Source organism: Rhodococcus opacus, from assembly GCF_012396235.1.
Taxonomy (GTDB): Bacteria; Actinomycetota; Actinomycetes; order Mycobacteriales; family Mycobacteriaceae; genus Rhodococcus_F; species Rhodococcus_F opacus.
Genome location: NZ_JAAXPA010000021.1, coordinates 1 through 56521 on the forward strand (window position 1 = coordinate 1; position 56521 = coordinate 56521).

Consider the following 56521-nt stretch of genomic DNA (forward strand, 5'->3'; position numbering starts at 1 on the left):
CCGGTGCGGTGCGGTTGTGTGCTGCGGCGGTGGTGAGCAGTTGTGGCAGTGTCGTTGCGGGGTGTTCGGGGCCGCCGGTGCGGTCGAGCAGGTTCCGTCGTTCGTCGGCGTCGAGGAGGTCGAGGTCACCGACCCGACTCCCCGCATCGGCAGAAAGGAAGCGGTCGAGAAAGGACAACAAGCGGTCGTGATGACATTTGAGAACGTCGTCGTCGTACAGGCTCGGGTTGGCTTGGAAGTCGATGTGCGTCGTGGTGCCGCCCACGCTCGGGTAGATGTTGACGAAAAGATCGTCGACGAGCCCGGAGGTCAACACGTGCAGTCGGCCGAGGTGCGGGCCCAGCCGGATCTCTCGGTCGGCCGGCATGATGTTGAGAGTCGGACCGAACGAGCGATTGCGGCTGATGTCCGTGCCGAGATCACGGCAGATGTCCTCACGGCGGTACCGCTGCCGCCGCAGCGCCCCGGTCAACTCGAGCTGGGCGGAGTGGATCAGTGTCCCGATCGTCACGTCCGCGCCCACGTCGAGCTGCAGCGGCACGACATTGGCCACCATCCCACCTGAGCGTCGCAGCGGTGCGGTCGTTCGGGCCGAAACCGGCAGACTGAGTACGATGTCCGATCTGCCTGTCATCCGGCACAGGAAGCCGGCAAGAGCAGCGACCAAGACCGTTGCTGCACTCGAGTTGTGCTTCGTTGCGACCGAATCGAGCAATGAGGCTACGTCGTGTGACAAGGCCGCGCTGGCCACTCGCGGATGCGCCTCGACGGGCGCCGACCGCCCGGCCAGGCTCGCAGGTTCCGGCAGTCCCGAGGTCCGTTCCGCCCAGTACCGCCGATCCGCCTCGAAGCGATCCGAGTTCCGGTAGGCAGCATCGATTTCAACGATCTGTGCGAGGTCCAGCACGCGGAGCGGCGGGGCCTCGACACCGGCAACTGCGGCCGTATACAACTCGGCAATACGCTGCATCAGCGTCATGGCGCCGTAGCCGTCGAGGGCGATGTGGTGAACGCGTGAGTACCAGTAGCAGTGCCGGTCGCCGACTCGGAGGATCGCCGAGACTGCGAGCGCATCGTGGAGGAGGTCTATCGGGGCGCTGAACTCGCTGCGCATCCACTGCTGCGCGACGACGCTCGGGTCGTCCTCCGCGCGAAAGTCGATTCGCCGGACCCCGCTGTCGGAAGAGTCGTCGACCAGTTGATACAGCTCACCGTCGTGATCGACCAGGCGTAAGAACCCGGAACCGAACTCCCTGGCCGCGACGCGACTGGTCGCCTCGAGCAAATCGATATCCAACTCGCCGAAGACCTCGACGTACTGCGCGATCGTGATCGGGAGCTCGCCGGCCAGTTGCTGGGCGAACCAGATTCCCTTTTGCGCGGCCGATAAACGGCATGCCTCGGACGGAAGGGCTCCCGAGCACATTTCAATTCCTGGAATCGGTGGCGGGACGGCGTCCACGACTCTTCTCCGATCTGCTCTTCGCACCAGGAGGCGTGCAAGGGTTGGGCTCGGGCCCGACCTCGGCGTGCTGGAGTTGCATGGATGTCCGCGCGCACGTGGTGTAGGCCGCTTCTCCCGCCTGATCGAAATGTGTTGCCACGTTGGCGAATAACTTGTTCTCGTCGAGTAGTGCGAGCACTGTCGTGTAGCGGTCGGGACGGTGCTCGACGACGAGGCTGCCGCCCGCGTGCAGGAGCCGTGCCGCCGCAACAATCGTTTGCCGGGCGAGCTTCAGCCCATCTGTGCCGCTGACCAAGGCCCGTCGGCGGTACTCGCCGCACTGTGAGGGAAGGTCTTCGTCGTCGGGAATGCACGGTGGACGGGCGAGGACCAGATCGGCCGTTCCGGCAAGGCCGGACAGTAGATTGGGCGTGGTGACGGCGCTTTCGTGAAGCACGATCGGGCTCTCGCCGAGGCGGATCTGACGTTCGATGTTGCGTCGCGCCACGTTCAGGGCTGTCGGATCCGCATCCACGGCATGTACACCGGCGTCGGCTCGGGCATGCGCGATTGCCAGGGCGATTGCTCCCGAACCGGTGCACAGATCCACGACCACTGGAGTCGTGACATGTGAAATATCGGCGAGGGCCTCGGCAAGTACAAGTTCGGTGTTGGCCCTGGGTGCCGGCACACCGGGGCAGACCCACACTTCTACACCGCCCAGTTCGGCCCGCGAGAGTCGTCGCATAGCTCGATCGATGGCGTCACTCGAGGTCTGCGGACCAACGCTGTGTGCGAGGGCGGGGGATCTGCCGGCGCTGATCGTGAGGGCCCTGCGCATGGCGGCCGCCTTGACCAGGGTCTCGGTGAACTCTTCGTCGGGGTCGGATAATGCGACGATGGCGCCCCCGATCCCGAAGCTCACTGTCCCGTGCCGGGACACCATGGTTCGGATGACGATGCTGAGGTCGGCGGTGCCGTTGATGGACAGCCAGCCGAGGGCGCCCGAGTACATGCCTCGCGGCCCCTCCTCCAGCCGATCGATGATTTCCATGGTGCGTATCTTCGGTGCTCCGGTCATCGAGCCACCCGGGAAGCAGGCGCGCACACACCCGACTGCAGTCGCGTCGCTGCGCAGCGTCCCCCGCACCGTCGACACGAGTTGGTGGACCGGTGCGTAGGTTTCGACGTCGAACAATCGCGGTACGTGCACAGAACCGGGAGTGCAGACCCGTGAGAGATCGTTACGCACGAGGTCGACGATCATGAGGTTCTCGGCCCGGTCCTTCTCGCTCGTCAGCAGGTCCTGGCGGAGCGCGTCGTCCGTCGCAGCGGTTGCTCCCCGCGGCCGGGTGCCCTTGATCGGCTTGGACTCCACTACCCGGTCGGCGTCCACGCGCAGAAACCTCTCGGGGGAGGCGCTGAGTATGTCCGCTGCCTCGAACCTCAGGAGTGCTGCGTAGGGCACTGGAGTGATCGATCGGAGGTAGGCGAAGGTTTCGACGGGGTCTATCTCGACATCGATCTGGGCGTGGTTCGTCAAGCACACTTCGTACGTTTCGCCGACGCGAATGTTCTCCAAACAGGTACGGATCTTGTCGAGGTAGGTTTCACGGTTGTGGCGCAGCGTCATGCGCGGGTCTGCCGCCGACCTGATGAGCGGCCGCGCGGGAAGCGCATCGTCGGTCGTGACGGGCAACCGGTTGATTACCTGGGCCGTACGGCGCATCCAGTCGCGGGTTTCGGGTTCGTTGGCCTGCTCGCTGAGCGCCAGGAGGTAGCAGCTGCCGTCGACGTGGTCGATCACGACTGCGCGGTCGGCGAAGACCATGGCAGCGTCCGGTGTGTCCGCGGAGTGTTGCGCATTGCCGTCGGCTTCGGCCTTCAACTCGTAGCCCAGGTAGCCCACGTAACCCAGATTGAACGAGAACGGCAGGTCCGGCGATGGCGGCACAGCGCGGGCCCGCAACTGTTCGTCGAGATAGTCGAAGAATCGCACGGGTCGTTTGCCGGCCGGAACGCCGGAACGGTGCACCAGGACGGTGCCGTCCGCAACGTCGTACGTGATGTACTCGGCGCGTGGGCCAGATGCGTCGCCCATGATGGTGAAGCGGGCGTCCGACTCCACTGTGGAGCTGCCGTCGAGCCAAAAACTGTTGGGGCCGTCTGCGAACAGGCGCTCATACACCGTCTGCGGGTCGACTCGCCGATCTATCCGCCGTGTTTCCACCACGTATGGCGATAAGGTCCGCGGCCGACGTCGAGGCTTCGGGGCGGATCCCTTCCGGCGGGTCGGGGTGAGGTCACGGAAGTTGGCGAGGAGTTCATGTCCATGATCGGTACAGATCGATTCCGGATGAAATTGCACCCCCCACAGCGGGCGCCGGCGGTGCCTTACTCCCATGAGGATCCCGTCGGATGTCCACGCGGTTGGCTCCAGCTCATCAGGGAGATTTTCGACGGAGAGAGAGTGGTACCGGACGACCGACAGGGGCGAGGGGAGGCCCGCGAACAATTCTCTTCCGTCGTGGAATACCTCTGAGTTGCGACCGTGCCTCGGCTCTGGTGCCAAGACGACATGCGCACCGAACAGTTGGCATAAACCCTGATGGCCGAGGCACACTCCTAGCGTTGGAAGCCCACCCCGCAGAATGGCCCGCGAGCTGATGCCGAAGTCGCGTTCGCTTGCTGGACGACCGGGCCCCGGAGAGATCACGATATTGTCGAACTCGGTCAGTTCGATCGCACGCCAGTCGACGTCGTTGCGCACCACCGTCGGCGGGCACCCGTTGACCTCGCTGAGAAAGCTGTAGAGGTTGTATGTGAAGGAGTCGTAGTTGTCGATCAACAACGTCTTGGTAAACATCGTTCGCCCGGTTCTCGGCGTGTGAGGGATGCGACACTGCGGTGTCACTCGCCGGTGCACCGACGTGAAGAGGTCCCTCGACTTATTGCAGGAGCTTTCGTCTGAGCGCGCACCACCCGTGGCGCCCTCCTCCAGCACGGGGAAAGCTCGTGTGATTCATTGACTGGGGGCGTTGCCACCAAGACCTCTCGACGTGTCGGCCCCGTTAGGAGGCTCCGCCGACCTGAGGAAAACTGACCGGCTGCGCCTGAGTGCCGGCGATGCCCGCTCGTGTGCATTTTTGGGGACGAACCGGCCGGGGGACAACTGGGTCCTTGTACCGTCGATACGGTGGGCCTGATGGACATGATCAATCCTTAGGAGGGCTATTTAGCCTGTCTATCAACGCAACCCGCCCAGACCCCGACACGCCGCGCGAGGCGCGCACTCCACCTTAAGTCACGAAAGTCTGTGGATACAAGGGCACCCATCCGGGTAATCCACAGAGCAAATGGTCGGTTCCATTCGCGGAGGGTGACGGTGTGACTAGGGCCTCCGGCGCACGAAAGTGATTGCGTCTCTTGACCTCAGGGGTGATGTGTCTGCTGTAATGATCACGAGGATGGAACGGCCGACCGCGACGATGGCGGGCGCGTTTCCCCGTTTCGCCAGTTGGGGACGGCGCAGCCGGGGATTGCATCGGCATGAAGCTTTCTGTACCTCGTGCGCGGTGGTATCGCCTGGCGGCAATGCCGATCGAGTTCCCCCGGCCGGGACGGTGCACGCGGTCTTCGCCCGCTCCAGTCGAGCGGCGAGGACCTGGTGGGGGAGTGGGCGAGGTTGCGGGCACCAGGCGGAGGTCGGGCGAGATCCGCAACAGCCACGTCGTCGAGGCGGAAGTGAGCGAAGAGACCGCGCAACCCTCGGGACCGTTGAGAGGCGAGATGTCGAGTCTCCCACAATTTGCCGATAACAATTGGTACGTCAACTACCTATCTGAACGCGAACTGTCCCAACAGCTTCCGTTCTCGGTGTTGCGCGAGCAGGCGGGAATGTCAGGGGTGTGGGCGCATGGTTTCGAGCATGTAGTCGAGTTCGGCGATGGTGCGGTGGGGTGGGAGGGTGAGGATGGGCATCTCGGCGCCTGCCGTGTACCAGTGCTGGAGCTGGTCTCGAGCGGTGTCGGGTGTGCCCCAGACGGTGAGCTCGTCGAGCAGAACATGGGCTGCGGCTGGCACGTCAGCGTCGTCGTGGGTAGCGGCGGCAGTGAAGTGGGCGGCAGTCCGGGAATCTGCAGATCCGTGGGCAGGGTTCCCGGCAACTGCTCGACGCCCGGCGCGGTCGTGGAACCGGGTGTCCCCGGCACCGTGGCCGGCAATTCGGTGGTCTGTGTCGGCGCGTCGGTGGTGGTGGTACCGGGCGTCGTCGCCGCGGGCGGCGTGGTGGGAGCGATCTTCTCGACCTCCGCGGCGAGCTTCGCACGCCACACGTCGAGTTCGTTGCGCAGGTCGGCGTCACGTACCCCGCCGGAACGGTCTGCGGCGCCCTCGAGCAGGTTCTTCGCCGCCTCCGCGTCGCCCGCGGCGATCAGCCGCTCGGCCTCCTGCAGCTGCGACGTGGTGTCGATCTGCGCGACGGTCGAATCGGCCTGCTGGCTGAACACGACCGACTTGACGCTCCACAGCGGATCGCCGGGTGCGGCGTTGTACGAGAAGATGGTGACGCCACCTATGACGACCGCGATCGCGGCGGCAGCGCCGGCGATGGGTCGCAACAAGCGGAGCTTGCCGCGGGCAGCGCTGCGTGCGGAACGGGCGTCCGAGGCGTCGATCGCCGCGATCACGTCGTCGAGCAGCGGCCCGGTCGGCATCGGCGTCGCCACGATGTCGGCGCGCCAATTGGTCAGCAGAAGCGCGAGCTCGTACTGCTCCGGCGAATCCGTCGCGACAGGACCGCCACCGGCGATCGCGTCGATCAAAGCGTCGTCGCGGCGCACTCGGGCGGTCCTGAGGCCCTGGGCCGGGGTCGACGTTCTTGCGAGGGCATTGCTTCTTCGGGGTGGAAGATCCTCCTAGGTGGATTATCCCACCAGCGCCAGGTACTCGGCGAGGCTCAGCAGTTGCCACACCTCATGCGCTTCCGCAAGCGCGGTCGCGTCGTCCAGCGTGGCCAGTTCGTCGACACCGGCCTTGCGAGCTACCGCGATGCAATCGATCAGTGCGTCGAGCGGTGGTGCCTCACGACTGCGCACGACATCGTCGTTCTTCGCGGGTTGCGCCGACGTACCGGAAGCTCGATGCCGACGTGCGCGCGCTGGAGCGGGTGGTCTGGCGCAGCCGTTCGATCCCGATGAGCGCCATGCAGTCACGCGAGTGGTGCCCACATTCGTCTGCGCACGCAAGAAGCCGCCGGCACCTCACGGTGTCAGCGGCTTCGCTTCCTTCCCAGGCACGCTACGCAATGTAGGTCTGACCCGGGCGGGTGGTGACGGTGCCCGCCAGTGCGCCTCTCGGCAAGTGGTCGCTCGAAGCGACAATTTTCAATGTGGTACCCGGGGCATTGGGTCGAACACCGTCGAGTGTGTAAACGGTTCGCGGGGCAGCGGTATTCCTTCCCCGATGGGCAGCTTTCAGTGGTGCGCTTCGGCCCGTCGGCGCGCAAACTGGAACCAGGAGGTCAGGAGGTCGTCATGCGATTACTACGGGGCCTGCTCGACGTGGTGCTGGGCATCCTCACGGCCATTCTCGGCACGGTGCTGGGCATCGTCGCGGCGGTGGTATGGCTTGTCGGCGGGGTGCTCTGCGTAACAGTCATCCTGCTTCCTCTGGGCCTCCCCGTGGTGAGGCTGGCACGCCGCCTCTTCACCCTCGCCAGGAAGCTGATGCATCTTCCCTGACGCGCAGTGTGAAGAAGATGAACGGTGCCTCACGGCTGAGCCGCTCGAAGTGTTCTGGGGAGCGATCGTGCACCGCCGCACCGGGCCGCGGCTCCGAAATACGTTCGACGGTGAATCCCGCTGCGGTGAATGCGTCGAACATGGCGTGCAACGGCCTGTGCCAGAACTTCATGTGGAACGTCTCGCCGGACTTCACCCATTCCTCGGTGAACTCGTACGTTCCGAGATAATCGCCCTGCCCGGCAAGCCTGAAGTCCACGAACGGGTGATGGGTCGAGATGACTACGTACCCGCCTGGCGCGAGTACCCGGCGGAACTCGGTCAACGGTCTCGACCAATCGTGGACGTAGTGCATCACCAACGACGCGACGACGACATCGAAGATCGATGACCGGATGGGTAACTGCTGGTTGAGATCCGCCCGGATCAACGACACGTCGGGACCCAGGCGCGTTCGGGCGATCGCGAGCAGACCGTTGCTGAGATCGACGCCGGTGACGGCGGCACCGGCGGCGAGGAGTGCACGCGACAGCGCACCGCTGCCGCAGCCCGCATCCAGCACTTTCCGGCCTGCGACGTCGCCGACCAGCGCCAAGGTCGCAGGTCGCTCGTACAACGCGTTGTACACGTTGTTCTCGGTGTCGGCGTCATACGCCGACGCGTACGTGTCGTAGTCGTTGAACGTTGCCACGGTGTGATCATTGCGGATCGGCGCTACCGTCGTGCCCCGACCGCCGCGGCAGCCCTGGTGCCGCCCGGGTCATCCTGCAATTCGACCGGACTCACCACCCGGTGCCGATTGGCAGAGCGCCCCGGTGGGGGAGTCAATGCGCCCCGACGTATTCCTCCCTGCGGTGCAGCATGGCCGCTGCCATTGCGGGGCATCAGCACATGGCCGGCGAGCATCAGGCCGTCGCCGGAGAGCAGGCCGAGCCAGAGCGGCAGGAACAGCACGACGAACGCGAGCGGCGATCGCCGGCCACGAATGCCGCCGCCGTGCCATCCATGCCGTCATCGGGGTGGCCATCGGCAACGAATGCACTTCGACGCGCGCATCGTGGCATGCACGGATGGCCGCTTCGGAGGAGCGAAGCGTGCGGACGGGCCCGCCCGGAAATCGCTTGAACAGTGTTGTATTGAAAACTTGTGCGTTCTAAAATTGGGGTATGGCGACGGTCGAGTACGACACTGCGGAGCCGGGCGGATCTGGGACCCGCCGGTACCGCTCGCCGCTGCGTCGGATGCAGGCAGCCCAGACGCGGGCGGTCGTACTGGAGGCCGCTACCCGGTTGTTCGCCGAGCACGGCTGGGTCGCCACCGGTATGAGGGATGTCGCGCGGGCCGCGGCGGTTTCCGTCGAAACCGTCTACACGACGTTCGGATCCAAGGCGGACCTGTTGAAGTTGGCGCTGGAGGTCGCCATAGTCGGCGATGACGCACAGGTGCCGTTGGCCGACAGGCCCGTCTACACGGCGATCGGTACGGGGCGCACGACCAGCGACCGCATCGAGATGGGTGCGCGCATGATCGCCATGATCAACGAGCGCATCTACCGCCTGGCCATGGCAATCCGCCAGGGTGCGACGGCGGATGCCACGCTCGCAGCGGTGGCCGCCGACCTGGAGGGGCAGCGCAGGCGCTCGGTCGCCGACGTCGCAAATTTGATAATGGGCCACCACGCCGATCCTGGTCAGGTCGACGAACTGTGGGTCCAAACCCACGATCAGGTCTATGCCCTGCTCGTGGACGAATGCGGTTGGAGTCGCCTCCGCTACGAGTCATGGCTGATCGACCGCATCGCAGAAATCTTCGACCGCCCGGTGTGACATACGGGCACCATTGTCTGGAGTAGGTCATGACAACCGAAACTCGGCCTCCCGCCGACACTCGCATCATGCGCATCGTCCACAGCGCGCTGCGCCGCGATATTGCGCGCGCCGCGCAGGTGCTGCGCACAACACCTCCGCCCGCGCAGACTCAGCGGGTCGCCCTCGCCGATCATCTCGCGTGGATGATGCATTTCCTGCACCTGCACCACAGCGGCGAGGACCGTGGACTGTGGCCGCTGGTCCGCGAGTTGAACCCGGCCGCCGGAGCGCTGCTCGACGCGATGGACGCCGACCACACGCGAATCGGCCCCGAGATGGAGCGGGTCACCGCTGCGGCAACCGAATACCGTGCGCATCCGGCGGCCCGAGAAGAACTGTCGCGCTCCCTCGCCGCTCTCGAACAGGTTCTGCTGCCGCACCTGCAGCGCGAAGAGGACGAGATGATGCCGGTCGTCGCCCGCACCCTGACCTGTCGTCAGTGGGACGACGTAGAGCAGCAGGTGTTCATCGCCTCGAAGACCAAGCGGGAGCTGGGGATCGAAGCTCACTGGATCGTCGACGGTGTCGATCGGGAAGACTACGACGTCACCGTTCGCAAAGTCGATCCCGCCACCCGGTTCATGCTGCTCCATACGTTCAAACGACCATATCGGCGGGCATGCGCCGCCCGGTGGGGCGCCGACCTCGACGTGAGCCCCCGGCTCCACCAGCCACTCCGCACCGAGGGCTCGGCAGAACTGTGGATCGACATCCCGGCCCGGCAGCTGTACGACGCGGTCGCCGACGTCACCCGCATCAGCGAACGGAGCCCCGAGTGCCGCAGCTGCGCGTGGCTACCGGGACGGTCGCCGGGGACCGTGGGCGCCCGATTCCGGGGGCACAACCGCGCACATCACATGCGCTGGTCCCGGGTCTGCGAGGTGACCGCCGCCGATCCGGGGAGGAAGTTCGAGTTCCACACGGTGTCGGATCGGCGCAACCCGCTGTACCACGACTCGACCACCTGGTCATACACATTCAGAGCGGACGGCGACGGGACCCGGGTGACGCACGCGTATCGGATCGACGTACTGCCGTACGGCCCGCTGCTCTCGCTCTACTCACGCCTGCAGCCGCAGCACCGGGACATGCGGCCGCAGATGCAGCAGAATCTCAAGGCGCTGCGGCGGCAGGCGCGCGCCTGCACGCCTAGAGGGTCGTCCCTGCCCCGAACGGCCTAGTGCCCATTACTCGCTGTTATCTGCAGGTGGGGCGTCAGTGTTGCGGTGAGTCATGCTGTGGTCGGCCAGGGTCGGGCGCTTGTCGGCGGGTGCGGATTCTCTGGCTTCGCTACTGTCGCAGCCTCGCGCTTCGGCGGAAACCTGGTGCTCCCAGTACGCATCCGATCGTGCCCGTGGTGCCCACGGAACTCCCATGCGAAGTCCTCTCTGTGCGTGTGGCTGGAGGAGATCGCTCTTCCTGTCACGTAGATCGCGCGGGTGGCGGCTTGTCGCGCCACTGCCGAGCCTCCCGGGTGTCTTTCCTTTGTACGCCTCGGCAGTGAGTTCTGTCGTGCCCAGCGGACCGGGTCGGTGACCTTGCAGCTCGGCGATTGGGCGAATTGGACGCAGCGGCCGGCGCGCTCGAGCTCGGGTTCGTTGCCTTATCCGGATATGCGGGGTAGACCTGAGGTACGGATCCACGACAGACCAAGGTCGAACCGGAAGAGAAGATTCCACCTCTCGGTCGTGGCACCCAGCACGAGTTGTAGGCACCCACGCAGAAAGCACAGCCCACTAACTGGGCTCAGCGCGGCGGGCTTGCGTCAGACGGGGGGATGTCTGACGCCGAGGCCACATTTCACCCCGCGCAACCATGCAGCTTGGTAACCAGACGTTCGTGCTCGCGGGCGGCGTCCCCTTGATCAGGGGCGCCGTCCGACGTGTGTCTGTGGAACGCCGCGAAGTCTTCGATGCCCAGAGAAGGAGAGCACATGCTGGTGGCATTCAGCGTCAGCCCGATGGGCGGGGATTCCGACTGCGTCGGTGCCGCGGTCGCCGCGGCCGTGCGGGTGGTCCGCGAATCCGGGCTGTCCAACGAGACCACGTCGATGTTCACCACCGTCGAGGGTGAGTGGGACGAGGTGATGGCCGTCGTGAAGCGTGCAACGGACGTTCTGCTGGAACAGTTTCCGCGGGTCAGTCTGGTTCTCAAAGCGGATATCCGGCCGGGGCGGAGCGATCAGCTGCGAGCGAAGGTCGAGACGGTCGAGCGCTACCTGACCGACTGACGCTCGGTCATCCGCCCGCACCATGTTCGCCGGCATAGTGGTGGGCGAGTTCCGTGCCGATCCGGGCGAGCTCGGCCCGGACCGATCGAGGTTCGAGCACCTCGACCATCGACCCCCAGCCGGCGAGGTTCCGGGCGATGTCCAACGGGGTCGGTGCGGCGAGACGGATCCGGGCGCGACCGTCGTCGTCCGCACCGTCGGGGTGGCAGTGCCGCCCGAAGTGATCGCGCAGGATCGGCACGAACCTGGCGTCGATGAGCACGGTCGCCCACGTCGTCGAGCGCCGCTGTTCCACCTCGCCGACCACTTCGTCCCACGCCGCGGCGAGTGTGAAGTCGTCGGGGCGCTCGGCGGGCTGCTCCGTCGATTCGGCGTGGACGATCCGGTCGACCCGGAAGGTCCGCTGTCCCCGTTCGGTCCCGGCCAGGAGATACCAGCTGTCGTCCTTGTCGACGAGACCCCACGGGTCGACCAGTCGCTCGGACCGTTGCCGGGCGCTGTTCGTGTACGTCAGGCGCACTTTCCGGCGCCGAATCACGGCGGCCTGCAGCAGGTCGACCATCTCGGGCCTGCGGCGATCGCGTTCGCCCCACCGGGTGGGATCGATCATGGTGGCACTGGCGGCGGCCTCGGCGTCGGCCCGGAAGGTCTGCGGCAGCGCCCGCACCAGTTTGCGCAGCGCGGCCTTGGCCTCGCCCGAGACGGCGGCCGCCGGGCCGACCAGAAGGAACAGCGCCTGCGCCTCCGTCGCGGACAACCCGCTGAGGTCGGTGCGGGCGCCGCCCACCAGCGACCACCCGCCGCCGCGCCCGGACTGTGGGTATACCGGGATCCCCGCAGCGGACAACGCTTCCAGGTCGCGGCGAGCGGTCGCGACGGACACCTCGAGTTCGTCCGCCACCTCGGCGGCGGTCACTCGACCCCGGGACTGCATCAGCAGAAGGGTGGCGACGAGTCGGTCAGCGCGCATGTCCTCAGTTTCCCTCGAAAAGTGCTCAATTGGTGAGCACTTTGAGTCGGAGGATGAATGTTGTCACCGACCGAGGAAGGGAACCACCCATGTTGCGAGGACTCACCACCGTCAACTTCTACGCCGACGACCTCACCGCCGCCCAGGCCTGGTACACCGAACTGCTCGGAATCGAGCCGTATTTCGTGCGCTCGGTGGCGGGGGCACCCGCCTACATCGAATTCCGGATCGGCTACTACCAGCACGAACTTGGCATCATCGACAGCCGATTCGCGACGCCCGACCGGTCACGCGAAGCCGAGAACACGATGACCTACTGGCACGTCGACGATCTGGAGGCGACCGTCGAGCGGCTGCTGTCCCTGGGCGCCACCCTGCACGGAGAGCCGATCGAACACGGGCCGGGATTCGTCACCGCATCCGTGGCCGACCCGTTCGGGAACATCCTCGGCGTCATGTTCAACCAGCACTACCTGGACATTCTGGCTGCGAAGGCAGGCGCGTGATGGACACCCACGACGTGAACACCGTCGTCGCTCGCACGACCGCGCAATGGCGTGCCTGGCTTTCGGAGAACTGCCGGACCGAGACAGAGGTCTGGCTGATCATCCACCACAAGAACAGCGGAACGCCGAGCGTGCGCTACCACGAGGCGATCGAGCAGGCCCTGTGCTTCGGGTGGATCGACGGCCTGCACCGCAGACGGGACGCCGACAGTTCTCAACTGCGCTTCACGCCGCGCACCCCGCGCAGCACCTGGAGCCGGGTGAACCGGCGGCGCGTGGCGGACATGATCGAGCAGGGACTGATGACCGAGCACGGTTACGCCGCCATCGATCTGGCCAAGGCCAAGGGGACCTGGGAGAACACGGCGAACGGGGACAGCTCGGTCGTCCCCGGCGATCTGCGGGCAGCGTTCGGGCGAAACGACGCTGCACGCGCGAACTTCGACAAGTTTCCGCCGTCTTCGACACGGCTGATCCTGGAATGGATAGCGTCAGCCAGGAAGCCGGACACGAGGCAGCGGCGGATCGAGCGGACGGTCGCGCTGGCGGCGATGAACCTCCGGGCACATCATCCGGGGGTCCGGGTCCCGGACGGTGTGCGGTAGCCGTCTCGAGATCGACGTCCGATCGGCGACAAGGAGAGGGGAGTCAGGACATGGACTGGCCGCACGAACTTGCCGATCAGCTCAGCTGGCACTGGCAGCATCAGTTGCGTCCCCGGCTGGAGGGGTTGACCGACGAGGAGTATTTCTGGGAACCCGCGACCGATGGCTGGAGTGTGCGCCCGCGCGGCGAGTCGCAGGCGCCGGTCCAGGCCGGGAGTGGCGCGTTCACCATCGACTTCGCCTTCCCCGAACCGGACCCGCCACCGGTCACCACCATCGCGTGGCGGCTCGGGCATGTGATCGTCGGCGTCTTCGGTGTGCGCATCGCCAGTCACTTCGGCGGGCTGCCCGTCGACTATCAGACGTTCGAGTACGCCGGCACCGCGGCCGAGGCGCTCGCGCAACTCGACGAGAACTATGCGGCCTGGTCTGCGGGTGTCCGGAACCTCGGAGTCGAGGGGTTCGCCCGGCCGTGCGGCCCCAGCGAGGGACCGTTCGCGGATTATCCGATGGCGGCGCTGGTGTTGCACATCAACCGGGAGGTCATCCATCACGGCGCCGAGGTGGCGCTGCTCCGCGATCTCTATCTGCGCCGGCCGGTAATCTGACCGGAATCCTGGCCCGCTCCACGGTTTTCACATCCAGTGGCCGCCCGCATCTGCCAAGCTCGGGTATGACACCGAACCGGCGGGTTCTCCTGTTGACGTGCGTCCTCGCTCTCCTGGCCGCGTGCACGTCGAACACCTCGTCCTCCGATTCTTCCTCCTCGGACACGAGCAACGGTTCTGCCGTCTCGTCGGCCGACCCGGCGCAGGCCGATGCGGTGATGAAGATCGTGCGCGACACCATGGCGGAGAGCCACCTGAAGGCGGTGATCGTGCGTGTCACGGTCGACGGCAAGGAGATCGTCACCCAGGCGCTCGGGGAGTCGATGACCGGGGTGCCCGCCACCACCGACATGCACTTCCGCAACGGAGCCGTCGCCATCTCCTACGTCTCCACGTTGCTGCTCCAGCTCGTCGACGAGAAGAAGGTGAGCCTCGACGACACGGTGTCGAAGTGGCTGCCCGACATTCCGCACGCCGACCGCGTGACGCTCCGTCAGCTCGCCCAGATGACCTCGGGCTACGTCGACTACGTCATCGGCAACACCGAATTCGCCGAGGCCCTCTACGCGGCACCGTTCCGCAGCTGGACGCCTGAGGAACTCCTGGCGTTCGCGACGTCGAAGCCGCTTCTCTACGAACCCGGGACCAACTGGAACTACGCCCACACCAACTACGTCATCCTCGGGTTGGCCCTCGAGAAGATCACCGGTCAGCCGATGACGGAACTCATGCAGGACAAGGTGCTCGGTCCGCTCGGCCTCGACGACACCACGGACCCGGGGACGGCGGCGATCACCGAACCCGTCCTGCACGCGTTCTCGTCCGAGCGGCGCGAGGCCCTGCAGATCCCGCCCGGTGCGCCGTTCTACGAGGAATCCACGTACTGGAACCCGTCCTGGACCATCACCCACGGAGCCATCCAGACCACGAACATCTACGACCTCCACGACACGGCCGTCGCCATCGGCACGGGCGAACTTCTCTCGTCCGAGTCCTATGAGGCCATGGTGTCGACCGACCTGCGCGGCAAGACGACCACCCTGCCCGGCTGCACCACGTGCTTTCCGCAATCGGAGGACTACACCTACGGGCTCGGACTGCCGATCGTGGGCAACTGGCTGATGCAGAATCCGCTGTTCAGCGGATCCGCGGCGGTGGAGGCCTATCTGCCCTCGCAGAAGATCGCCGTCGCCGTCGCCGTCACCTACGAGCCGGCCGCCTTCGACGACACGGGGGCCTACAAGAACGAGGCCGACAGGCTGTTCCGGAAGATCGGCGCTCAACTCGCTCCGGACGACGCGCCGCCGATGGCCGTCGGCTAGCGTTCGCCCGCGACGCGGGCGAGTCGACGGACGAGAGTTCGCACCACCGGGCCGTAGGTGGCGGCGAGCACCGAGTCGAGGGGGCCGGGAGCGGACGTGGTCATCGTGATCCGCGAGCCGGCACCGTGGGCCTCGACGGCGTGATCGAGCGTCATCGGTCCCACCCGCCAGGCCCAGGAACGGCCCGGTGTCTTGGCCGAGATCGACGCGGGAACAGGCACGATCCAGAGCAGTCGCGCCGCTCCACGCCGGCCGGCCTGAACCTCGGGGGACCCGAGACCCCACGCGCCGCGCAGGTGCGGCGCCCACTCGGACCAGCGCGAGGGCCGAGCGACGAGGGCCCACGCGACGCCCACCGCGGCGTCGGAATCAGCTGAGAAGGAATGCGGCACTGCGAACGAATACCCGTTTTCGACCCCGGCAGACACCGCAGACGCGGCTCGGGGAGGGGTCGGACGTGAACACCGGGTGAATTGGCCCGTGTCGAGTTGCATGTAACTCGGGGTGCTGGCCACGCTTGTGGGGAACGGCGAGGGAGGGAGCCGATCATGCTCGTTCGTCTGCCCGGGGTGTATCGCCCCCAGCGTGACACCTGGCTGCTCGCCGAGGTGCTGGCGGCCCGAGATCTCGGACCGGGCACCCGTGTGCTCGATATCTGCTGTGGCACAGGGGTGTTGAGCGTCGAGGCGTGTGCTGCGGGGGCGGGGTGGGTGACTGCGGTCGACGTGTCGCGCCGGGCCGCGATCAGTACCTGGCTCAACGCCAAACTGAACCGCCGGACGATCCGCGTCGTGCGGGGCGACCTGGTGGACTCCGTCCGGACCCTTCGCTTCGACGTGGTCGTGGCCAATCCGCCCTACGCGCCGGCGACGGACGACGGCAGGCCGGGCCGGATACTCGCGCGGGCCTGGGATGCCGGCGTCGACGGGCGGGCCGTGCTCGATCGGATCTGCAGCGAAACCCCCGACCTTCTCGCTCCCGGCGGTACCCTGCTCCTCGTCCAGTCGACGCTCAACGGGGTGGACAAGACACGGGCGATGCTGGAGGAACGGGGACTTCGGGTGGACGTGGTCGCGTCGGAGGACGTGCCGTTCGGTCCCGCCCTCTCGTCCCGCGCGAGGATGCTGGAGGCGAGGGAGATGATCCGGCCGGGCCAGCGCACCGAGCGCATCGCGGTGCTGACGGCGACCGACCTCCGGTCCGGCGACGCCCCACGCCGACCCGGACTCTGACTGCGCCGTCGAACTGTTCTCGCCACGGCGCGCTGGTGAGTGGTTCGAGTGCCTCGCCGCAACCCGGGACACGATGCCCAGGATGTTGTTCGCGCTGTGGCCGTCCTCGGGAACAGCGACTGATCGGGTTCGCAACCACATCGTCGACGCTGGTGAACGACGGCTGGATGCCGCGTGTAAAGTTTGCCGTTCGACGACGCCCAGCTTTCGAGGACTGCTGAACCACTACATGGCCAAGATCGATCGCAGCCGCACTGCCGCACTGACCCAAGCGCCGACCCTCCACGAGCCGGATGGCGGCGTCCGGCGCACCGTGCTCCCCGGCGGACTCCGGGTGGTCACCGAATACGTTCCCGGTGTCCGATCCGCGTCCGTGGGCGTCTGGGTGGGTGTCGGATCACGCGACGAGCAGCCCACGGTAGCCGGGGCCGCGCACTTCCTCGAGCACCTCCTGTTCAAGGCCACGCCGTCGCGCAGCGCCCTCGACATCGCGCAGGTGATGGATGGCGTCGGCGGCGAGCTCAACGCGTTCACGTCCAAGGAACACACCTGTTTCTACGCGCACGTGCTCGACGACGACCTGCCCCTCGCCATCGATCTCGTCAGCGACGTCGTCCTGCGGGGTCGTTGCCGGTCCGCCGACGTCGACGTGGAACGCCAGGTGGTCCTCGAAGAGATCTCGATGCGCGACGACGACCCGGAAGACCTCCTCGGCGACGCGTTCCTGACCGCGCTGTACGGCGACCATCCCGTCGGCAGGCCCGTCATCGGCAGCGTCGAATCGATCGAATCGATGACCCGCACCCAACTCCACTCGTTCCACGTGCGGCGCTACACGCCGCCGCGCATGGTGGTGGCCGTCGCCGGCAACGTGGAGCACGAACCGACGGTCGAGCTGGTCCGGCGCGCGTTCGCCGGGCACCTCGAATCGGCGTCCGAACCTGCCCCCCGACGCGCAGGCACCCTGCGCCTGCGGACGGAGCCGACACTCAGCCTGACCAACAGGGACAGCGAACAGGTCCACCTCTCCCTCGGGGTGCGCGCGTTCGGGCGGCACGAGTCGCACCGCTGGGCGCTGTCGGTGCTCAACGCCGCGGTCGGTGGCGGACTCAGTTCCCGGCTCTTCCAGGAAGTGCGGGAGATCCGGGGCCTCGCGTATTCCGTGTACTCGGGCATCGACACGTTCTCCGACACGGGTGCGTTCTCGATCTACGCCGGGTGCCAGCCCGAGAACCTCGGTGAGGTCACCACGGTGATCCGGGAGGTGCTGTCGAACGTGGCCGCCGAAGGCATCACCGACGCCGAGTGCGCCCGCGCCAAGGGATCGCTGCGGGGCGGACTGGTTCTGGGACTGGAGGATTCGGGTTCCCGGATGCATCGCATCGGTCGCAGCGAGCTCAACTACGGCAATCACCGCAGCATCACCGAAACCTTGAGCAAGATCGACGCGGTCACTACCGACGAGGTGCGCGACGTCGCGCGAGTTCTGCTGCAGCGCCCGTTCGGTGCCGCCGTCGTCGGACCGTATCGTCGCAAGCGTGACCTGCCGGCCTCGGTGCGCGGCATCGTCCGGTAACGAGGATTCGCCGACAACAAGAGGAGAAGCCCGAGATGAAGATCCGTGGAGCGGTACTCGAGGAGATCGGGAGAACGCGCCCGTTCGCCGAGTCGGCACCGATCTCGATCTCCGAACTCGACCTCGACCCGCCCGGCGAGGGCGAGATCCTCGTCCGGATCGAAGCGGCGGGCCTGTGCCATTCCGACCTGTCCGTCGTCGACGGGAACCGGGTGCGCCCGGTCCCGATGCTGCTCGGGCACGAGGCCGCGGGGCGGATCACCCAGCTCGGAGCCGGGGTCGACGACGTCGCGGTCGGACAGCGTGTGGTCATGACGTTCCTTCCTCGCTGCGGTGAGTGTGAGGGCTGCGCCACCGACGGCCGCATGCCGTGCGTGCCGGGGACCAGTGCGAACAACGACGGCACCCTGCTCGACGGGGGAGCGCGACTGCACCGCGGCGGCGATGCCGTGCACCACCACCTCGGGGTGTCCGGATTCGCGACGCACGCGGTGGTCAACCGCCGCTCGGTCGTTCCCGTCGGCGACGACGTCCCCGCCGATGTGGCGGCCGTGCTCGGATGCGCGGTCCTCACCGGCGGCGGTGCCGTCCTCAACGCGGGCGATCCGCAACCCGGCCAGGCCGTGATGGTCGTCGGGCTCGGTGGAGTGGGGATGGCCGCGATCCTGACGGCGGTCTCCCGGGGTGCCGGCGAGGTGATCGGCGTCGACGCCGTACCCGAGAAACTGCAGACCGCACGCGAACTCGGCGCGACGGCCGTCTACACCCCGGCGGAGCTGGAGGAAGCCGGGGTCCGGGCGTCCATCGTCATCGAGGCCGCGGGGAACGCGCGCGCATTCGAATCGGCTGTTCGCGCAACCGCTCCCGGTGGCAAGACGATCACCGTCGGCTTGCCGTCGCCCGACGCGCGGTCGTCGATCTCCCCGCTCATCCTGGTGGCCGAGGCCCGCACGATCATCGGCAGCTACCTCGGGTCGGCGGTGCCGTCCCGGGACATCCCGATCTACGAGGACCTCTGGCGCGCCGGGAAGCTTCCCGTGGAGAATCTCATCTCCTCCCGCATCACCCTCGACGACATCAACCGCGGCATGGACGAACTCGCCGACGGCAGGGCGATCCGGCAGATCATCGTGTTCGACTGAACCGGCGGGCCGGTCGCGGGCAGAATTCTGCCCATGAGGTTCCGCACCACCATCGAGCTGGGCGGCAAGACCGCGACCGGTTTCCGGATCCCCGAGAACCGGGCAGGTGCGGGGGTCGCGGCAGGCGACGAGGTGGACGTCGACGTCGAGCTCGACACCGAACCCAGGTTCGTCACGGTTCCGCCCGACTTCGCCGAGGCGCTCGGCCGGCAGCCGGACGCGCGAAAGGCGTTCGACGCACTGTCGTACAGCAACCAGCGCCGGCACCTGCTGTCGGTCGAGGGGGCCAAGACGGACGAGACGCGGCAGCGCCGGATCGGTAAGGCCGTGGACGCGCTGCGGCACGGCTGAAGGGGAGCCGGCGCGAACTCCGTCAGGTGGAGTCGCCCGGGCGCCCGGTGACGTCTTCGACCGGCAGTGCCGACAGCGCGATCAGGGCGGACACGAAACCCTCGCGGTCGCGCTCCGGCAACCTGGCCAAGAGCCGCTCCTCGCCCTGCCGGATCGCCGCCTGCGCCGAGTCGCGCACGTCGTGCCCGTCCGGGGTCAGCGACAGCAGGCGGGCTCGGCGGTCCGCGGGATCGCGCTGACGGTCGATCAGGCCACGGTCCTGCAGGTCGTCGAGCACGCCGATGATCCGGGTCTTGTCGGCGCCGATTGCCTCCGCCAGCGCGGCCTGGGTGCGCAGCGGGTGCTCGTCGAGTGCCAGGAGCACGACGTATCCCCACATGGTCAGCCCGTGCTCCGCGAGCACGGGGAGTTCCGCCGCCACCAGCGAGCGGTTCAGGGCGGTCGTCATCGCCGCGAGATCGGGGCGGGTGCGTTCGTGCTGTCCGTGCGTCGGGTCGCGGCTGGGCATACCGCAGAAAATACACCTTGACCGATCATCTACCGAGGTAGATGATAAGCGAACGCGTATCAAATCGATTCGAGTGACGAGGTGTCGACGATGGATGTGGACGAGGTCCGGCGCTGGGATATCCGCGCCGTGCAATCGAGTGTGGAGTTCGTGTCGCAGGTGACGCGCGACGATCTGAAGCGCGCGACACCGCGTGCGCAGTGGACTCTCGGGGAACTGCTGGACCACATGACCGTGCAGCACCGGGGATTCGCCGCAGCGGCAGCGGGCGGAGGTCCCGACCCGTCGAACTGGCGGCCGCACGCGTCGGCGGATCCCGTCGCCGCGTACCGCTCGGCGGCCGACACCGTCATCGAGGCCTTCGCCCGGGACGGCGTCGGGGAGCGGCAGTTCTGGTTGCCGGAGATCAGCACCGAGTTCCCGTTCCCCGCAGCCATCGCCGTCGGGTTCCACTTCCTCGACTACGTGGTCCATTCGTGGGACGTCGCCCGGTCGCTCGGGCTCGACTTCGCGCCCGAATCCGGCATGGTGGCCGCGGTTCTCCCGATCGCACGACTCGTCCCGGACGGGGCGGACCGGTTGCGCGAGGGGGCCGCGTTCGCGCCCGGCCTGCCGACCGACCCCGACGCCGCCGATTTCGGTGCGGTGCTGTCGCTGCTCGGCCGATCACCGCACTGGCACCCCGAGTACGAGGCCGGCCGCGTCTGACGGCGAGACGTAGGTCTCCCGCCCCGCCCCTGCGCACCGGCCGGCACCCGTCGGTTGCGTAGGCTTTCGGGCGAATCGTTGTGACTGGACGGAGCGTGGAGAAGTGAGCGCAGCAGCACCCATCAAGGTCGGGGTTCTCGGAGCGAAGGGCAAGGTCGGCCGAGCGATCTGCGAGGCGGTGGAGCAGGCACCGGACCTCGAACTCGTCGCGGAGGTCGATCACGGCGACCGGCTGGAGACATTCGTCGAGGCCGGCACGCAGGTCGTCGTCGACTTCACTCACCCGGACGTGGTGATGGACAACCTGAAGTTCCTCGTGTCCAACGGTATTCACGCGGTCGTGGGCACGACGGGATTCGACGACGCCCGGCTCGACACGGTGCGGTCGTGGGTGTCGGAGCGGCCCGAGGTCGGTGTGCTCATCGCCCCGAACTTCGCGATCGGTGCCGTCCTCTCCATGCGCTTCGCCGAGGCGGCAGCACGATTCTTCGATTCCGTCGAGGTCATCGAGTTGCATCACCCCAACAAGGCGGACGCGCCGTCCGGCACCGCCTACCGGACCGCCGCCCTCATCTCGGAGGCACGCCGCAAGGCGGGCGTCGGACCGAGCCCCGACGCCACGACCACCGAACTGGACGGTGCGCGCGGCGCCGACGTGGACGGCGTGCGGGTGCATTCCGTGCGGCTGGCAGGGCTCGTCGCCCATCAGGAGGTCATCCTCGGCACACAGGGGGAGACGCTGACCATCCGGCACGATTCGATCGACCGCAATTCCTTCGCCCCCGGCGTCCTGCTCGGGGTGCGGGAGATCGGCTCCCGTCCCGGCCTGACCGTCGGTATCGACCCCCTTCTCGACCTGTGAAGGACGGCTCGACCAAGACCGTCGTCACGATCGGACTGCTGGTCGCGGCGCTGGTGTTCTACTTCGTCCTTCTCGGCCGACGCGGGATCGAGCTGATCCAGGCCGGCGGAGCGGCCGCGATCGGCCTGGGTGTCGGCGTCCTGATCCTGCCGTTCCTGGGCGCCTGGATCGTCTACGCCACGCTGCGTGCCGGATTCCAGCATCAGCATCTGTCCCGCCGCATCGCCGACGAGGGGCTCGAACTGGACGTCAGCGATCTGCCGAAGCGCCCCTCGGGCCGCATCGACCGGGACGCCGCGGACGCACTGTTCCGGCAGGTCAAATCCGAATGGGAAGCAGAACCGGACAATTGGCGGAACTCGTACCGCCTCGCCCGCGCCTACGACTACGCCGGCGACCGCGGCAGGGCCCGGGAGACGATGAAACGGGCCGTGGAACTCGAACGCGTCGAACGGGAAGGCGAGCCCGGCCGATAGGAAGCGGGCCCGGTCGTACGCTGACGACTGTGAAGTCACTACTCGTCGTCCACCACACGCCGTCGCCGGTGACCCGTGAGTGCCTCGAAGCCGTGCTGAAAGGCGCGCGGGACCCCGACATCGACGGGGTCGACGTGAAGTCGATTCCCGCTCTCGGCGCGACCGTGCCCGACGTCCTGGCAGCCGATGGGTTCTTGTTCGGGACGTCCGCCAACTTCGGCTACATGTCCGGTGCGCTGAAGCACTTCTTCGACACCGTCTACTACCCGTGCCTCGACGCGGTCGCGGGCCGCCCCTACGGGCTCTGGGTGCACGGCAACAACGACACCGCCGGGGCCGTGAAATCGGTGCAGAAGATCGTGACCGGGCTGGCGCTCACCCAGGTGGCCGAGATCCTGGAACTGACCGGATCGCTCGACGCGAGCGCGCGGGAGCGGTGCTACGAACTCGGTGCGACGGTCGCCGTGACGCTGGCCGAGGACGTCTGACGTCGCGGTGGAACGTGTCGGTGGTTGATGGCAGGCTGCGGGCATGCGTGAGATGACCGCTGCCGCGGCCCGGAGATCGGCGCTCTGGGCGCAGGGGTTCGCCGACCGGAAACCGGCCGGGGCGCCGACGCGCCGGCACGTCCGTTCGGTTCTCGACCGGGTACGGCTGTTCCAGATCGACTCGGTGTCGGTGGCCGTGCGCGCCCACTACGTCCCGCTGTTCAGCCGCCTCGGCGTCTACGACCGCGGGCTGGTCGATTCGGCGGCGTGGTCACATTCGGCCCGCGCACCCCGGATGCTGGCGGAGTACTGGGCGCACGAGGCGGCGTTCATCCCCGTGGAGGACTGGCCGCTGATGCGCTGGCGGATGCACCGGTACCGGCACGGTCGCTGGTCCGGCGAATCCCGCGTACTCGACCGCAATCCCACGCTCGCCGCCGACGTGCTCGACGTGATCGGCGCCGTCGGTGCGTGCAGCGCGAGCGATGTGGAGAAACACCTCGAGGTCGACCGGCCGGACCGCAAGGGCCCGTGGTGGGATCGCAGCGACACCAAAGTGGTGTGCGAGCAACTGTTCGCGTCCGGCGCGCTGGCGGTGGACAAGCGGGTCGCCTTCACCCGTCACTACGACCTGAGCGAACGTGTGCTGCCGAAAGCGATACTCGCCGAGGAAGTCTCGGAGGAGGATGCCGTCCGTGGCCTCGTGCAGCGGTCCGCGCGGGCCCTCGGTGTGGCCACCGAACCCGATCTTCGTGACTACTACCGACTGTCGCCGGCGCAGACCGCCTCGGCCATCGAGGAACTCGTCGAGGACGGGGTGCTCGAACGGGTGGGGGTCCGCGGCTGGGATGCGCCGGCATTCGTCCACCGCGACGTCCGGGTTCCCCGGAAGGTGGAGGGGGCGGCGCTGTTGTGCCCGTTCGATCCGCTGGTCTTCTGCCGTCCGCGGACCGAGCGGATATTCGACTTCCGGTACCGCCTCGAGATCTACACCCCCGCGCACAAACGTGTCCACGGGTACTACGTCTTTCCGTTCCTGCTGAACGGTGAACTGGTCGCGAGGGTCGATCTCAAGGCCGACCGCGCGTCGGGAACGCTCGAGGTGCGATCCGCGTTCGTGGAACCCGACCGGAATCCGGGGTGTGTGGTGGAGGCGTTGCTCCCGGAACTGCGAAGAATGGCAACGTGGTTGGGTCTGGACGACATCCGGGTGGACGATCGCGGCAACCTCGGTGCCCTCCTCGCGGCCGCGGCGGCGCGGCCGCGAGGAGAGTGAGGAACTACAGGCTCTCGACGAACTTCGTCAGGCCCTTGCTCGCCGTCTCGAGTGCCGTCTTCTGAGCCTTCTTCACGAGGAACCCGGGCAGCGGAATCTTCGGGTCGACCGTCAACTCGAACGTGACCTTGGTGCCTGCGCCGGACTCGGTGAGGACGTACGAGCCGTCCTGGGCGTTCTGCTGGCCGCTCTCGACGAGGTGCCATGACACGGTGTCGTCGCCCTCGAACGTGTAGTCGACGACCTGCTCGTCGTTGATCCCGAGGATGGAGACGCTCATTCGGACACGATGGGGGCGGCCGTCGTCGTGTGTGCTCTCGATGGTGACCGACTTGTGGGCCGAGGACCACTCGGGCAGGCGATCCACCGCAGCGATCGCGGCCATCACCGTGGCCGGATCGGCCTTGATCTCGAATTCCTTGACGCCGGAAACGGCCATGTTCTTCGCTCCTTCGAGCCCGTGGCGACTCTCACCGTGTGGCTGATGCGACGTAATTACATCACCGCCGCCGACGGAGGCGTGGAGTGAGTGCGCCGGTGCTCAGAAATTGTCTCTCCCGTTGCGGCGCATCTGGTCCTTGAGTGCGCCCTGGACCGCCTGCGACACCCAGGAATTGAGCGACACCCCGTTCTGGGAGGCGGCTTCCTCGGCCTTCGACTTGATCTGATCCATCAGACGCAGAGTGACGCGGCTGATGTCACCGGTGACGTCATCGAAGGCGGCACCGAGGTCCTCGGCTGTCGTGGTTCCTTCCCCCTCCGGTCCGGGCGCGGTGGGGGTGCGATGCACGTCGACCGCCACCTCGTTGCCGTCCAGTCGCACACCGACGGTGCGATTGCCGAGTTCGGACGTCACCTCACCTGCAAAATCGGTGAGCGCCGAGAGCAGGAGCAGCCGGGCGGCGGGTTCGACCGCGGCGGCGAGCGCCGCTGCCGTCGCCCGCGTCTGCTCGTCGCCGAGTGCGGCTGCTGCGTTCAGGTCGTCTCGCAGCCGGGAGACGTAGATGCCGAGGTCCATGACGCCAGCATGGCGTCATTGGTGACGTCAGTCAAGTTGGCGTGACTTCAGTTGGGCGATGTCGCCCTGCCGCGGGTTGTGCCGGACTCTCGGCGACCGACGGTCCCGCTGCGAGCGGTCCGGCGAACGCCGGGGGAGCGGCCCCGAGAACCGCTGTCCCGAGAACTGCGATCACGACGGCGCGTGCGCGGCCTGTCCGGTACTGCACAGGAAGTCTCCCCACGAATCTGCGGTGTCACCGAAAGTGTGGGCGAGACGAGACTGACACGCGCGGGTGAACACACGGCAACCAGGCCGCTGCCGGAACGGGGCACGCCGAGACCCCGATCACCGCTGCGACTAGGGTCGATGCATTCAGGAGGGACTCCCGACCAGGGAGTTCGGTAGGAGGAACAGCGCAGTGCCGCAGACCGTGCCGCTCAGGGTGCAACTCGTCGCGAAGACGGAGTTCTTTCCGCCGGCGGACATTCCGTGGGAGACCGACGCCGACGGCGGCGAAGCGCTGGCGGAGTTCGCGGGCCGGGCGTGCTACCAGAGCTGGTCCAAGCCCAACCCCCGCACCGCAACCAACGCCGGATATCTGCGCCATCTGCTCGAGGTCGGGCACGAGTCGGTCCTCGAACACGGCACCGTCAGCTTCTACATCACCGGCATCTCCCGGTCCTGCACCCACGAGTTGATCCGGCACCGCCACTTCTCCTACTCGCAGCTGTCGCAGCGCTTCGTACGCGAGAACGACGGCAATGTCGTCGTTCCGCCCGCGATCGCCGGCGACCCCGAACTCGAGGAACTCTTCGCGAAGGCCACCGACGCGAGTCGGGCGGCGTACGGCGAACTCCTCGAGGCCCTCGAAGCGAAACTGGCGGACACCTCCAGCGTGCCGCTGCGCAACAAGCAGGCGAGGCAGGCCGCGAGGGCCGTCCTGCCCAACGCTACGGAGACCCGCGTGGTGGTCACCGGCAATTACCGGGCGTGGCGGCACTTCGTCTCGATGCGGGCCACCGAGCACGCCGACGTGGAGATTCGCCGCGTCGCGGTCGAGTGCCTGAGGCAGCTGCAGGCGGCCGCGCCGAATGTCTTCGGCGACTTCGAGGTACTGGACTGGGGCGACGGCACGGAGGTGGCGCGGAGCACGTTTTCCGCCGACGCGTGACTGGTGTGCAAAAGTACCTGGGTCACCGGGTAGCCTTCTGACCATGACCTACGGTGATTCCGCTTCTCCCGTCGAGCGTCCGTTCGGCACCGTGTCCACAGCGATGGTGACGCCGTTCACCTCGGACGGAAAGCTGGACGTCGACGCCGGTGTCCGCCTCGCGGCGTACCTCGTCGACAACGGATGCGACTCCCTCGTCCTCGCCGGTACGACCGGTGAGTCGCCGACGACCACCGAGAACGAGAAGCTCGAGCTGCTCCGGGCAGTGATCGACGCGGTGGGCAACCGCGCGAAGATCATCGCCGGCGCAGGCAGCAACGACACCGCGCACAGCGTCGAACTCGCCCGTGACGCCGCCCGCGCGGGCGCGCAGGGCCTCCTCGTCGTCACCCCCTACTACTCGCGTCCGCCGCAGGCCGGACTGTTCGCGCATTTCACCGCCGTCGCCAACGCCACCGACCTTCCGGTCATGCTCTACGACATTCCACCCCGCTCCGTGGTCCCCATCGAGACGGAGACCATCCGGCGCCTCGCCGAGAACCCGCGCATCGTCGCGGTCAAGGACGCCAAGGGCGACCTCAACGCGGGCGCCGAGCTGATCGGCACCACAGACCTCCAGTTCTACTCGGGTGACGATCCGCTCAATCTGCCGTGGCTGTCGGTGGGCGCGACGGGATTCGTCAGCGTCATCGGGCACCTCGTGCCCGGCCGGTTGCGCGAACTGCACACGGCATTCGCGGCCGGTGACATCGCCCGCGCCCGCGCGATCAACCTCAGCCTGATCCCGGTCATCCGCTCGGTGGCGCGTCTCGGCGGCGTCAGCGCGTCGAAGGCGGGTCTGCGCCTGATCGGCCTGGACGTCGGCGAACCCCGGTTGCCGCAGGTGGCGCCCACCCACGATCAACTCGACCTCCTGGCCGCCGATCTGCACGCTGCGGGGGTGCTCGCGTGACCCGACCGCCTCGTCGTCGCAGCGCCAGCCGTCAGGCCGGTCCCCCTTCTCCCACCGCGAGCGAGCCGACCAAGGCGGCGCCCGTGGCCGCCGAGCCGCCGAAGTCGGCGCCGGTCGTCGCCGAGCCGCCGAAGTCGGCGCCCGTCGTCGCAGACCAGCCGTCGGCTCCGAAGTCAGCGCAGGCGAAGTCCGCGCCCGTGAAGACCTCCTCCACGAAGGGCGGCGCCGCCAACAAGTCGTCGTCCCGGTCCGGCAGGCGCGGCGGCGGCAACAAGCGTCAGGACGCCCGGCCGGCTTCGGTCGATCCGACGGCCCGGCTCGGCGCCCCGCCGAAGGCTCCGTTCAAGGGTCTGCGGGTGGTGGCGCTCGGCGGTATCGGCGAGATCGGTCGCAACATGACCGTCTTCGAGCACCAGGGCAAGCTGCTCATCGTCGACTGCGGTGTGCTGTTCCCGGAAGACCAGCAGCCGGGTGTCGACCTGATCCTCCCGGACTTCCGGCACATCGAGGACCGGATGGACGACGTCGAGGCCGTGGTCCTCACGCACGGCCACGAGGACCACATCGGCGCCATCCCGTTCCTGCTGCGCCTGCGGCCGGATCTGCCCGTGGTGGGTTCGCGGTTCACGCTTGCACTCGTCGCGGCCAAGTGCCGTGAGCACCGCCAGCGCCCCAACCTCGTCGAGGTCGTCGAGGGGCAGCGCACCGATCACGGTCCGTTCGAGTGCGAATACTTCGCCGTCAACCACTCGATCCCCGACGCCATCGCCGTCGCGATCCGGACCGACGCCGGAGTCGTGCTGCACACCGGTGACATCAAGCTCGACCAGCTGCCGCTCGACGGCAGGCTCACCGACCTCGCCGGCTTCTCCCGTCTCGGCGACGAGGGTGTCGACCTGTTCCTCGTCGACTCCACCAACGCCGAAGTGCCAGGCTTCGTCACCCCCGAACGTGAGATCGGGGGAGTGCTCGACAACGTGATCGGCAAGGCGAAGCAGCGCGTGATCGTGGCGTCCTTCGCCAGCCACGTGCACCGCATCCAGCAGGTGGTCGACGTCGCCCACCGGTACAACCGGCGGGTCGCGTTCGTGGGCCGGTCGATGGTCCGCAACATGCAGATCGCGCAGGATCTCGGATATCTGAGCGTGCCGGACGGCCTGGTGGTCGACATCGACACCGCGGCCAACCTGCCCGACGACCGGCTCGTCCTGATCTCCACCGGCTCGCAGGGTGAACCGCTGTCGGCGTTGTCGCGGATGGCCCGCGGTGAGCACCGGCAGATCAACATCCGGGCCAACGACCTCGTCGTGCTGGCGTCCTCGCTGATCCCCGGCAACGAGAACTCCGTGTTCGCCGTCGTCAATGGACTCGCCAAGCGCGGCGCCACCGTCGTCACCCAGCAGAGCGCGAAGGTGCACGTCTCCGGCCACGCGTCGGCGGGCGAGCTCCTGTACCTGTACAACGCGGTCCGGCCCACCAACGCCATGCCGGTCCACGGCGAATGGCGTCACCTGCGCGCCAACGCCGCCCTCGCGAAGGCCACCGGCGTGCCGGAGGACCGGATCGTGCTCGCCGAGGACGGGGTGGTGGTCGACATGGTCGACGGTCTCGCCGAGATCGTCGGGCAGGTTCCCGTCGGACACGTCTACGTCGACGGACTGTCCGTCGGCGACGTCGGCGACTCCACGCTGTCGGACCGGCTGGTCCTCGGCGAGGGCGGGTTCATCGCCATCAACGTCGTCATCGACGACCACACAGGACGCGCGGTCAGCACCCCCGAGGTGTCCGGACGCGGATTCTCCGACGACCCCACGGCCCTCAAGGACGCGGCGCAGCTGGTCGAGGCGGAACTCCTGCGCCTGGCCACCGAGGGCATCAACGACGCCCACCGCATTGCCCAGGCGATCCGGCGCGTCGTCGGCAAATGGGTGGCGGACAAGTACCGTCGCCGGCCGATGATCGTCCCGACCGTCATCGCGGTTCCGTCGGCCGAGGGCAAGTAGTTCTCCGGCAGGTAGATTCGGACGGGTGACCTTCGCCCGAGATGAACGCCTCGCCCTCGTCGACTCGATGGCCGAATTCGGTCCCGACGCCCCGACCCTCTGCGGGACGTGGACCAACCGGGACCTGGCCGCCCACCTGATCGTGCGCGAACGACGCCTCGACGCTGCCCCCGGCATCGTCGTGGGTCGGCTCGCCGGCTACACGGAGCGCGTCCAGAACGACACGGCGACGCGTCCGTGGAGCCGACTGCTGGACGAGGTCCGGTCGGGTCCGCCGATGTGGTCGCCGATGTACTGGGTGGACGCACAGGTGAACCTGGGGGAGATGTTCGTCCACCACGAGGATGTGCGCCGCGCCCACGACGGCTGGGAGCCGCGGGTCCTGCCCGACGAGCGCCAGGACGCGCTGTGGGGTCTCGCACGCAAGGTCGGAAAGCTCGGCTACCGGCACGCCCCGGTGACGGTCGTGCTCGAGCGGCCGTCCGGGGAGCAGGCCACCGTCCGCAAGGCCGGTGCCGGCCGGGTGATCCTGCGCGGCGAACCGTCGGAACTCGCCCTGCACGCGTTCGGCCGGGACCAGGTGCGCATCGAGACCGACGGTGAGGCTGCCGACATCGACGCCGTGACCTCCCTCGACCGGGGGTTCTGAGGGCATTTCACCGCAGGTCTCGCCGTGTTACGGGTGTTGCGGATGGTCCGGAAGGTGCCGTAGCGACTAATCTGAGAGCCATGGCAGGTAAGGCGAGCGCCCGCGGTTCGAGCACGACGACGTCCACGGCGAGGACGGGCGTGCGAGGCGGCTCGACCACGTCCAAGCCCAAGTCCCGCACGACCCGGACGGTCAGTACTCCGCGTAAGTCCACCTCGCCGCGCGGCGGCAGCTCCCGCGGCGGCGCCCGGAGGCCCGCCGCGAAGAAGTCGTCCGCGTCCGGCCCCCTCAAGTCGGTGGGCCGGGGGATCGGTGCCGGCTGGTCGCTGATGGCCAAGGGCGTCGGGGCCACCACCCGCACCGTCGGCAAGGCTGCCGAGATCGAACAGGGTCACCGGCGCGACGGCATCGCGCTCGGGTTGATCGCGATCAGCGTCGTGGTCGCCGGCGGAATCTGGTTCTCCGCGGGCGGTCCGGTGGGCGAGTGGATCGAGACCGGAGTCCGTGCCGTGTTCGGTGGGGCGTCCGGCGTCCTGCCCCTGATCGGTGTCGCCGTCGCGGTGATCCTGATGAGGACCGAGCCGAAACCCGAGATCCGGCCGAGGCTGGTCCTGGGGTCGCTGCTGGTCGGTCTGCCCGCTCTCGGTCTCTGGCACATCGCGACCGGTTCGCCTACCGACGCCGAGGGCAGGGCACGCGGCGCCGGTTTCGTCGGGTACGCGGCGGGAGGTCCACTGACGGACGGCCTGACCGTGTGGCTCGCCGCGCCGCTGTTGCTGATGGCGGCACTGTTCGGTGTCCTGTTGCTGACCGGAACCACGGTCCGCGAGGTGCCCGGCAAGCTGCAGTCGTACTTCGGGACGTCGTTCGGCCGCGACCACTACGCCGACTACGACAGCGAGTACTACGAGGACGGCGAATACGACCCCACACTGTTCGACGCCGACGGCTACCCGGTCGACGACTACAAGACCGGGTCTCGGGGTGCACCGGCCGACAACTATCCCACCGACGAGTACGACGTCAGCGATACCGCGAAGACGGAGGTGCTCGGTCTGTGGGAGACCGAGCCCGCCACGGAACCCGTGCCGGCGCCGGCGCCGGCGCCGAAACCGGCGCGTGCCAAGGCCAAGCCGGTCGTCGCCCCCAAGCCGGAACCCGAACCGGAACCGCTGCCCGACGTCGACAAGTTCGTGACCGACCGGGTCGTCGAGGGCGACTACACGCTGCCCCCGACGTCGCTGCTCATCGAGGGCGATCCGCCGAAGAAGCGCAGTTCCGCCAACGACGCGATGATCGAGGCCATCACCGAGGTCCTCGAGCAGTTCAAGATCGACGCGGCCGTCACCGGATTCACCCGCGGCCCGACCGTCACCCGCTACGAGGTGGAACTCGGACCGGGCGTGAAGGTGGAGAAGATCACCGCGCTCGCCCGCAACATCGCGTACGCCGTCGCCACCGACAACGTCCGCCTGCTGGCACCGATCCCCGGCAAGTCCGCGGTCGGCATCGAGGTCCCCAACTCCGACCGCGAGATGGTGCGCCTCGCCGACGTGCTCACGGCCCCGAGCACCCGCAAGGACCACCACCCGCTGGTGATCGGTCTCGGCAAGGACATCGAGGGCAACTTCGTCAGCGCCAACCTCGCGAAGATGCCGCACCTGCTCGTGGCGGGTTCCACCGGTTCCGGTAAGTCGAGCTTCGTGAACTCGATGCTGGTGTCGCTGCTGTCCCGTGCGACACCCGACGAAGTGCGGATGATCCTCATCGACCCCAAGATGGTGGAGTTGACGCCCTACGAGGGCATACCGCACCTCATCACGCCGATCATCACCCAGCCGAAGAAGGCCGCAGCCGCGCTGGCCTGGCTGGTGGAGGAGATGGAACAGCGCTACCAGGACATGCAGGCCAACCGCGTGCGCCACATCGACGACTTCAATGCCAAGGTGAAGTCGGGGGAGATCACCGCGCCGCTCGGCAGCGAACGGGTCTACCGGCCGTACCCGTACATCCTCGCCATCGTCGACGAACTCGCGGACCTCATGATGACCGCGCCGCGTGACGTCGAGGACGCGATCGTGCGGATCACCCAGAAGGCGCGCGCCGCCGGTATCCACCTCGTGCTGGCCACACAGAGGCCGTCGGTGGATGTCGTGACCGGTCTGATCAAGACCAACGTGCCGTCACGGCTCGCCTTCGCGACGTCGTCGCTGACCGACTCGCGGGTCATCCTGGACCAGCCCGGCGCCGAGAAGCTGATCGGTATGGGTGACGGGCTGTTCCTGCCGATGGGCGCAGGCAAGCCGACACGCCTGCAGGGTGCGTTCATCACCGACGAGGAGATCTCCGCGGTCGTCGATTTCAGCAAGAACCAGGCGGAGCCGGAGTACACCGACGGCGTCACCGCCGCCAAGGTCGGGGAGAAGAAGGACGTCGATCCCGACATCGGCGACGACATGGACGTGCTGTTGCAGGCGGTTGAACTCGTCGTCTCCAGCCAGTTCGGGTCCACGTCGATGCTGCAGCGCAAACTGCGTGTCGGGTTCGCGAAGGCAGGCCGCCTGATGGACTTGATGGAGACCAGGGGAGTGGTGGGTCCCAGCGAGGGCTCGAAAGCCCGTGAGGTGCTCATCAAGCCCGAGGAACTCGACGGTCTGCTGTGGTCGATCCGCGGCGGCGATCCGAACGAGGCCCCGTCCGACCAGGAGTAACCCCCGTGCGCGTGTCCGAAATGGGCGATTCTCGCGCAGTGTGGTTGAATGGTCACCGAATTGGAGGGGAGTATCCCCACCTCTGTGACTGCATCGTCAACACGATCGGCACCATTGCCGATCCGGTGCTGTCAGTCGCGCGGACAAGAGGTTCCGGCGCGGCGGGAGAGACCTCCGGTACCCGCTAGGTCTACCGGAGGTCTGTGTTCATGCATGTGTCACCGCTGGTCTGGGTCATCACCTGTGTGGTGATTCTCGGACTGTTTGTCTTCGACTTCTTCGCGCACGTGCGCACCCCGCACGCCCCCACCTTCCGTGAGTCGGCGTTCTGGTCGTCGGTCTACATCGGTGTCGCGATCCTGTTCGGCCTGGTCGTGATGTGGTTGTGGGGAAGTCAGTACGGCGGCGAGTATTTCGCCGGTTACGTCACCGAGAAGGCGTTGTCGGTCGACAACCTCTTCGTGTTCGTCATCATCATGGGAACATTCGCGGTGCCGCGGGAGTACCAGCAGAAGGTATTGCTGATCGGCATCGTGATGGCACTGGTGATGCGCGGCATCTTCATCGGGGTCGGTGCCGCGGCGATCAACGCCTACAGCTGGGTGTTCTACCTGTTCGGTGCGTTCCTCATCTACACCGCGTACACGCTGGTACGTGATCACGGGCACGAGAAGGAGGTGGAGGAGGAGCGCGACAGCAAGATCGTCGCCGTCGCGAAGAAGATCCTCCCCACCACGGACACCTACGACGGCGACAAGCTCGTCACGCGGATCAACGGCAAGCGCGTCGTGACGCCGCTACTGCTCGCGCTGGTCGCCATCGGCTTCACCGACGTGCTGTTCGCACTCGACTCGATTCCCGCGATCTACGGACTCACCCAGGAGCCGTACCTGGTCTTCACGGCCAACGCGTTCGCGTTGATGGGTCTGCGTCAGTTGTACTTCCTCATCGGCGGCCTGCTGGACCGCCTGGTGTACCTGTCGTACGGCCTGTCGATCATTCTCGCGTTCATCGGTGTCAAGCTCGTGCTGCACGCCCTGCACGAGAACACGCTGGGCTTCATCAACGGCGGCGAGCACGTGGCCGTACCGGAGGTGTCCACGGTGTTCTCGCTCGCCGTCATCATCGGTGTGCTGGCAGTGACCACCGTCGCCAGCCTTCTCAAGACGCGGAACACGACGCCGGTGAAGTAGGTCCGCCGGACGTCGTGCTCGAGGGTGTCCGGTGCTCGGCGAGTCAGGAACTGAATTCGCCGAGTACCGGAACCCATTCCACGATCCGCGAGGCCGCCACGAGTCCGTTGCGGGCGAACGGGTCGTGGGTGAAGAGCAGTTCCACGGTCTCCGCGTCGGCGGCGTCGACGATGATGAATGCGCCGCTGCCGTCGGCGAACGGGCCGGACGACACGACGGTCTTCCGCTCGGCGAGCTCACCGAGCCACTCGCGGTGGGCGGGGCGATGCTCGTCGCGTCCTGCGACGGTGTCGGCCGAATACGTGTACTCCACTACGAACAGGGACATGTTCTCGCTCTCTCGGGACGGGTTCGTCGAACAAAAATGGGATCAGGGCACTTCTGTCTCACGCACTGGGATTTCAGAGGGTGAGAAGCATTCGGGTATTGCCGAGGGTGTTCGGCTTGACGTAGCTCAGATCGAGGAATTCGGCGACACCGGTGTCGTACGAGCGGCACATCTCGGCGTAGACCTCGGCGGTCACGGGTGTGCCGTCGATTTCGACGAATCCGTGCTTGCCGAAGAAGTCGACCTCGAACGTGAGAACGAAGAGACGCTCGAGTTCGAGTTCCCGCGCGACCTCGATCAACTTGGCCACCACGTGGTGTCCCGCACCCTGGCCCTTGGCCGACGGATCGACCGCGATCGTGCGTACCTCGCCGAGGTCGGCCCAGAGCACGTGCATTGCGCCACAACCGATCACGTTGCCGTCGCGTTCGGCCACCCAGAACTCCTGGACGGATTCGTACAGGGTCACGAGGTTCTTCTCGAGCAGGATCTTGCCGGAGTAGATGTCGATCAGGCGCTTGATCTCGGGAACGTCGGAGGTTCGTGCTCGCCGCACGATCAGCTGATTGTCGGCGGTGTCCGGCGTCCGAGAAGTCATGTCGTGAACATTAGCCAACGGCCGTACCGATATTCTTAGGCACGTGCCGGTACGACCTACGATTCCTCCCCACTCCCCGCTGCGTCCCGGGGTGCAGTTCTCCGCTGCGGTGCTCCGATGAGCACGCAGCGCGAGGATTGGACGGCCGCCGGCCAACCGGCGGCCCCGGACCCGTCGGTGGAGCCTGCGAGTGAGACGGCCGTACCTCTTCTGAACATCGCGAACATCCTGACGATTCTCCGGATCCTGCTGGTTCCGGTCTTCCTGGTCGTGCTGTTCGTCGGCGACGGACACTCGACGACGTGGCGCCTGATCGCCACCGGCGTGTTCGCCGTCGCGGCCATCACCGACCGGATCGACGGGCAACTCGCCCGCAAGTACGGCCTCGTCACCGATTTCGGCAAACTCGCCGATCCCATCGCGGACAAGGCGCTGATCGGAGCGGCCCTCGTGGGGCTGTCGATCCTCGGAGACCTGCCCTGGTGGGTGACGGTGGTGATCGCGGTCCGGGAGCTGGGCATCACGCTGCTCCGATTTGCGGTCCTGCGACACGCCGTCATTCCCGCGGGCCGGGGCGGCAAGCTCAAGACTCTCGTGCAGACGATCGCGATCGGCTACTACCTGCTGCCGCTGCCCGACGGGTTCGAGGTCGCCGGCTGGATTCTGATGGGCGCCGCCGTGCTGCTGACGGTGGTGACCGGGCTGGACTACGTCGTGCAGGCGGTCCGCCTGCGAGCCGGCGTGCACAAGGTCGAGGCGAACGCGGGCACCGGGGCATGACTGACCCACTGGTGGACGGCACGCGGGCCGGTGACCTGGTTGCCGTGCTCACCGACCGCGGCGAGACGGTGGCCACCGCGGAATCGCTCACCGCGGGACTGCTCACCGCGACCATCGCCGGAGTGCCCGGCGCCAGCAACGTGCTCCGCGGCGGGCTCGTCGTCTACGCCACCGACCTGAAGGCCACCCTCGCCGGGGTCGATCCCACCCGACTGGCCGCGGACGGGCCCGTGGCGGCATCCACGGCACGCGCACTCGCGGACGGGGCCCGCGCCCGCTGCGGCGCCGACTGGGGCGTCGGACTGACCGGTGTCGCCGGCCCCGACATGCAGGACGGACACCCGGTCGGCACCGTGTTCCTGAGCATTTCCGGGGCATCCGGAACGGCCGTCCGCGAGCTCGGATTGACCGGGGACCGGTGGCAGATCCGTAAATCTGCGGTTTCCGCCGCCGTGTCGGGACTCCTCGATCGTGTGCAGGAAACATCCGCAGGCTAAGGTCGGGAACCAATCGGTCCTGTTCGCGCGTTGAGATAGGCGAGACAGGTGACGGATGAAGGAGGAGCGAGATGGCGCTGCTATTGCGTGAGGCAATCGGTGACAGTCTTCGGCGTACGCGCGTTTCGCAGAGCCGGACCCTGCGTGAGGTCTCCAACAGTGCTCGTGTGAGCCTCGGATACTTGTCCGAGGTCGAACGAGGGCGCAAGGAAGCCTCGAGTGAGCTCCTGGCGGCGATCTGCGACGCGCTGGAGGTCCCACTCTCCGATGTGCTCGTCGACGTCAGCGAATCGCTGTCCGACGGTTCTTCGGCCAAGCGTGCGGACACCGACCGGCACGCCGTCGAATCCGCGCCCGCCGAGGCTCCCGCCGCGAGCGCACGACCGGGTTCGACGACCATCGCTCGCGACACCCGGGTGGTCATCCCTGCACCCGCGCAGGCGCTGGCTGCCGCGTAGCAACACCCGTGCCGAACCGATAGATTTCAGTTAACCGCCGGTCTCGTTGTCGGCGGGGCAGACAGGCAGTCGGGGCGCAGCCCTTGTTCCGGTGCGTGACGGTCGCGTATCGGGTCGCGCATCGCGCGGCGCAACAGATGGAGGCAGGATCAAACCCATGGCTAATCCTTTCGTCAAGGGATGGAAGTACCTGATGGCGCTCTTCAATTCCAAGATCGATGAGAAGGCTGACCCCAAGGTTCAGATTCAGCAGGCGATCGAGGATGCGCAGCGCCAGCACCAGGCTCTGTCGCAGCAGGCCGCGTCGGTCATCGGCAACCAGCGCCAGCTCGAGATGAAGCTCAGCCGGCAGCTCGACGAGGTGGAGAAGCTCAACGCCAACGCCCGTCAGGCCGTCAACCTGGCCGACCAGGCCCAGGCCGCGGGCGACACCGAGAAGGCTATCCAGTACACCAACGCCGCCGAGGCGTTCGCCGCGCAGCTCGTCACCGCCGAGCAGGGCGTCGAAGACCTCAAGGCGCTGCACGACCAGTCGCTGCAGGCGGCCGCACAGGCGAAGAAGGCCGTGGAGCAGAACGCGATGGCTCTGCAGTCCAAGGTCGCGGAGCGCACCAAGCTGCTCAGCCAGCTCGAGCAGGCCAAGATGCAGGAACGGGTCAGCGAGTCGCTGCGCTCCATGGACAGCACCCTCTCGGCTCCCGGCAACACGCCCAGTCTCGATGCCGTGCGCGACAAGATCGAGCGCCGCTACGCCGACGCCCTCGGTTCCGCCGAGCTGGCACAGAACTCGGTGTCGGGCCGCATGATGGAGGTGCAGCAGGCGAGCATCCAGATGGCCGGACACAGCAGGCTCGAGCAGATCCGGGCCTCGATGAAGGGCGACGCCCTGCCGTCCGGCGGTGCCGCCAACGCGCCCGCGACCCCGGCAGCAAACCCGAACCTCGACAAGCAGCCGCCGGCAGCGGGCCAGGCCGGCACTGCGTAGTAGCCGAACAGTATTCGCATGAGTTCCACCCGACGTGGCCGACCTGGACGCGCAGTCCGGTCGGCCACTGTCGTGTCCGGACTCGCCGGGATCCAGGGCGCGCTGCGTGACGCCGGTGAGTCCGTCGCGGACGCAGCACAGAAGTGGCGCGACCCCCGGGAACGTCTGCTGCGGAAAAAGCGGCGGGCCAGGCGTCGCGCGAAGCGTTACGGCATCGTGTCCGGGTCCTCTGCCACCGGTGCCGCCGGTCTCGCTCTGATGGCCGCGCCGGAGTGGTCGATGCTGATGGCCGGCGGCGGCGCCGTCGTGTTCGCGGTCCCCGCCGTGCTGGCCGTCAGCCGATACCGCAAGCTCGACGCCGTGACGTTGCCACCGGGCCTGCCTGCCCGCCGGGTCCTTCCGGCGCCGTCCTCGGCCGCCCGCGAGCCGATGGAACGACTCGTGCACAGCGAGCGCGCACTGCACGGCATCCTCGGTGTGCTGTCCCGGTCCGGGACGATCAGCGGTGAGGACATCGAGGACACCCACGCCACGGCCCGCTCCGCGGCAGCCGCCCTGCAGGCGGTCGCCCTCGACATCACGTCCATGGAGGACGCCGCCCAGGGCAGCCGTGCCGCGGCCGCACCGCTCCACCGGGCGATCACCTCCGCAGCCGCGCAACTAGACGACGGCGTCGACCAGTTCGAAGAACTGGTGGCCGCTGCCGCCGAGGTCGCCGTTCCCGGAACCACGAGTGCCGTCGGTGAACTGGCGTACGAACGTGCAGAACTGGTGTCTGCGACGGAAAAGCTCGCCGGCCTCGCGGCGGCTCTCGGTGAGATCGACGACATCGTTCGCCGCTACCGCTGATGTCGTCGATCGACCGGTCCGGTGACTTTCGGTACATCGTGTGGGGGAGAACCCTGATCTTTCCCTGATCTTTACGCTGACCTGGTGATTTACCCGCTCCGCCGTGCCACGCTGGTGTGCGAACCCGATAAGTGGGGTCGACCAGATGTCGGGCGCAGAAATCGATCGGGGAGACGTGAGTGGAGGAAATCATGTTCTGGAAGATTGTTCTGGCGGTCGCGGCGATCTGGATCGCATTGGCGGTCGTCGGTGCCCTCGTCAAGGGTCTGTTCTGGATTCTCGTGGTCAGCGCCGTGGTGTTCGGCGTGTACCTGTTGATCAAGGCGATGTCCGGATCCGGCGAGAAATCGGACATCACGCGGAGCTGACAGGCATGCTCTACCCATGGAACCGGTACCCGAGGACTGGCATCGTGGGCTCGTCGTCGTCGCGCACCCCGACGACATCGAATACGGCGCAGCGGCGGCCGTGGCGCGCTGGACCGAGCAGGGCAAGGACATCCGCTACGTGCTCGCCACCAGCGGGGAAGCGGGGATCGCGGGCCTGCACCCCGCGGAGTCGGGCCCGCTCCGGGAGGCGGAGGAGCGGCGTTCCGCAGCCATGGTGGGAGTGACCGACGTCGAGTTCCTCGGGTACCCCGACGGCACTCTCGTGGAGAGTCTCGCGCTCCGCCGCGACCTTGCGACGGCGATCCGTCGTCATCGCCCGGATCTCGTGGTGACGGCGAACTTCGCGGACACGTGGGGGCCCGGCCAGCTGAACAGCGCGGACCACCGCGCACTCGGCCGTTCCGTTCTCGACGCCACCGCGGACGCCGCGAACGAATGGATCTTTCCCGAGCTGGGGGAGTCGGGGCTACCGCCGTGGCGCGGTGTCCGCTGGGTCGCCGTCAACACGATGACCCCCACCCACGCGGTGGATGTCACCCACACCGTGGATCGGGCGGTGCTCTCGCTGGCCGAGCACACCCGCTATCTCGAAGCGCTCAGCGACGTCCCGGTGGGGCAGCAGGCGAGGGCCCAGGTCGAGATGGTGACCGGGCCGCAACCGGGATTCGACGCCGAACGCGCGGTGGGATTCGAGCTCTACTTCTTCGGCTGAGGTCGCGACCGAGAACGAACGTGGCGACGCTCCGGTCTGATGGAAAAGAATCCGACCCGGACGGAATACCAAAATTATCCGAATAATTGAGTGGTTGCCCTCTGCTTTTCTCCGACGCGCGGAATCTTGCTGTCGACTCGCCCTCTGATCGCGTCTGCGCTGCTCACATCCCCGAGGTCGGGGGAGTGGGGCGGGCATCGTGCGCCTGGCGATGTGCTTCGAGTACCGGTTCGGTGCCGGCAGGGGATTCATGCGTTACGGTGTTACACACAATGTCTATCCGTAATTCTCCGTCGCGTGACGACACCTCAGCGAGCGTCGAGGACTCCATTCTCGACGCCGCACGCTCGTGCATCCTCGATTTCGGACTGCGCCGCACCACACTGGCGGAGGTCGCCCGGCGCGCAGGCGTCAGCAGGCCGACCGTCTACCGGCGCTGGTCCGACACCAGGGCCGTCGTCGCCGATCTCATGACCCGCGAGATCGCTGCCGTGATGCCCGAATTCTCCGCCGAGGAATCGGTCCACCGCCAGCTGGTCGACGCCGTGGTCCACGTGTCCACCGAGGTGCGCGACCATCCGCTGTTCGTGAAGATCCTGCGTTCGGATCAGGAACTGTTCACCACCTACATCCTCGAGCGGCTGGGCACGAGCCAGCGGGCGATCATCGACCAGGTTGCGTTCGCGGTGTCGACGGGTCAGGACCAAGGCTCGATCCGCGCCGGGGACAGCCGTCAGATCGCCACGATGGTCCTGCTCATCGCGCAGTCCGCGGTCCAGTCGGCCGTGATGGTGGCCGAGGAACTTCCCGGCGACGCCCTGACGGAGCAACTCCGGCACGCTGTCGGCGCCTACCTGGCACCGGACGCCGCCGGCAACCACCCGACAGAACGAGGAGACCGGTGAACCACCCGAACACGCCGCCCGTGAGCCGCTCGTCGGCTCTGAACGCCGCGCGAAGGGCGCGCGAACTCGACCGGCTGTCGGACGGTGCAGTCGTCGACGTGCTGGTGATCGGCGGCGGAGTGACCGGTGTCGGCGTCGCGCTCGACGCGGCGTCACGCGGCCTCGACGTCGTGCTCGTGGAGAAGCGGGATCTCGCGTTCGGGACCAGCCGGTGGAGTTCGAAACTCGCCCACGGCGGGCTGCGGTATCTGGCATCGGGCAACGTCGGCATCGCCCGCGAGAGCGCGGTCGAACGCGGAATCCTCATGACCCGCACCGCCCCCCACCTCGTCCGGGCGCTCCCGCAGCTCGTGCCCGTTCTCGATTCGACGACGCTGTTCGGCAAGTCCCTCGTCCGCACGGGCTTCCTGGCAGGTGATCTGCTGCGTGCAAGTGCTCGCACGCCGTCGTCGGTCCTGCCTCGATCCCGGTCGGTCCGGGCCGACCGGGTAGTCGAACTCGCCCCCGCGGTGCGGCGGGAAGGCCTGCGCGGCGGCCTGATGGCATTCGACGGCCAGCTCATCGACGACGCCAGACTCGTGGTGTCCCTCGCGCGCACCGCCGCGCTCCACGGTGCGAAGGTGCTCACCCGGACGGGCGCGTACGACGTGACCGGGACGTCCGCGACCCTGCGCGACGAGCTGACCGGCTCGGAACTGCCGATCACGGCGCGCGCCGTGGTCAACGCGGCGGGCGTGTGGTCGGGTGAGATCGATCCCGGGATCACGCTGCGGCCCAGTCGCGGCACACATCTGGTGCTCCCGGCCGAGCGGCTCGGGAACCCGACCGCGGCGCTCACGGTTCCGATCCCCGGTGAGACCAATCGCTTCGTCTTCGCGCTGCCCGCACAGCTCGGCCGCGTGTACCTCGGCTTGACCGACGAGGCGGCGCCGGGACCCGTTCCGGACGTCCCGGTGGCGTCGGAGCAGGAGATCGACTTCCTTCTCGACACGGTCAACACCGCGCTCGAGGTTCCGTTGCAGCGCTCGGACGTTGTCGGGACCTTCGCCGGGCTGCGACCTCTGCTCGACACCGGGGACGGATCCACCGCGGACCTCTCGCGCAATCACGCCATCCTGCGTTCGGACACGGGTCTCGTCAGCGTGGTCGGCGGCAAGCTCACCACCTATCGCAAGATGGCGGAGGACGCCGTCGACGCCGCGGTCGAGATGGCAGGACTCGACGCGGGCCCGTGCCGGACGCGGGCCCTGCCGCTCGTCGGTGCCGCGACACCCGAAGTGCTGCGGAAGGTCTCGGCCCCGCCGGCGCTGCTCGCCCGCTACGGAACGGAGGCGGCGCTGATCGCCGCCGCCGACCCCGAACTGCTGGCGCCGATCGCCGAGGGTGTGGACGTGAGCCGCGCCGAGCTCGAGTTCGCGGTGACTCACGAGGGGGCACTCGACGTCGACGACCTACTCGACCGGCGCACCCGGATCGGACTCGTCCCCGCCGACCGTGCGCGGTCCCTCGCCGCCGCCGAAGCCGTGTTCGAGAAACGGTGACGCCGACCGTGTGACACTCTGTGGTTCGTGCGAGTCGCCGTGGTCGCCGGGCCTGATCCCGGACATGCCTTCCCTGCCCTTGCGTTGTGCCTCGCCTTCATCGAGGCCGGAGACGATCCGGTCCTGTTCACAGGTACACGGTGGGTCGAGCCCGCACGGGCGGCCGGTGTGCCTGCCGAGTTGCTGAAAGGTCTCGCGCCCCGCCCGACGGACGACGACCTCGATGCGGGCGCGCGCATTCACGCCCGCGCCGCGCACATCTCCACCGAGTTGCTCCCCGACCTGCGCGCGATGGGACCCGACCTCGTCGTCTCGGACATCCTCACCGCCGGCGGGGGCATGGCCGCGGAGCGGCTGGGGATCCCGTGGGTCGAGCTGTCCCCGCACCCGCTCTACGCCGCGTCCAAGGGGTTGCCGCCCATCGGAAGCGGTTTGGCCCCGGGTGTGGGAATTCGGGGCAGGCTCCGCGACACGCTCATGCGTACCGCGACGGCGCGGTCGATCCGGCAGGGTGAGCGGCAACGCTCCGAGGCCCGGGTCGGCGTCGGACTGCCTGCGAAGGACCCGGGGCCCGTTCGGCGGCTGATCGCGACACTCCCCGCGCTCGAGGTGCCACGACCGGACTGGCCCGCCGAGGCGCACGTGGTCGGGCCGCTGCTGTGGGAACCGACGAACGAGGTGCTCGAACCGCCGGACGGCGCCGATCCTCTGGTCATGGTGGCTCCGTCGACTGCATTCACCGGCGCCGAGGGCATGCTCGAGACGACGCTCGCGGGGCTCGACGGGGCAGGTGTTCGTGTGATCGCGTCGATACTCGACGGATCGCCGGCCACGGTTCCGCCCTGGGCGCGAGCTGGTCTCGGCCGTCAGGACGCGATGCTGCGCGAGGCCTCGGCCGTCGTCTGCGGCGGCGGACACGGAATGCTGGCCAAGGCCCTGCTCGCAGGGGTTCCGGCGGTGGTGGTTCCCGGCGGCGGCGATCAGTGGGAACTCGCGAACCGGGCCGCGCGGCAGGGGAGCGCCGTCGTGGTGCGTCCCCCGAGCGCGGAAGCCCTCCGCGCGGCAGTCGAACAGGTGCTCTCGAACGGTGCCCACGCGGACGCCGCGCAGCGGGCCGCGCGGAGCATCGCGGATGTCACCGATCCGGTGGAGGTGTGCCGCGCCGCGCTGCGGTGAGGGCCCGGCACGCGGTTCGGCTAGCGTGGACGTGTGCGATTGACCGAATTTCACCAACTCGTCCGCGAAGAGTTCGGGCAGATGCGCGGCGACGCGCTGCTCGTCGACCACGTGCTGCTCAGTCTCGGGGGCAAGACCGCCGCCGAAGCCATCGAGGACGGCCGGGAACCCCGCGAGGTGTGGCGTGAACTCTGCGTCGAGTTCGACGTCCCGCCGCAGCGCCGGTAGAAATCCGGCGTGTCGAACGGACCGACCGCACATATCGAACACACGTTCCCCTATGCTGGGGATGTTCGGTGGTCACGGTTCTTGTCGGTACCTGGATCTAACCTGACCGCAGATCACTGATGAGACTCGAGGAATGGGGACGACGATGGCACCACAGGCACACGATCGAGACAAGGCGCTCGACCTCGCGCTGGCGCAGATCGACAAGAACTTCGGCAAGGGCTCGGTGATGCGCCTGGGCGAAGGTGTCCGTCAGCCCATCGCCGTCATTCCGACCGGCTCCATCGCGCTGGACGTCGCCCTCGGCATCGGCGGGCTGCCCCGCGGCCGTGTCGTCGAGATCTACGGCCCGGAGTCCTCGGGTAAGACCACCGTGGCTCTGCACGCGGTCGCCAACGCCCAGGCGGCCGGCGGCATCGCCGCGTTCATCGACGCCGAGCACGCGCTCGACCCCGACTACGCCCAGAAGCTCGGCGTCGACACCGACGCGCTGCTGGTGTCGCAGCCCGACACCGGTGAGCAGGCGCTGGAGATCGCAGACATGCTGATCCGCTCCGGCGCCCTCGACATCCTCGTGGTCGACTCCGTGGCCGCTCTGGTCCCGCGCGCCGAGATCGAGGGTGAGATGGGCGACAGCCACGTGGGTCTGCAGGCGCGTCTGATGAGCCAGGCGCTCCGTAAGATGACCGGTGCGCTCAGCAATTCCGGCACCACCGCGATCTTCATCAACCAGCTGCGCGAGAAGATCGGCGTCATGTTCGGTTCCCCCGAAACCACCACCGGTGGTAAGGCATTGAAGTTCTACTCGTCGGTGCGCCTCGACGTGCGGCGGATCGAGACCCTGAAGGACGGCACCGACGCGGTGGGTAACCGTACCCGCGTCAAGGTGGTCAAGAACAAGGTTGCGCCGCCGTTCAAGCAGGCAGAGTTCGACATTCTCTACGGCCTGGGAATCAGCAAGGAAGGCTCGCTGATCGACATGGGTGTCGAGCACGGGTTCATCCGTAAGTCGGGTTCCTGGTACACCTACGAAGGCGACCAGCTGGGACAGGGCAAGGAAAACGCCCGCAAGTTCCTGTTGGAGAACACCGACATCCGGGACGAGATCGAGAAGAAGATCAAGGAAAAGCTCGGAATCGGCGCCGACGTCACTGCTGCTACGGATGACGCCGCCCCGGTCGAATTCTAAGGCGCCGCCGTGCGTCCGACGGGCGAAGGTGGGACGGAGACGCAGGCCAAGGATTTGTGCCTGCGTCTCTTGACGGACCGTGCCCGGAGCCGAGCGGAATTGGCCGAGCGTCTGGCGAAAAAGGGCTACTCGCCCGAGATCGCTGAGCGTGTGCTGGATCGCCTCACCGAGGTCGGACTCGTCAACGACGCCGACTTCGCCCAGCAATGGGTGCATTCGCGGCACACGTACTCCGGCAAGGGGAAACGTGCGCTCGCACTGGAACTGCGCCGCAAGGGCATCGGTCAGGAAGACGCCACCGAGGCGCTCGCTCAGATCGACAGCGAAGACGAACGAGCGCGAGCCACCGAACTGGTCGAGAAGAAACTGCGGACGGTGTCCGCGGACGATCGGGACCGGGCGGTCCGCCGACTGGTGTCGATGCTCGCGCGCCGCGGATTCCCCCAGGGCATGGCGTTCGAGGTGGTCAAGGAACAACTCGATCGCGCGGGTGCGGAAACCGACGGCCTGTTCGACGAGACCTGATTGCGACGAGACGACGACAACACTGACGAGACGTCGACAACACCGACGAGACGACAACACTGCGGTCGGACGGGAACAGAGTTCGCGTCCGACCGCAGTGTCACGTCACGCCCGCGTCAGATCACAACCGCTTGTCGGTGATGTCCATACCCGGAACCGACACCGCCGGAAGCTCGGGAACGGCCCCCTTGGGGCCTCCGCCCTTGCGGCTGGCCCGGAGTCGCTTCTCCACCTTGGTCGCCACCACGGTGAGCGTGTAATTGAGGACGATCATGATGATCGCCACCACGATCAGGGCGGGAAGGTAGTTGCCGTAGAACGCACCGAGCTGCTGACCGGACCGCACCACTTCGACGTAGCCGATGAGGTAACCGAGCGCGGAGTCCTTCAAGGCCACCACCATCTGAGAGATGATCGCCGGGAGCATCGCCGTGACGGCCTGCGGAAGCAGGATGGTGCCCATGACCTGGCCCTTGCGCATACCCAGCGCCATGGCGGCCTCGCTTTGCCCCTTGGGGAGCGAATTGATGCCTGCCCTGACGATTTCGGCGATCACCGAGCCGTTGTACAGCGTGAGGCCCACGATGACCGCGGCGAGCGCAAGGTATTTCGATTTGAAGACCTCGTACTCGGCGAACAGCTGGTACGAGAAGATCATCAGGATCAGTACCGGGATGGCGCGGAACAATTCGACGATCCCGCCGGCGACCCATCGCACCGGCCGGTGGTTCGACAGGCGTCCGATGCCGAGGATCGCGCCGAGGATCAACGCGAACAGGATCGATACGGCGGCTGCCACGAGGGTGCCGCGGATACCGGGGATCAGATATGTCGTCCACGACGTCGATTCGAGGAACGGATCCCATTTCGCCGCCGTCAGCTGACCTTTGTCGTCGAGCGCGGCGTAGACGAGGTAGCCGATTCCCAGTAGCGCGACAGCGACCACGACCGAGATCAGGCGATAGATGTTCTTCGCCTTCGGACCCGGTGCGTCGTAGAGGACGGTGGCGGCATTGCTCATCGTGCAACCTCGAATCGCTTGCTCAGGTATCCGAAGAGAAGCCCCATCGGCAGGGTCAGGATCACGAAGCCGAGCGCGAAGATGCCACCGACGACGAAGATGGCGGCCTCGTTCTCGATCATTTCCTTCATCAGGAGCGACGCCTCCGCCACGCCGATCACAGAGGCGATCGTCGTGTTCTTGGTCAAGGCGATCAGCACACTACCGAGTGGGGCGGTGACCGCGCGGAAAGCCTGCGGCAGCACGATCAACCGCAGATTCTGGGAGAACGTGAGGCCGAGCGACCGGCCCGCCTCCGCCTGTCCGACGTGCACCGTGTTGATACCGGACCGCAGCGACTCGCAGACGAACGCCGCGGTGTAGACGCTGAGGCCGAGCACGGCGAGCCGGAAGTTGTTCTCCTCGAAGAACGTCGGCGACTGCTCGGGGGCGAGCTTGACGCCCATCGTCTGGAAGAGCCCGAAGGAGCAGAAGATGATGATGAGCGTCAGGGGAGTGTTGCGGAAGATCGTCACGTACGCCGTGCCGACGCCACGCGCGACCGGGATCGGTGACACCCGCATCGCCGCGAGGATGGTGCCGAGTATCAGAGCACCGACAGCCGAGAACGCGGTGAGTTGCACCGTCGTCCAGAATGCGTCGATCAGCTGATCGCTGTATTTGCTCAGTAGGTCCACTTACCGTCTCCCCAGGTGACCGGTGGTTGGTGTCGAACCGGGCCGGACGATTCCGCGAATGGGGAGTCGTCCGACCCGGATGAGTGAGTAGCTCAGTACCGATCGACGGTCGGCGGGGCGGGGATCGGGTAACCCGACGCGCCGACGGTCTCGTTGAACGCGCGCTCCCACGAGCCGTCCGCGATCATGGCGTCGATGGCGTCGTTGATCTTGGCGCGGGTCTCGTCGTCGCCCTTGGCCAGGCCGATGCCGTAGCGCTCTTCGGTGAACGGCGCGCCGACCACCTTCAGCTCGCCGGGGTACTGCGCCGCGTAGCCGGCGAGGATGATGTCGTCGGTGGTGACGGCGTCCACCGCACCGTTACGCAGTGCCTCGACGCACGCCGAGTACGTGTCGAATTCCTGCAGCTGCACGTCCTGCGCGTACGTGTCCTTGACCTTCTGCGCCGGGGTGGACCCGGTGACGGAGCACAGCTTCTTTCCGCCGTTGAGCGAATCGGGGCCGGTGATGTCGGTGTTGTCGGACTTCACCAGGAGCGACTGTCCGGCGATGAAGTACGGCCCGGCGAAGTCGACCTTCTCCTTGCGGGCGTCGGTGATCGAGTAGGTGGCGACGATGTAGTCGACCTCACCGTTCTGGATCAACGTCTCGCGCTGAGCCGACGGGGACTCCTTGAACTCGATGTTCTCGGGCGCGACACCCAGCTTGCCGGCCACGTATTCGGCCACCTCGACGTCGAAGCCGCTGAAGGAACCGTCGGGGTTGCGCAATCCGAGGCCGGGCTGGTCGTACTTGATTCCGACCGTGAGCTTGCCCTCCGACGCGCTCTGGGATGCGCTCTTCTCTTCACCTCCGCCACAGGCAGATGCGACGACGGCGAGCGCCATGACGCCGATTCCCACGCGAATCGAGCGATTGATCCTCATCGAGTTCCTCCAATTGAAATGACGGGTGTTGCGTGTGGAGCACGGTCGACCGAGAGAGCACCGCAGCGGCGCTCCTTCGGGTCAGTGGCTGAGAATCTTGCCGAGAAAGTCCTTCGCGCGCTCGGATTTGGGAGCGGTGAAGAACGTGGTGGGCTCGGCGTCCTCGACGATCTGGCCGTCGGCCATGAAGAGAACACGGTGGCCGACCTTGCGGGCGAAGCCCATCTCGTGGGTCACCACGAGCATGGTCATGCCGTCCTTGGCGAGTGAGGTCATGACGTCCAGAACCTCGTTGACCATTTCCGGGTCGAGTGCGGACGTCGGCTCGTCGAACAGCATGACCTTGGGGTTCATGGCGAGTGCGCGTGCGATTGCGACTCGCTGCTGCTGACCGCCCGACAACTGCGCCGGGTACTTGTCCGCCTGGTTGGCGATGCCGACCCGCTCGAGAAGCTCGTAGGCCCTCGCCTTCGCGTCGGCGCTGCTCTTCTTCCGCACCTTGACCGGTGCGAGCATCACGTTCTCGAGGATCGTCTTGTGGGCGAACAGGTTGAACGACTGGAACACCATGCCCACGTCGGCGCGCAGCGCCGCCAGGGCCTTGCCCTCGGCCGGTAGTACCTTCCCGTCCACCGCGATCTCACCGGAGTCGATGGGCTCGAGGCGGTTGATGGTGCGGCACAGCGTCGACTTACCCGAGCCGGACGGTCCGAGGACGATCACGACCTGTCCGCGAGGGACTTCGAGGTCGATCTCCCGGAGGACGTGGAGGGCGCCGAAGTGTTTGTTCACCGATTTCATCGAGATCATGGACGGGGCCGCGCCCGTGGAGGGTGTCGGCGTCGCGTCGTCGGCTTGCGTCATAGTCGATGACCCTATGTGTTGGGAGCGGGAGCACCTGCCATTTGCTCCGAGAATCCTCGGGATGTCACGGAAACTTTACTGTCCGGCTTCGAGCGTGTGTCCGGGCGCACACCGGCCGCGACGAGGCGATCTGGCGCGGGCCGTACCCTGGCATACGTGGACACGATCGACCAGACCCCTCCCCGCAGCTACGAGGTGCGCACGTACGGCTGCCAGATGAATGTGCACGACTCCGAGCGGCTGTCGGGGCTCCTCGAGGACGCCGGCTACACGAAGGCGGCCGCGGGGCAGGCGCCCGACCTCGTCGTCTTCAACACCTGCGCGGTGCGGGAGAACGCCGACAACAAGTTGTACGGCAACCTGAGCCACCTCGCGCCTGCGAAGGAACAGAACCCCGACATGCAGATCGCGGTCGGCGGGTGCCTGGCGCAGAAGGACCGCGACGTCGTCGTGAAGAAGGCGCCGTGGGTGGACGTCGTGTTCGGCACCCACAACATCGGTTCGCTCCCCGCATTGCTGGACCGGGCCCGCCACAACCAGCGGGCCGAGGTCGAGATCCTCGACGCGTTGGAGGCGTTCCCGTCGACGCTGCCCGCCAAGCGGGAGTCGGCATACGCGGGCTGGGTGTCCATCTCGGTGGGATGCAACAACACCTGCACGTTCTGCATCGTGCCCGCGCTGCGCGGCAAGGAGGTCGACCGGCGCCCCGGCGACATCCTGGCCGAGGTGCAGGCACTGGTGAACGAGGGCGTCGTCGAGGTCACCCTGCTCGGGCAGAACGTCAACGCGTACGGCGTGTCCTTCGCCGATCCCGACCAGCCCCGCGACCGCGGCGCGTTCGCCGCGCTGCTGCGCGCGTGCGGAGAGATCGACGGGCTCGAGCGGGTGCGGTTCACGTCTCCGCACCCGGCCGAATTCACCGGCGACGTCATCGAGGCGATGGCCGAGACCCCCAACGTGTGTCCCCAGCTGCACATGCCGTTGCAGTCCGGATCGGACCGCGTGCTGAAGGCGATGCGCCGCTCCTACCGGAAGTCGCGGTTCCTGGGGATCATCGACAAGGTCCGCACCGCGATGCCGCACGCGGCCATCACCACCGACATCATCGTGGGCTTCCCGGGTGAGACCGAGGAAGACTTCCAGGACACCCTCGACGTGGTCCGGCAGGCACGCTTCACCAGCGCCTACACCTTCCAGTACTCCAAGCGTCCGGGCACCCCGGCAGCGGAGATGGCCGAGCAGCTGCCCAAGGCCGTCGTCCAGGAACGGTACGAGCGTCTCATCGCGTTGCAGGAACAGATCACCCTCGAGGAGAACCAGAAGCTCGTCGGCGCCGAGGTGGAACTGCTCGTCGCCGCCGGGGAGGGCCGCAAGAACGCGGAGACCGCCCGGATGAGCGGGCGCGCCCGCGACGGCCGCCTCGTCCACTTCCGGCCCGCGGGCAACCTCGACGGGAACGTCCGGCCCGGCGACGTCGTCACCGTCGTCGTCAGTGCCGCCGCACCGCACCACCTCGTCGCCGACACCCCGGTCCTGACCCACCGCCGCACCCGCGCGGGCGACTCCTTCGAGAAGGGCATCACCCCGAAGACCCCGCCGATCGGCGTGGGACTCGGACTGCCGCAGATCGGTGCGCCCGCACCACTACCCGCCCAGATGGGATGCAACGCATGACCACCCCGTTCGACGACAAGCGGCACGACGGAAACCGGACCGGCGACAACGGTTCGGGTTCCGAGAGCGAGCCGATCGAGAGTTACCTGAAGGATTTCGACGCCGCCGAGAAGAAGGTGGCCGGCGAGATCGATCCCGGCGCGCGTGCCCTCGTCGTCGCGGTCGCGGTGGTCGTACTCCTCGGTTCGCTGACGTTGCCGCACTCCGGTATCGCCAACGGCTGGGAGGTGCTGGTGTACGGGGACGACGCCCGCGCGGAGACGATCGCGCTGCCCTCGCGGCTGTTCGTGTGGTTCGAGGTGGTGTTCGGGGTCGTCGTGTCGATGCTGGCGCTCGTCACCCGCCGCTGGGCGCTCGCCTGGGTGGCCCTCGCCGGAACCGCCGTGTCCATCGTGTTCGGCATGCTCGCCATCTGGTCGCGGCAGACCCCGGCGCCCGGCGTCGAGGCGGCCGGACCGGGGATCGGTCTGATCATCGGCTGGCTCACCGTCATCGTGCTCACGTTCCACTGGTTGAAGGTGGTCTGGAGCCGCACCGCCCTGCAGCTGGCCGCCGAAGAAGAACGCCGCGCCGCTGCCGCCGAAGCGGAGCGACGCGGCGACTGGAACGTCGGCTGATCGTGCCTACGGGCCGCTGACGGCGCCCTCGGCCGCCTCAGCCCATTCGCGCCACTGCTGGGCCTGCGCGAGGGCGCTCTCGGCGTCCTTCGTCTTGCCCGCGGCGGTCGCCTTGGCGGCCTGCTCCTCGAACTGCGTGACCCGCTCCCGGAACTGCGCGGCCCGGGCGAGGGCCTCCGGGTCGGTGCGGCGCCATTCCTCGTCGGCGGCGTCGCGAACACGCTTCTCGATGGCGCGCAGCTTGCCCTCGAGGTCGTGCATCCGCTCGCGGGGCACCTTGCCGATGGCGTCCCACTTCTCCTGCAGGTCGCGGAGCGCGGCCCTCGCCGCGTCGATGTCCTTGGCCGGATCGATGTGGCCGGCGTTCTTCAGCAACTCTTCCTTGGCGACCGCGTTCTCCTCGAACTCGGCGTCGCGTTCGGAGGACGCGGCGTTGCGGGCGGCGAAGAACACGTCCTGAGCGCCCTTGAACCGCCTCCACAGGTTGTCGTCGGCTTCCCTCGGTGCGCGGCCCGCGGCCTTCCACTCGGCGAGCAGATCACGGAACGCTCCGGCCGTCGGACCCCAGTCGGTGGAGTCGGACAGTGCCTCGGCCCGTTCGACGAGCTCTTCCTTCTTGGTCTTGGCGGCGGCGCGCTCGCGGTCGAGTTCGGCGAAATGGGCGCCGCGACGCCGGTTGAACGCCTCCCGCGCCTTCGAATACCGCTTCCACAGGGCGTCGTCGACCTTCCGGTCGATACCGCGGATGGTCTTCCACTCGTCCAGGATCTCGCGCAGCCGGTCGCCGGCGGCCTTCCACTGCGTGGATTCGGCACCGATCTGTTCCGCCTCCGCGGCCAGCGCTTCCTTGCGTTCGGTGTGCGCCTGCCGCGACAGTTCCTTTTCGTGCTTGGCGTGGGCCGCAGCCTCGTCGGATCCGGCGATGATGACGTCGAGCCGCGCCGCGAGAGAATCGATGTCACCGATCACCGCGGCGGTCGGGAGGGATTCGGCGAGTGCGAGCGCGGCCGCCTTGGTCTTCTTCGCGTCGCCCGCGCCGGAACTGAGCCGGGCCTCGAGGAGTGCCACTTCCGTTGCCAGATCGTCGAAGCGCCGACCGAAGTGCGCCAGACCTTCCGCCGCGTCCCCGGCCTGCCACGACCCGATCTGCCGTTCGCCGTCCGCGGTCTTCACCCAGGCGGTGCCGTCGTCGTCCACGCGGCCGAACTTGCTCGGGTCACTGTGGGCGGGGGCGGCGACGGCGGGGGCGGAGAGGGCGTGTGTCGGTGTGGGGTGGGGCTTGGGTGCACCCGGTTTCGCGGCGGCACCGGGCTTCGGGAGGCTGGGCTTCGGTGTGTCGTGCTGCTGAGCGGCAGGCTCCACGGCGGGCTTCGCGTCGCTGCTGTCGGTCATCGGTTCCTCATCTCTGCCGCGCGTCACGGCTGCCTGAACGCAATACTGGCTCCATACGACCCGGGACGGGTGCTGGCTCCATTCAACCCGGTACGGGCCCTGTGGACTATTGAATCAGGTCGGACGGTCCGCGTTGGTACCGATTGACGGCCTGCCAGAATCGGATGTCGGGTCCGCACGGACGGTCGACTAGCGTGACTGTGTGTTCACCGCCGCAATCCTCGTGCCGTCTCCACCGCTACTGGTACCCGAACTGACCGGGGCGGCCGCTGCGGAGACGGCGCCGTTGCGGGATGCGGTCCAGACGGCGGCGAAGGCGTTGTCCGCGCTCGCCACCGAGTGGGTGGCGGTCGGAGCGGCGCCCGCCGCGGTGGCGGTACGTTCCGACGCCCAGGGCACCTATCGCGGCTACGGCGTCGACGTGCGGGTCGCGTTGCGGCCCGGTCCGGCAGGCGATCCCGACCCGGACCTGCCGCTCGCGGCGCTGACGGCCGGGTGGATCCGGGGGACGTGCGCGCCGGACGCCGTCGTCGACGCGCGGATCCTCTCCGCCGACCTGTCGCCGCACCAGTGCGCCGAGTACGGCGCGGAACTGCGCACCCTTCTCGACCGGGATCCGGAGCCGCGGGGTCTGGTGATCGTCGCGGACGGGGCGAACACTCTCACGGCGAAGGCGCCGGGCGCGTTCGACCCGCGTGCGGAGGGCGTGCAGGCCAGGATCGACGCCGCGCTCGACACCGGCGACCGCGACGCGCTGCTGGCCCTCGAACCTGCGGAGTGCGATTCCCTCGGCATCGGCGGGCGCGTCCCGTGGCAGGTTCTCGCCGGCGTGTTCGACGCGCCACCCGCTTCCTGCCGGACGCTGTACAGCGCGGCACCCTATGGAGTCGGTTACCACGTGGGGGAGTGGCGTCCGTGAGGTCACCCGTGCCGATCGCCGTCGTCGGACCGACCGCAACCGGAAAGTCGGATCTCGCACTGGACCTGGCCGAACGTCTCGGCGGCGAGATCGTCAACATCGACGCGATGCAGCTGTACCGGGGCATGGACATCGGCACCGCCAAACTCGCCCCGGCCGAACGCCGCGGAATCCCGCACCACCAACTCGACGTGCTCGACGTGACGGAGACGGCCACCGTCGCGAACTATCAGCAGGCGGCGGTCCGCGACGTCGAGGCGATCGCCGCACGCGGCGCAGTGCCGGTCATCGTCGGCGGATCGATGATGTATGTGCAGTCGCTGCTCGACGAGTGGAGCTTCCCGGCCACCGATGCGTCCGTGCGGGCGCGGTGGGAAGCCGTCCTCGCCGAGAAGGGCGTCGCGGCCGTCCACGCCGAACTCGGCCGGGTGGACCCCGACGCCGCCGCGTCGATCCTCCCCACCGATGGCAGGCGCCTGGTCCGGGCCCTCGAAGTCGTGGAGATCACCGGGAAGCCGTTCGCGGCGTCGGCCCCGCGGATCGGCGAACCGCGCTGGGGCACACACATCGTCGGTGTCGACCGGGATACCGCCGAACTCGACGACCGGATCCGGCTCCGCACCCGGCTGATGTTCGAACGGGGACTCGTCGACGAGGTGAACGGGCTGATCGAGCTGGGACTGCGCGACGGGGTCACCGCACCCCGGGCCATCGGCTACGCACAGGTCCTCGCCTGGCTCGACGGCGAATACGACCTCGACGAGGCGCAGGAACGCACATTCATCGGCACCCGGCGCTACGTGCGCAGGCAACGGTCGTGGTTTCGCCGCGACACCCGCATCCACTGGGTCGACGGAAGCGACCCCGACCTCGCGGACACCACGATCCGCACCCTCGGCGAGACCCGAACACTGGGAGAACGATGAGCCGCGCACCGTCCGGACGCAACCGTCCGGCCCCGTCCCTGCTGGTGACCACCCGCAACGCCCGCTTTCAGCAGTGGCAGTCGTACCTCACCAACCGCGCCAAGCGAACGAAGGCGGGACGCTTCCTGATCCAGGGCGTCCGTCCCCTCAACCTGGCGCTGGAACACGGCTGGCCGATCGAATCGCTGCTGCACCGCATCGACGGCCCGCCACTGTCCGACTGGGCACGGGAACTGCTCGACACCCGGTCCGTCGAACAGATCGGTGTCAGTGCCGAACTGATGGCCGAACTGGGTGAGAAGACCACCACCGCGCCGGAACTGATCGCCGTCGCGAAGACACGAACCCCGCGACTGAAGGACCTGCGACTGCAGTCCGTCCCCCTGATCGTCGTGTTCGACCGGCCCGCCTCACCCGGAAATCTGGGCACCCTCGTCCGTTCCGCCAACGCGTTCGGCGCCGACGCGGTCGTCGTCGTCGGCCACGGCGCAGATCCGTTCGACCCCCGGAGTGTCCGTGCCTCCACCGGATCCCTCTTCGCGATGCCCGTCGTGACGGTGTCGTCCGTCGACGAGATCCTCGCCTTCCGCGACGCCCGGCGGGCGTCCGGAACCGACCTGCACATCGTCGGCACCGACGAGACCGGCTCCGTCACCATCGACGCCCACGACTTCGGCGGCGGCACCGTGCTCGTCATCGGCAACGAGACGCGCGGGATGAGCGCTGCCTGGCGCGACGCCTGCGACACGGTGGTCAACATCCCGATCGGAGGCGCCGCGAGTTCCCTCGGCGCCCCCTCCGCCGGCGCCGTCGCCCTCTACGAAATCGCCCGGCAGCGTAAATGAACCGCACCGCGGTCGCGCCGATGAACCGCACCGCGGTCGCGCAGATGAACAGCACCTGCTCGACCGTTGGTTAGAGTGGTGCGCATGGATTTCAGCAAGGGACACGGCACCGAGAACGACTTCGTGGTCCTCCCGGATCCCGATGTCCGCATCGACCTGTCGGCCCCGCGGGTAGCGGCGCTGTGCGATCGCAGGCGTGGGCTCGGCGCCGACGGAATCCTGCGCGTCGCGAAGGCCGGTGCGCTGGCTGCCGCCGGTGTGCTCGCCGAACTCCCCGACGGCACGTCCGAGGACGACTGGTTCATGGACTACCGCAACGCCGACGGCTCGATCGCGGAGATGTGCGGCAACGGCGTCCGTGTCTTCGCGCACTACCTCCGCGCGGCGGGGCTCGAGACACGCGACGAGTTCGTGGTCGGCAGCCGGGCCGGCGGCAAACCGGTGATCGTGCACTCGGCCGACGGCGCCTTCGGCGAGGTCACCGTCGACATGGGTGTGGTGCGGGATCTGGGAACCAGTGCCGCGACCATCGACGGCAAGGTGTTCAACGGGATCGGCATCGACGTCGGCAACCCGCACCTGGCGTGTGTCGATGCGCACCTCACGGCGGCGTCCCTGTCGGCCCTCGACCTGACGGCCGCACCCGGGTTCGATCCCGGCTTCTTCCCGCACGGCGTGAACGTGGAGATCCTCACCCGCATCGATTCCGGTGCCGTGGACATGCGGGTACACGAGCGCGGGGTCGGCGAAACACGGTCGTGCGGCACCGGGACGGTGGCCGCGGCCACCGCCGCTCTGCGCTTCGACGGGGCCGACTCCGGTGAGGTGAATGTCCGTATTCCCGGTGGTCAGGTCACCGTTGCGGTGTCCGACGGCCGGGCGACGTTGCGCGGACCGTCCGTCCTGGTGGCGTCCGGGAACCTCGACGACGGCTGGTGGAACGGCCTCGCCTGATCGCCCTGCGCGAAATGCACGTGCGCACCCTCGACATTCCGTGGGATCATGAGGGTGTATGACGAAAACACATCGCACAGAAGAATCGCCGATCTCCGACTCCACTGAGTTCGCCTACGACGACGGGCGGCCTTCGGTCGGCGAGATGCAACTCGAGGACCGCAGCGCGCTGCGCCGAGTTGCCGGGCTCTCCACCGAGCTCACAGACGTCACCGAGGTCGAATACCGACAGCTGCGCCTCGAACGCGTGGTGCTCGTCGGTGTCTGGACGCAGGGAACCGCGGCGCAGGCCGAATCCAGCATGGCCGAGCTCGCGGCTCTGGCCGAGACCGCCGGGTCCGAGGTCCTCGAGGGCCTCGTCCAGCGGCGGGACAAACCAGACGCGGCCACCTACATCGGTTCCGGCAAGGCCGAGGAACTCCGTGAGGTCGTCCTCTCGACCGGCGCCGACACCGTCATCTGCGACGGTGAACTCACTCCCGCGCAGCTGACCGCGCTGGAGAAGGTCGTCAAGGTCAAGGTCATCGACCGGACGGCCCTCATCCTCGACATCTTCGCTCAGCACGCGACGTCCAGGGAGGGCAAGGCGCAGGTTGCACTGGCCCAGATGGAATACATGCTGCCGCGACTGCGTGGCTGGGGTGAATCGATGTCCCGGCAGGCGGGTGGTCGCGCCGGCAGCAACGGCGGCGTGGGGCTGCGTGGTCCCGGTGAGACCAAGATCGAGACGGACCGCCGGCGAATCCGTGAGCGGATGGCGAAGCTGCGGCGCGAGATCAAGGGCATGAAGGCCGCCCGCGACACCAAACGCACCAGGCGTCTGCGGAGCGAGACCCCGTCCATCGCGATCGTCGGATACACCAACGCCGGCAAGTCGAGCCTGCTCAACGCTTTGACCGGGTCCGGGGTGCTGGTGCAGAACGCGCTGTTCGCCACCCTCGACCCCACCACCCG

Annotated in this window: 60 protein-coding genes (1 of these 60 cut by a window edge); 43 read left to right on the plus strand and 17 right to left on the minus strand. The window is 67.6% G+C overall.

Annotation, left to right across the window (positions count from 1 at the left end; translation table 11 throughout):
* From HGB39_RS24985 to HGB39_RS25005, 4 genes are all read right to left on the minus strand, one after another.
* The coding region (locus HGB39_RS24985; protein WP_247607493.1) for a condensation domain-containing protein at window positions 1-1426 on the minus strand (1426 nt) is incomplete at its 3' end.
* A gap of 1 nt (window position 1427) precedes the next feature.
* A complete protein-coding gene (gene pabB / locus HGB39_RS24990; RefSeq protein WP_043787436.1) occupies window positions 1428-4310 on the minus strand; it encodes an aminodeoxychorismate synthase component I in 2883 nt (960 codons plus the stop codon).
* 967 nt (window positions 4311-5277) lie between these two features.
* Window positions 5278-6285, minus strand: coding sequence for an anti-sigma-D factor RsdA (locus HGB39_RS25000; protein ID WP_265147372.1), 1008 nt, complete (start codon window positions 6283-6285; stop codon window positions 5278-5280).
* A gap of 84 nt (window positions 6286-6369) precedes the next feature.
* A complete protein-coding gene (locus tag HGB39_RS25005; RefSeq protein WP_155756112.1) occupies window positions 6370-6540 on the minus strand; it encodes a hypothetical protein in 171 nt (56 codons plus the stop codon).
* A gap of 438 nt (window positions 6541-6978) precedes the next feature.
* Between HGB39_RS25005 and HGB39_RS25010 the strand changes: the two genes are divergently transcribed.
* Window positions 6979-7185, plus strand: a complete 207-nt coding sequence (locus tag HGB39_RS25010; protein ID WP_025432377.1) for a hypothetical protein — start codon at window positions 6979-6981, stop codon at window positions 7183-7185.
* Here the strand turns inward: HGB39_RS25010 and HGB39_RS25015 are convergent.
* On the minus strand, window positions 7151-7876 hold the full coding sequence (locus HGB39_RS25015; protein WP_005563907.1) for a class I SAM-dependent methyltransferase: 726 nt from the start codon (window positions 7874-7876) through the stop codon (window positions 7151-7153). The genes HGB39_RS25010 and HGB39_RS25015 overlap by 35 nt on opposite strands.
* A 475-nt stretch (window positions 7877-8351) precedes the next feature.
* Between HGB39_RS25015 and HGB39_RS25020 the strand changes: the two genes are divergently transcribed.
* The 3 genes from HGB39_RS25020 to HGB39_RS25030 all read left to right on the plus strand — a co-directional run bounded on the left by HGB39_RS25020 (window position 8352) and on the right by HGB39_RS25030 (window position 11283).
* Window positions 8352-9011 carry a helix-turn-helix domain-containing protein gene (locus tag HGB39_RS25020; protein ID WP_005563905.1) on the plus strand — a complete coding sequence of 220 codons (660 nt, stop codon included), beginning with the start codon at window positions 8352-8354 and terminating at the stop codon, window positions 9009-9011.
* 29 nt (window positions 9012-9040) lie between these two features.
* On the plus strand, window positions 9041-10234 hold the full coding sequence (locus tag HGB39_RS25025; RefSeq protein ID WP_043788382.1) for a hemerythrin domain-containing protein: 1194 nt from the start codon (window positions 9041-9043) through the stop codon (window positions 10232-10234).
* A gap of 752 nt (window positions 10235-10986) precedes the next feature.
* On the plus strand, window positions 10987-11283 hold the full coding sequence (locus HGB39_RS25030; protein WP_005563901.1) for an MTH1187 family thiamine-binding protein: 297 nt from the start codon (window positions 10987-10989) through the stop codon (window positions 11281-11283).
* 7 nt (window positions 11284-11290) lie between these two features.
* Here the strand turns inward: HGB39_RS25030 and HGB39_RS25035 are convergent, their stop codons facing one another.
* A complete protein-coding gene (locus tag HGB39_RS25035; RefSeq protein WP_054246628.1) occupies window positions 11291-12253 on the minus strand; it encodes a helix-turn-helix transcriptional regulator in 963 nt (320 codons plus the stop codon).
* A gap of 89 nt (window positions 12254-12342) precedes the next feature.
* On the opposite strand from HGB39_RS25035, the gene HGB39_RS25040 reads away from it, so the two are divergent.
* The 4 genes from HGB39_RS25040 to HGB39_RS25055 all read left to right on the plus strand — a co-directional run bounded on the left by HGB39_RS25040 (window position 12343) and on the right by HGB39_RS25055 (window position 15294).
* A complete protein-coding gene (locus tag HGB39_RS25040; RefSeq protein ID WP_005563897.1) occupies window positions 12343-12759 on the plus strand; it encodes a VOC family protein in 417 nt (138 codons plus the stop codon).
* A complete protein-coding gene (locus tag HGB39_RS25045) occupies window positions 12759-13364 on the plus strand; it encodes a YdeI/OmpD-associated family protein (RefSeq protein WP_005563895.1) in 606 nt (201 codons plus the stop codon). The genes HGB39_RS25040 and HGB39_RS25045 overlap by 1 nt, the downstream gene beginning before the upstream one ends.
* A gap of 50 nt (window positions 13365-13414) precedes the next feature.
* Window positions 13415-13972 carry a DinB family protein gene (locus HGB39_RS25050; protein WP_005563894.1) on the plus strand — a complete coding sequence of 186 codons (558 nt, stop codon included), beginning with the start codon at window positions 13415-13417 and terminating at the stop codon, window positions 13970-13972.
* A 65-nt stretch (window positions 13973-14037) separates the two neighbouring features.
* Window positions 14038-15294: a serine hydrolase domain-containing protein gene (locus tag HGB39_RS25055; protein WP_005563892.1), complete on the plus strand. Its 1257-nt coding sequence runs from the start codon at window positions 14038-14040 to the stop codon at window positions 15292-15294.
* Here the strand turns inward: HGB39_RS25055 and HGB39_RS25060 are convergent.
* A complete protein-coding gene (locus tag HGB39_RS25060; RefSeq protein WP_054246630.1) occupies window positions 15291-15686 on the minus strand; it encodes an SRPBCC family protein in 396 nt (131 codons plus the stop codon). The genes HGB39_RS25055 and HGB39_RS25060 overlap by 4 nt on opposite strands.
* Window positions 15687-15842: 156 nt before the next feature.
* Here HGB39_RS25060 and HGB39_RS25065 point away from each other — a divergent pair, with 156 nt between their 5' ends.
* The 4 genes from HGB39_RS25065 to HGB39_RS25080 all read left to right on the plus strand — a co-directional run bounded on the left by HGB39_RS25065 (window position 15843) and on the right by HGB39_RS25080 (window position 19595).
* On the plus strand, window positions 15843-16526 hold the full coding sequence (locus HGB39_RS25065; protein ID WP_005563890.1) for a HemK2/MTQ2 family protein methyltransferase: 684 nt from the start codon (window positions 15843-15845) through the stop codon (window positions 16524-16526).
* Window positions 16527-16755: 229 nt separating this feature from the next.
* Window positions 16756-18102, plus strand: coding sequence for a M16 family metallopeptidase (locus HGB39_RS25070; RefSeq protein WP_005563888.1), 1347 nt, complete (start codon window positions 16756-16758; stop codon window positions 18100-18102).
* A gap of 35 nt (window positions 18103-18137) precedes the next feature.
* Window positions 18138-19244: an alcohol dehydrogenase catalytic domain-containing protein gene (locus HGB39_RS25075; protein WP_005563887.1), complete on the plus strand. Its 1107-nt coding sequence runs from the start codon at window positions 18138-18140 to the stop codon at window positions 19242-19244.
* Window positions 19245-19277: 33 nt separating this feature from the next.
* On the plus strand, window positions 19278-19595 hold the full coding sequence (locus HGB39_RS25080; RefSeq protein WP_005563885.1) for a YdeI/OmpD-associated family protein: 318 nt from the start codon (window positions 19278-19280) through the stop codon (window positions 19593-19595).
* Between the two features lie 22 nt (window positions 19596-19617).
* Here the strand turns inward: HGB39_RS25080 and HGB39_RS25085 are convergent, their stop codons facing one another.
* Window positions 19618-20103, minus strand: a complete 486-nt coding sequence (locus HGB39_RS25085) for a MarR family winged helix-turn-helix transcriptional regulator (RefSeq protein WP_005563883.1) — start codon at window positions 20101-20103, stop codon at window positions 19618-19620.
* A 90-nt stretch (window positions 20104-20193) separates the two neighbouring features.
* Here HGB39_RS25085 and HGB39_RS25090 point away from each other — a divergent pair, with 90 nt between their 5' ends.
* The 5 genes from HGB39_RS25090 to HGB39_RS25110 all read left to right on the plus strand — a co-directional run bounded on the left by HGB39_RS25090 (window position 20194) and on the right by HGB39_RS25110 (window position 23913).
* On the plus strand, window positions 20194-20811 hold the full coding sequence (locus tag HGB39_RS25090) for a TIGR03086 family metal-binding protein (protein ID WP_005563882.1): 618 nt from the start codon (window positions 20194-20196) through the stop codon (window positions 20809-20811).
* A gap of 103 nt (window positions 20812-20914) precedes the next feature.
* Entirely contained in the window at window positions 20915-21673 is a 759-nt protein-coding gene (gene dapB / locus HGB39_RS25095) for a 4-hydroxy-tetrahydrodipicolinate reductase (RefSeq protein WP_005261171.1), read from the plus strand.
* Window positions 21670-22149 (plus strand): hypothetical protein, encoded by a 480-nt coding sequence (locus HGB39_RS25100; RefSeq protein ID WP_005563881.1) that lies wholly within the window; start codon window positions 21670-21672, stop codon window positions 22147-22149. Before dapB ends, HGB39_RS25100 begins: the two co-directional genes overlap by 4 nt.
* A gap of 29 nt (window positions 22150-22178) precedes the next feature.
* Window positions 22179-22637, plus strand: coding sequence for a flavodoxin family protein (locus tag HGB39_RS25105; protein WP_005261169.1), 459 nt, complete (start codon window positions 22179-22181; stop codon window positions 22635-22637).
* Window positions 22638-22680: 43 nt separating this feature from the next.
* A complete protein-coding gene (locus HGB39_RS25110) occupies window positions 22681-23913 on the plus strand; it encodes a winged helix-turn-helix domain-containing protein (protein WP_054246632.1) in 1233 nt (410 codons plus the stop codon).
* 4 nt (window positions 23914-23917) lie between these two features.
* Here the strand turns inward: HGB39_RS25110 and HGB39_RS25115 are convergent, their stop codons facing one another.
* The gene (locus tag HGB39_RS25115; protein ID WP_005261167.1) at window positions 23918-24352 is read right to left on the minus strand and encodes an SRPBCC family protein; all 435 of its coding nucleotides are present in this window, start codon (window positions 24350-24352) and stop codon (window positions 23918-23920) included.
* A 102-nt stretch (window positions 24353-24454) separates the two neighbouring features.
* Window positions 24455-24931 (minus strand): toxin-antitoxin system HicB family antitoxin, encoded by a 477-nt coding sequence (locus HGB39_RS25120; protein WP_005561148.1) that lies wholly within the window; start codon window positions 24929-24931, stop codon window positions 24455-24457.
* 400 nt (window positions 24932-25331) lie between these two features.
* Here HGB39_RS25120 and thyX point away from each other — a divergent pair, with 400 nt between their 5' ends.
* The 6 genes from thyX (at window position 25332) to HGB39_RS25150 (ending at window position 33592) form a co-directional block, all read left to right on the plus strand.
* Complete coding sequence (gene thyX / locus HGB39_RS25125; protein ID WP_005261165.1) at window positions 25332-26084, plus strand: FAD-dependent thymidylate synthase; 753 nt, start codon at window positions 25332-25334, stop codon at window positions 26082-26084.
* Between the two features lie 43 nt (window positions 26085-26127).
* Window positions 26128-27036, plus strand: a complete 909-nt coding sequence (gene dapA / locus HGB39_RS25130; protein WP_005261164.1) for a 4-hydroxy-tetrahydrodipicolinate synthase — start codon at window positions 26128-26130, stop codon at window positions 27034-27036.
* Window positions 27033-29039, plus strand: a complete 2007-nt coding sequence (locus HGB39_RS25135) for a ribonuclease J (RefSeq protein WP_043787119.1) — start codon at window positions 27033-27035, stop codon at window positions 29037-29039. Before dapA ends, HGB39_RS25135 begins: the two co-directional genes overlap by 4 nt.
* A gap of 25 nt (window positions 29040-29064) precedes the next feature.
* Window positions 29065-29688, plus strand: a complete 624-nt coding sequence (locus tag HGB39_RS25140) for a TIGR03085 family metal-binding protein (protein WP_005261160.1) — start codon at window positions 29065-29067, stop codon at window positions 29686-29688.
* 80 nt (window positions 29689-29768) lie between these two features.
* On the plus strand, window positions 29769-32399 hold the full coding sequence (locus HGB39_RS25145; protein WP_054246634.1) for a DNA translocase FtsK: 2631 nt from the start codon (window positions 29769-29771) through the stop codon (window positions 32397-32399).
* A gap of 209 nt (window positions 32400-32608) precedes the next feature.
* Window positions 32609-33592 carry a TerC family protein gene (locus HGB39_RS25150; protein WP_007296384.1) on the plus strand — a complete coding sequence of 328 codons (984 nt, stop codon included), beginning with the start codon at window positions 32609-32611 and terminating at the stop codon, window positions 33590-33592.
* Window positions 33593-33635: 43 nt separating this feature from the next.
* Here HGB39_RS25150 and HGB39_RS25155 read toward each other — a convergent pair whose 3' ends face one another.
* Both HGB39_RS25155 and HGB39_RS25160 read right to left on the minus strand, forming a co-directional pair.
* Complete coding sequence (locus HGB39_RS25155; RefSeq protein WP_005240736.1) at window positions 33636-33920, minus strand: YciI family protein; 285 nt, start codon at window positions 33918-33920, stop codon at window positions 33636-33638.
* A gap of 73 nt (window positions 33921-33993) precedes the next feature.
* The gene (locus tag HGB39_RS25160) at window positions 33994-34518 is read right to left on the minus strand and encodes an amino-acid N-acetyltransferase (protein ID WP_005240737.1); all 525 of its coding nucleotides are present in this window, start codon (window positions 34516-34518) and stop codon (window positions 33994-33996) included.
* A 117-nt stretch (window positions 34519-34635) separates the two neighbouring features.
* Between HGB39_RS25160 and pgsA the strand changes: the two genes are divergently transcribed.
* The 13 genes from pgsA (at window position 34636) to recX (ending at window position 44752) form a co-directional block, all read left to right on the plus strand.
* Window positions 34636-35298 carry a CDP-diacylglycerol--glycerol-3-phosphate 3-phosphatidyltransferase gene (pgsA, locus tag HGB39_RS25165; protein ID WP_005561141.1) on the plus strand — a complete coding sequence of 221 codons (663 nt, stop codon included), beginning with the start codon at window positions 34636-34638 and terminating at the stop codon, window positions 35296-35298.
* Window positions 35295-35795 carry a CinA family protein gene (locus tag HGB39_RS25170; protein WP_005261153.1) on the plus strand — a complete coding sequence of 167 codons (501 nt, stop codon included), beginning with the start codon at window positions 35295-35297 and terminating at the stop codon, window positions 35793-35795. The genes pgsA and HGB39_RS25170 overlap by 4 nt, the downstream gene beginning before the upstream one ends.
* Before the next feature lie 71 nt (window positions 35796-35866).
* The gene (locus HGB39_RS25175) at window positions 35867-36253 is read left to right on the plus strand and encodes a helix-turn-helix domain-containing protein (RefSeq protein ID WP_007296380.1); all 387 of its coding nucleotides are present in this window, start codon (window positions 35867-35869) and stop codon (window positions 36251-36253) included.
* Window positions 36254-36410: 157 nt separating this feature from the next.
* The gene (locus HGB39_RS25180) at window positions 36411-37238 is read left to right on the plus strand and encodes a PspA/IM30 family protein (protein ID WP_005563813.1); all 828 of its coding nucleotides are present in this window, start codon (window positions 36411-36413) and stop codon (window positions 37236-37238) included.
* An 18-nt stretch (window positions 37239-37256) separates the two neighbouring features.
* Window positions 37257-38087, plus strand: a complete 831-nt coding sequence (pspM, locus tag HGB39_RS25185; RefSeq protein ID WP_206032698.1) for a phage shock envelope stress response protein PspM — start codon at window positions 37257-37259, stop codon at window positions 38085-38087.
* A 191-nt stretch (window positions 38088-38278) separates the two neighbouring features.
* Window positions 38279-38455, plus strand: coding sequence for a hypothetical protein (locus tag HGB39_RS25190; protein WP_007296377.1), 177 nt, complete (start codon window positions 38279-38281; stop codon window positions 38453-38455).
* A gap of 16 nt (window positions 38456-38471) precedes the next feature.
* A complete protein-coding gene (locus HGB39_RS25195; RefSeq protein ID WP_005563810.1) occupies window positions 38472-39188 on the plus strand; it encodes a PIG-L deacetylase family protein in 717 nt (238 codons plus the stop codon).
* A 272-nt stretch (window positions 39189-39460) separates the two neighbouring features.
* Entirely contained in the window at window positions 39461-40093 is a 633-nt protein-coding gene (locus HGB39_RS25200; protein WP_005563809.1) for a TetR/AcrR family transcriptional regulator, read from the plus strand.
* Window positions 40090-41634 (plus strand): glycerol-3-phosphate dehydrogenase/oxidase, encoded by a 1545-nt coding sequence (locus tag HGB39_RS25205; RefSeq protein ID WP_005563808.1) that lies wholly within the window; start codon window positions 40090-40092, stop codon window positions 41632-41634. The genes HGB39_RS25200 and HGB39_RS25205 overlap by 4 nt, the downstream gene beginning before the upstream one ends.
* Window positions 41635-41661: 27 nt before the next feature.
* On the plus strand, window positions 41662-42810 hold the full coding sequence (locus HGB39_RS25210) for a glycosyltransferase (protein ID WP_043788356.1): 1149 nt from the start codon (window positions 41662-41664) through the stop codon (window positions 42808-42810).
* Between the two features lie 33 nt (window positions 42811-42843).
* Complete coding sequence (locus tag HGB39_RS25215; protein WP_005240748.1) at window positions 42844-43038, plus strand: DUF3046 domain-containing protein; 195 nt, start codon at window positions 42844-42846, stop codon at window positions 43036-43038.
* Between the two features lie 145 nt (window positions 43039-43183).
* Window positions 43184-44227, plus strand: a complete 1044-nt coding sequence (gene recA / locus HGB39_RS25220) for a recombinase RecA (RefSeq protein WP_005240749.1) — start codon at window positions 43184-43186, stop codon at window positions 44225-44227.
* 9 nt (window positions 44228-44236) lie between these two features.
* Complete coding sequence (gene recX / locus HGB39_RS25225) at window positions 44237-44752, plus strand: recombination regulator RecX (RefSeq protein WP_005563806.1); 516 nt, start codon at window positions 44237-44239, stop codon at window positions 44750-44752.
* 121 nt (window positions 44753-44873) lie between these two features.
* On the opposite strand, the gene HGB39_RS25230 is transcribed toward recX, so the two are convergent.
* The 4 genes from HGB39_RS25230 to HGB39_RS25245 form a co-directional block, all read right to left on the minus strand.
* Complete coding sequence (locus HGB39_RS25230; RefSeq protein WP_005261144.1) at window positions 44874-45773, minus strand: amino acid ABC transporter permease; 900 nt, start codon at window positions 45771-45773, stop codon at window positions 44874-44876.
* On the minus strand, window positions 45770-46450 hold the full coding sequence (locus tag HGB39_RS25235) for an amino acid ABC transporter permease (protein ID WP_005261143.1): 681 nt from the start codon (window positions 46448-46450) through the stop codon (window positions 45770-45772). Before HGB39_RS25235 ends, HGB39_RS25230 begins: the two co-directional genes overlap by 4 nt.
* Before the next feature lie 92 nt (window positions 46451-46542).
* Complete coding sequence (locus HGB39_RS25240) at window positions 46543-47376, minus strand: glutamate ABC transporter substrate-binding protein (RefSeq protein ID WP_005240753.1); 834 nt, start codon at window positions 47374-47376, stop codon at window positions 46543-46545.
* Between the two features lie 81 nt (window positions 47377-47457).
* Window positions 47458-48186: an amino acid ABC transporter ATP-binding protein gene (locus HGB39_RS25245; RefSeq protein ID WP_005261142.1), complete on the minus strand. Its 729-nt coding sequence runs from the start codon at window positions 48184-48186 to the stop codon at window positions 47458-47460.
* Between the two features lie 210 nt (window positions 48187-48396).
* Here HGB39_RS25245 and miaB point away from each other — a divergent pair, with 210 nt between their 5' ends.
* Together miaB and HGB39_RS25255 are read left to right on the plus strand one after the other, a co-directional pair.
* Window positions 48397-49914, plus strand: a complete 1518-nt coding sequence (miaB, locus tag HGB39_RS25250) for a tRNA (N6-isopentenyl adenosine(37)-C2)-methylthiotransferase MiaB (protein WP_064080912.1) — start codon at window positions 48397-48399, stop codon at window positions 49912-49914.
* Window positions 49911-50531 (plus strand): Rv2732c family membrane protein, encoded by a 621-nt coding sequence (locus HGB39_RS25255; RefSeq protein WP_005261140.1) that lies wholly within the window; start codon window positions 49911-49913, stop codon window positions 50529-50531. The genes miaB and HGB39_RS25255 overlap by 4 nt, the downstream gene beginning before the upstream one ends.
* 6 nt (window positions 50532-50537) lie before the next feature.
* On the opposite strand, the gene HGB39_RS25260 is transcribed toward HGB39_RS25255, so the two are convergent.
* Window positions 50538-51923, minus strand: coding sequence for a DUF349 domain-containing protein (locus HGB39_RS25260; RefSeq protein ID WP_005563802.1), 1386 nt, complete (start codon window positions 51921-51923; stop codon window positions 50538-50540).
* A gap of 202 nt (window positions 51924-52125) precedes the next feature.
* Here HGB39_RS25260 and HGB39_RS25265 point away from each other — a divergent pair, with 202 nt between their 5' ends.
* From HGB39_RS25265 to hflX, 5 genes are all read left to right on the plus strand, one after another.
* Window positions 52126-52842, plus strand: coding sequence for a class III extradiol dioxygenase subunit B-like domain-containing protein (locus HGB39_RS25265; protein ID WP_064081028.1), 717 nt, complete (start codon window positions 52126-52128; stop codon window positions 52840-52842).
* Entirely contained in the window at window positions 52839-53768 is a 930-nt protein-coding gene (miaA, locus tag HGB39_RS25270; protein WP_169693208.1) for a tRNA (adenosine(37)-N6)-dimethylallyltransferase MiaA, read from the plus strand. Before HGB39_RS25265 ends, miaA begins: the two co-directional genes overlap by 4 nt.
* Window positions 53765-54613, plus strand: a complete 849-nt coding sequence (locus HGB39_RS25275) for a TrmH family RNA methyltransferase (protein ID WP_005573526.1) — start codon at window positions 53765-53767, stop codon at window positions 54611-54613. The genes miaA and HGB39_RS25275 overlap by 4 nt, the downstream gene beginning before the upstream one ends.
* An 84-nt stretch (window positions 54614-54697) precedes the next feature.
* Window positions 54698-55567, plus strand: coding sequence for a diaminopimelate epimerase (dapF, locus tag HGB39_RS25280; protein ID WP_005261135.1), 870 nt, complete (start codon window positions 54698-54700; stop codon window positions 55565-55567).
* 58 nt (window positions 55568-55625) lie between these two features.
* A protein-coding gene (gene hflX, locus HGB39_RS25285) for a GTPase HflX (protein WP_005240762.1) crosses the window boundary here: on the plus strand, window positions 55626-56521 show its 5' portion. Its footprint extends 559 nt past the window's final position; only the first 896 of its 1455 coding nucleotides appear in the window; it begins with the start codon at window positions 55626-55628; the stop codon falls past the right edge of the window.

Coding starts and splice junctions, on each gene's coding strand:
- pabB (WP_043787436.1), bottom strand. CDS start 4,310: ATGTTTACCAAGACGTTGTTGATCGACAACTACGACTCCTTCACATAC.
- HGB39_RS25010 (WP_025432377.1), top strand. CDS start 6,979: ATGCGATTACTACGGGGCCTGCTCGACGTGGTGCTGGGCATCCTCACG.
- HGB39_RS25020 (WP_005563905.1), top strand. CDS start 8,352: ATGGCGACGGTCGAGTACGACACTGCGGAGCCGGGCGGATCTGGGACC.
- HGB39_RS25025 (WP_043788382.1), top strand. CDS start 9,041: ATGACAACCGAAACTCGGCCTCCCGCCGACACTCGCATCATGCGCATC.
- HGB39_RS25030 (WP_005563901.1), top strand. CDS start 10,987: ATGCTGGTGGCATTCAGCGTCAGCCCGATGGGCGGGGATTCCGACTGC.
- HGB39_RS25035 (WP_054246628.1), bottom strand. CDS start 12,253: ATGCGCGCTGACCGACTCGTCGCCACCCTTCTGCTGATGCAGTCCCGG.
- HGB39_RS25040 (WP_005563897.1), top strand. CDS start 12,343: ATGTTGCGAGGACTCACCACCGTCAACTTCTACGCCGACGACCTCACC.
- HGB39_RS25045 (WP_005563895.1), top strand. CDS start 12,759: ATGGACACCCACGACGTGAACACCGTCGTCGCTCGCACGACCGCGCAA.
- HGB39_RS25050 (WP_005563894.1), top strand. CDS start 13,415: ATGGACTGGCCGCACGAACTTGCCGATCAGCTCAGCTGGCACTGGCAG.
- HGB39_RS25055 (WP_005563892.1), top strand. CDS start 14,038: ATGACACCGAACCGGCGGGTTCTCCTGTTGACGTGCGTCCTCGCTCTC.
- HGB39_RS25065 (WP_005563890.1), top strand. CDS start 15,843: ATGCTCGTTCGTCTGCCCGGGGTGTATCGCCCCCAGCGTGACACCTGG.
- HGB39_RS25070 (WP_005563888.1), top strand. CDS start 16,756: ATGGCCAAGATCGATCGCAGCCGCACTGCCGCACTGACCCAAGCGCCG.
- HGB39_RS25075 (WP_005563887.1), top strand. CDS start 18,138: ATGAAGATCCGTGGAGCGGTACTCGAGGAGATCGGGAGAACGCGCCCG.
- HGB39_RS25080 (WP_005563885.1), top strand. CDS start 19,278: ATGAGGTTCCGCACCACCATCGAGCTGGGCGGCAAGACCGCGACCGGT.
- HGB39_RS25085 (WP_005563883.1), bottom strand. CDS start 20,103: ATGCCCAGCCGCGACCCGACGCACGGACAGCACGAACGCACCCGCCCC.
- HGB39_RS25090 (WP_005563882.1), top strand. CDS start 20,194: ATGGATGTGGACGAGGTCCGGCGCTGGGATATCCGCGCCGTGCAATCG.
- HGB39_RS25110 (WP_054246632.1), top strand. CDS start 22,681: ATGCGTGAGATGACCGCTGCCGCGGCCCGGAGATCGGCGCTCTGGGCG.
- HGB39_RS25115 (WP_005261167.1), bottom strand. CDS start 24,352: ATGGCCGTTTCCGGCGTCAAGGAATTCGAGATCAAGGCCGATCCGGCC.
- HGB39_RS25120 (WP_005561148.1), bottom strand. CDS start 24,931: ATGGACCTCGGCATCTACGTCTCCCGGCTGCGAGACGACCTGAACGCA.
- dapA (WP_005261164.1), top strand. CDS start 26,128: ATGACCTACGGTGATTCCGCTTCTCCCGTCGAGCGTCCGTTCGGCACC.
- HGB39_RS25145 (WP_054246634.1), top strand. CDS start 29,769: ATGGCAGGTAAGGCGAGCGCCCGCGGTTCGAGCACGACGACGTCCACG.
- HGB39_RS25150 (WP_007296384.1), top strand. CDS start 32,609: ATGCATGTGTCACCGCTGGTCTGGGTCATCACCTGTGTGGTGATTCTC.
- HGB39_RS25155 (WP_005240736.1), bottom strand. CDS start 33,920: ATGTCCCTGTTCGTAGTGGAGTACACGTATTCGGCCGACACCGTCGCA.
- HGB39_RS25160 (WP_005240737.1), bottom strand. CDS start 34,518: ATGACTTCTCGGACGCCGGACACCGCCGACAATCAGCTGATCGTGCGG.
- pgsA (WP_005561141.1), top strand. CDS start 34,636: ATGAGCACGCAGCGCGAGGATTGGACGGCCGCCGGCCAACCGGCGGCC.
- HGB39_RS25170 (WP_005261153.1), top strand. CDS start 35,295: ATGACTGACCCACTGGTGGACGGCACGCGGGCCGGTGACCTGGTTGCC.
- HGB39_RS25175 (WP_007296380.1), top strand. CDS start 35,867: ATGGCGCTGCTATTGCGTGAGGCAATCGGTGACAGTCTTCGGCGTACG.
- HGB39_RS25180 (WP_005563813.1), top strand. CDS start 36,411: ATGGCTAATCCTTTCGTCAAGGGATGGAAGTACCTGATGGCGCTCTTC.
- pspM (WP_206032698.1), top strand. CDS start 37,257: ATGAGTTCCACCCGACGTGGCCGACCTGGACGCGCAGTCCGGTCGGCC.
- HGB39_RS25190 (WP_007296377.1), top strand. CDS start 38,279: ATGTTCTGGAAGATTGTTCTGGCGGTCGCGGCGATCTGGATCGCATTG.
- HGB39_RS25195 (WP_005563810.1), top strand. CDS start 38,472: ATGGAACCGGTACCCGAGGACTGGCATCGTGGGCTCGTCGTCGTCGCG.
- HGB39_RS25200 (WP_005563809.1), top strand. CDS start 39,461: ATGTCTATCCGTAATTCTCCGTCGCGTGACGACACCTCAGCGAGCGTC.
- recA (WP_005240749.1), top strand. CDS start 43,184: ATGGCACCACAGGCACACGATCGAGACAAGGCGCTCGACCTCGCGCTG.
- HGB39_RS25230 (WP_005261144.1), bottom strand. CDS start 45,773: ATGAGCAATGCCGCCACCGTCCTCTACGACGCACCGGGTCCGAAGGCG.
- HGB39_RS25240 (WP_005240753.1), bottom strand. CDS start 47,376: ATGAGGATCAATCGCTCGATTCGCGTGGGAATCGGCGTCATGGCGCTC.
- HGB39_RS25245 (WP_005261142.1), bottom strand. CDS start 48,186: ATGATCTCGATGAAATCGGTGAACAAACACTTCGGCGCCCTCCACGTC.
- HGB39_RS25255 (WP_005261140.1), top strand. CDS start 49,911: ATGACCACCCCGTTCGACGACAAGCGGCACGACGGAAACCGGACCGGC.
- HGB39_RS25260 (WP_005563802.1), bottom strand. CDS start 51,923: ATGACCGACAGCAGCGACGCGAAGCCCGCCGTGGAGCCTGCCGCTCAG.
- HGB39_RS25275 (WP_005573526.1), top strand. CDS start 53,765: ATGAGCCGCGCACCGTCCGGACGCAACCGTCCGGCCCCGTCCCTGCTG.
- dapF (WP_005261135.1), top strand. CDS start 54,698: ATGGATTTCAGCAAGGGACACGGCACCGAGAACGACTTCGTGGTCCTC.